Raw genomic sequence first — 57,671 nt, 5'->3', positions numbered from 1 at the left:
TCCCCCGGGAGAACTTCAAGCTGTTGCACGAACACGGCCTATTGGCCCTGACGGTGCCCAAGGCACTCGGCGGCGGTGGTGCCAGCCTGGCGCAGGCACGCAACGTCATTGCGGCGGTCGCCAAGGGCGAACCCTCAACAGCGCTGATTCTGGTGATGCAATATCTCCAGCACTCGCGCCTGCAGGACAGCCGGAGCTGGCCCGAAGCATTGCGTTTGCGCGTGGCCCAGGATGCCGTTCGCGACGGTGCGCTGATCAATGCCTTGCGCGTCGAACCCGACCTGGGCACTCCGGCCCGTGGCGGTTTGCCGGCGACCATTGCCAGGCGCACCTCGGAGGGCTGGCGAATCAGCGGGCGCAAGATCTATTCCACCGGCAGCCACGGCCTGACATGGTTCAGCGTCTGGGCCCGCAGCACCGACGAAGACCCGCTGGTAGGCGCCTGGCTGGTGCATAAGGATACGCCCGGGATCAGCATCATCGAGGACTGGGACCACTTGGGCATGCGCGCCACCTGCAGCCACGAAGTGCTGTTCGACAACGTGCTGGTGCCACTGGATCACGCGGTCAGCGTCAGTCCCTGGAGCGCACCGCAACCGGAACTCGACAGCGAGGGCTTCCTGTGGATGTCGGTGTTGCTGGCGGCGGTCTATGACGGCGTCGCGCAAGCCGCACGTGATTGGTTTGTCGGTTGGCTGGAACAACGCAAGCCGGCCAACCTCGGTGCCGCGCTGGCGACGCTGCCGCGTTTCCAGGAAATCGTCGGGCACATCGATACCCTGCTGTTCGCCAACCGCAGCCTGCTGGATGCCGCCGCCGAGGGGCTTACCCCGGCCCAACACGCCGCGCAGTTGAAGTATCTGGTGACTGGCAACGCGATCCGTGCGGTCGAGCTCGCCATCGAAGCGTCCGGCAACCCCGGCCTGTCACGGCACAATCCGCTGCAACGGCATTACCGCGATGTTCTGTGCAGCCGCGTCCACACCCCGCAAAACGATGCCGTGCTGCAAGGCGTCGGCAAGGCAGTGTTCGCCCAACGCCAGAAAAAGGACATTCCATGAGCACGCTTGTGATCGCCAGCCAACTGGATGAAGACTTCAACGATGTGATTCGCCAGCGCCTCGCGCTGACACACCCTGGCAGCGAGGTACTTGCCGTACCGGCCGGTGTTCCCAGCGATCTGCCGGCCACCGCCACTGTCTTGCTGGCGCGGCCGATCAATGTGCGCGGTTATCTGGCCCCGGACACGCCACCTCCGGGTTGGCCGTACGGCTTGAAATGGGTCCAGGTGGTGTCTTCGGGTATCGACTTCTACCCCAGATGGCTTTTCGACGGCCCACCCGTGAGCACCTCCCGGGGCAGCGCCGCCGAGAACATCGCCGAATTCGCCCTGGCCGCGATCTTTGCCGCAGCCAAGCGGCTACCGGATATCTGGGTGCACGATGCGCAATGGAATTTCAGCGCCCTGGCGCCCCTCAAGGGCAGCACATTGGGAATCCTGGGGTTTGGTGCGATTGGTCGCAGCCTGGCGATCAAGGCTCATGCCCTGGGCATCAACGTATTGGCGTTGCGCCAGAGCCAGACCCCTTTCGACGTCGAGGGCATCGAGGCCGCACGAGATATCCATGCGCTGTTTTCCCGATCCGATCACCTCGTGCTGGCCGCGCCATTGACCGAAGCAACCCGGCACATCGTCAACAGCACCGTGCTCGCCAGCGCCAAGCCGGGCCTGCACCTGATCAACATCGCCCGGGGCGGCTTGCTGGACCAGGACGCGTTGCTTGAGGCGCTGGACAGCGGACTCATCGGCCTCGCATCCCTGGACGTCACCGAACCGGAACCACTGCCCGATGGCCATCCGTTCTACACCCATCCCAGGATGCGTCTGTCCCCCCACACCTCGGCGATTTCCAGCAACAGTCGCTACGAAATCGCCGACAGCTTCCTGGCGAATCTGGAGCGTTTCCTGGCCGGATGGGTGCCGGAGAACCTGGCGGATGTACAGCGCGGGTATTGACCCGGCTCGATTTGGCGAAAGGAAACCCTTGGGGAAAGAGTAACCTGTGGGAGCGAGCCTGCTCGCGAAAGCGTTGGGTCAGTCGACTTCATCGTTTACTGACACACCGCCTTCGCGAGCAGGCTCGCTCCCACAGTTTCTTGTGCATGCACGCACCGGCACAACATTAATACTGCGCATTTTATAATTAATAGTAATGTCTATTTTTTATAATTAACTTATAACAAATCGGACTTTTACAGCGCTCAGTTATACAAATACTGTTACAGCCATCACCGACCCCTGACCAGGTGGAGGCTCTCGGAACTGTACGTTTTTCCGGCCGACACCACTCCCGGTCAACTGCCGCACCCAAACCTGAAACCGGCCCAAGCCAACGCCGCCATGCCTTTCAAGCCATGGCCGTGGCAACGCTTTGCCCGGAAAAAATCAACGCCAACGCAGCATCTACACATCTGGGGCTCACCATGTACGACACCTTCACTTCCAACCGCCTGACGCTGGCCGTATCGCTGGCTCTGTTCGGGTTATCGGCCCACGCCGAAGACGACGCCAGGGAGGGTGCCCTCCCCGTCGTCACCGTCACGGCAGAACATCACAGCGAGGACTTGCAGAAAGCGCCGCTGGCGATCTCCGCGTTCGACGAAAATGCTTTGGAAGACAAGCAGATCAAGAGCATTCGCGATCTCTCGGGACAAGTGCCGAACCTGACCCTCAGCCGCCAGTCGATCTCCTACAGCGCCCAGACCTACGGTATTCGCGGCATCGGCGAAACCGATCCGATCCAGGAAGCGGCCGTGGCGGTCTACGCCGATGACCTGTACATCCCCCGGGCGATTTCCTCGATGCTCGACTTCAACGATGTCGAGCGCGTCGAAGTCCTGCGGGGACCGCAAGGCACGCTTTACGGGCGCAACAGCAGCGCCGGCGCGATCCGCGTGATCACCCGCGACCCGACCCAGGAAACTCGTGGCTTCTTCGAACTCGGCGCCGGCAACTACAACGCCCAGAACGGTCGCCTGTTGATCAGCGGCCCACTGGTGGACAACACCTTGTTCGGCAGTTTCTCGGCGATTCGCCTAACCCGCGACGGCACGGTTTCCAACCCCACGCGCGGCGAGGATGTGAACAACGTCGACCTTCAGTCGTACCGCGGCAAGCTGCGTTTCAACCCCATCGATTCGCCCTGGGATGTACAACTGACCCTGGCCGGCACCTTCGACCGCGGTGACACCACCAGCTATACCCCCTTCGACGCCGACGGCCACTTCGACAAGTTCAAGAGCTACAGCAGCCTCAATCCAAAAAACCGTCTCGACCAGGGCAGCTCGGTGCTGCGGGCGATCTACAGCATTGATGACCACCTGAATTTCAAGTCGGTGACCGCCTACTCCGCGTTCAACCAGCCGGTGGACTATGACAACTCGGGCCAGGCGGCCCTGATCCAGAACAGCCTGATCACCTACAAGCAGGACTACGCCACCCAGGAGTTCCAGCTCAACGGCGACTATGAGGATTTCAGTTTCAGCACCGGCCTGTACGTGTACCGCGAAAAATTCGACGCCGAGCGTGACAGCCTGACCTACTCGATTGCCCGCAACCAAGTGATCGGCCAGGGCCAGTACAGTACGACCGATACCGAAAGCTACGCGCTGTATGGCCAGGGCAGCTACAAGGTCACGCAGCAACTGTCATTGATCGCCGGGCTACGGTTTACTCGCGAACACAAGAATTTCGACTACACCAACTACGCCGTCACCACCAACCGCCAGATCACCGGCACCAACTTCACGGCAGACTCGAGCAAATCCTGGCAGTCCACCAGCCCGAAGCTCGGTTTCGAATACGCCTGGACGCCACATCTGAATCAGTACGCCTACGTCGCCAAAGGCTTCAAGGCCGGCGGCTACGACAACCGCGCGCCCACCCAGGCCGCCGCCGAGCAGGCGTTCTCTCCGGAAGACGTGACCACCTGGGAAACCGGCTTCAAAGGCGACTTCTTCAACCGCCGCCTGCGCGCCAACCTCGCGCTGTTCTACAACGACTACAAGGACCTGCAGACCAACGCCTACGATCCCGCGTTGGGCGTGAGCCTGCGGACCAACGTCGGCCAGGCGCACACCTACGGCGTCGAACTGGAGACCCTCAGCGCACTGACCAACGACCTGCAACTAACCTTCAACCTCGGTTACCTGCAAAGCCAGTATGACGACTTCGAAAACGCCAGTGGCGCCGGGGCCGATGCCAACGGCAAGCAACTGGTGTACTCGCCGCGCTGGAACACCAGCGTCGGCCTGAACTACACCATCCCGGCCGGTCTGCCCGGCACCTGGCTGGCCGGCACCGATGCCCAGTTCCAGACCAAGTCCTACGCCAACGCGTTGAACGATGACGTCCAGGAAATCCCCCAGCAGACCTTCTGGAACGCCAACACCCGCTACATCTCCGGCGACGGCCACTGGACCACCACGCTGTCGGTGAAGAACCTGCTCGACCGCGCCTACCCGCAGGCCGTCGGCTACGTGCCCTCCAGCGGCGCCCGCTACTACTCCGTCAACGACCCGCGAACCCTCTTGCTGTCTGTGCGTTACGACCTCTGACACCTGAAAAACCGCTTAAGCTAATACTCAAAAAGTATTTATAAATTGTTTTTTAGAACAATAGGATTCTTGGGTGTTAACCCCATCTTTAGTCAATGTCGAGAATGCCATGTCCAGACTGATCAAGAACCCAGGGGCGATATTCCGTCGTCCCGCCCTGGCCGGCGCGGTCGTTGTATTGCTCTTGTCGGCCCTTGCGCTCCCGGCCCAGGCGCGGGAAACCCTGCGCATCGGCTATCAGAAGTCGTCGACCCTGATCACGCTGCTCAAAACCCAAGGCAAGCTGGACAAGGCACTCGCCGAAGCCAACATCGACGTGAGCTGGCATGAGTTCCCCAGCGGCTTGCCACTGCTGGAAGCACTGAATGTCGGCAATGTCGACGTCAGCGCCGACGTGGCCGATACCGTGCCGATCTTTGCCCAGGCCGCTCAAGCCAAGCTGACTTACTTCGCTCAGGAAGCGCCCTCGCCTTCAGCCCAAGCCATCGTCGTGCGCGAGGATTCGCCGTTGCAGCGACTGGCGGATTTGAAGGGCAAGAAAGTCGCAGTCACCAAGGCCGCGGGCGCCCACTATCTGTTGATTGCGGCCCTGGAAAAGGCCGGCTTGAAGTTCTCCGATATAAAACCGGCGTATCTGACGCCCGCCGATGGCCGGGCCGCGCTCGAGAACGGGAAAGTCGACGCCTGGGTGACCTGGGAGCCCTTCCTCAGCGGCGTGCAACGTCAACTGCCGACACGCACCTTGGCTGACGGAACCGGGCTGGCGAGCTACAAACGTTACTACCTGACCGGCAATGCCTACGCCAAGGCGCATCCCGAAGTGCTCAAGCTGGTTTACGAGCAACTTGAAGAGACCGGGCAATGGGTCAAAAAGCATCCTCGCGATGCGGCTCAGATTCTAGGGCCTTTATGGGGAAATCTGGATGCGGAAACGGTCGAGGCCGCCAATGCCCATCGCAGCTATCAGGTCCAGCCGGTAAAAGCCGATCAGCTTGAAGAACAACAGAACATCGCCGATGCGTTTTTTGCGGCGGGGCTGTTGCCCAAGGCAGTGGATGCCCGTAATGCACAGATATGGGCGCCATGATCCAAGCGCGCCTGCGTTGGAGGCGCCGGCCCGATTACATCAGCGTCGAGTGTTTGGGTTTCAGGTGCGTCCACCGGCCAGAACCCTTTGAGGGACCAACGAACTCGCGCCTCTGCCTATAAAATTCAGGCACAAAAAAAAGCCACTCATCTGAGTGGCTTTTTTCTGAATCTTGGAGCGGGAAACGAGACTCGTATCTGGTGTCCTACCCATTGAAATCTAAGGGGTTTATTTTCTTGCCGAAGCAAAGAAAGACTCAATTTTGGACTTATTATTGGAACGTTTCAAGAACAAAAAACTGAACGCCAACGCAGGCCATTAGATTATGCGCATAGCAAGCCGGAAACTTTTATCAATCTGACGGTATCAGTAGCGCAGGTCTGCCCGAAAACGCCCCAACCGTCGAACGGCCCTCATCATCTCAGGAAAACCCACAACTGATTGTTGGTGCATCAAGCTGCCTAGGATGCCACGTGATTTTTTCCGTCTCTAGATTGACCGCTTGAGTTTCGCATTTTTCGGAGTAACACAGGTTGTTCATGACACTGGTGATTGGCGTCAGATTAAGGCATAGAAGCATCAACTAAACTTGGGTCAGTTCAGGGAATCTTTCGGATTAACCGGCCTATTCAATTGGAAATGGAGGAAGAGACCTACGCAAGAACGCGATCAGCCCCTACGACCTACGAAGGTTACTCAAAAATTGAAGGTGTAGCGCATGATGAAGCGATTTTCGTTAGCACTATCCGCATAAGTTGAGCGGTTCGTCGAGTTACGCCATTGGAACGCCACGCCTTTGGCAGGCCCACTTTGGATGGCGTATGAAATATCGGTCACCCGCTCCCATTCTTTCCCCTGCTCCCCCGCTAGGCGCAGAGCAGCAGCTTGGCGGGTTTTCAGTAGCTCTGGATCTACATCGTCCCCTTTGACATACTTGGTCGTGAACAATAGGCCAGGCAATCCTAACGCCGCAAAATCATAGTCATAACGAGTAAACCATACTCGCTCATTTGGCGCGGTAAATGTACTTACCAATGATTCGCCGAAGAGGTAAGAATCAGCGCCATTGACGAAAGCGAATGGCGTATCGCCCCACGCCCTCTGATAACCGCCACCAAATGTATGACCCTGTAGATTGTAAGCAAAATAGTTACTTAACGTCCGATTATCAACGTTGCCAAGCCGATTCGATCCGCTTCCACCTGAATCAAAAAGTCGTACATCTGCTATTACACTTCCCTCAAGAAATGGCTGGGTAGTTTTGATACCAGCAAAATATGTACGATAAAGATCTTCAAGTTCAGCCGCATGCAAACTTAGCGCTAAATTATATATTGGTTTAAAGTCCAAGGCCAAATAATTATAGTGATCCGCTTCAATAGGAGCATATCCAGTAGCCGTAAGAGATTCAAAATCAGTTGAATTTCTTTGTTTAACAGCATTTATACGTATTGCTGTCACCGTGAGTCTGTCAATGTCATTGACCGTTAGTAGGCCACCACGAAAAACTTGTGGCAAGAGCCTGCTATTGTTGCTCCAGAGCAAGGGCATAAGGGGATTCACACCACCTATTCTAATTTCAGTTTTACCTAATCGCGCTTTTACTGTGGCAACAAACTTGCCATACTCATCCTCAACATTGCGATCGGAATCGAAAGCAAGCAAGCCAGACCCCGTTCTATCCGAGTTCGAATCCAACTTCACGCCAAGCAACCCGAGAGCATCAACACCGAAGCCCACCGTTCCATCTGTAAAACCCGACTGAAGATTTACGATGAAACCTTGCGCCCATTCATCTCGCTTGGACTGAGTTGCTCCCTCATTTCGAAAGTCTCGATTGTAATAGAAATTTCTGAGCTCAAGGCTCCCCTTGAAGTCGTCGACAAAATTTGCGGAAGCGAAGGGAGCGACCAACAGAGACGAGCAGACACACACCACTTTTTGAGAAAAACAAGACATCACTGGCACCTTGTTTTTGTTTTGTGCGCGAGCATGAACCGCTAGGCTGCGGTTCATGTAATGACATTGCAGTGCTTTCCTCTCTACCGAGTACAGAGGGGTTTAATATTCCTGCCTGTCCGTTAATAACCTCCGACCTCCGACCAACTCCCAAAGTAGTAGCCCTAGAAAAACCCATTGTTAATTATAGGCAGCTTGGAGTCCAACCATTTGAGCAATCAGAAATACTATCCGGCGAGTCCATTAAGGATATACAGGTGAACTGATGAGGATCTAAATCTAAAATCGATGATATCCTCGTACTCTGGGGAGTAGTAAAATTCTCGAGCCTTCTCGACAGACGAAAATTCGAGAAAAATTACACGTGGCACAACACGCTCCCCTTCAATCACTTCAGGCGAGTCGGTTGCAACTAAGAATTTCGCTTCGAATTTCTCCAGTATAGGCTTTACCCGGGCCATGTACTCTTCGTAAAAGACACTTGGATCAATGACTGTAAGCTCCGCAAAAAGGTAACCCTTTCTTTTCATTTTTAATCCCTTTCAAAATAAATTCATCTGTGCCGTCATACAAAGCAAAACTATTGAAGTTTCGCCTTTCACCTATCTAGATCGCTTGGTGGCGAACTAGAAACTTGCTGGCAAGTGACTTGGCCGCTCGCAGGCGACTGTTCCCATTTTTGCAGGCACTGACATTTCAAACAGCTCAAGATCCGATGAGATAGCTGTTTCATTGTGCTTAAGTCCTGGCGGGATAAATAGCGATTCGCCAGTTTCAACGCGGATAGTGCGCCCGTCTTCAAACTGAAGTTCAATCCAGCCCCGAAGTGCGTATATAAAATGAACATCGCAGATGTGATAATGCCATCCAGTCTGCTCCATTACATCAGTTGCGCAGGTGACCTGCGCCCTAGCTACACCGGCGGTTGCAACGGTTAAGCCAAGATCGCGATATTTGAAAAAAGCACGACGACCAGGAACAAAAGGGGCATTTTGCGGAGTGACATATGTTAATTTTTTTGCCAGTTCGGCAACAGATTCGGGGAGTTCCAGTGAGACTTTCGATTCAGCTTGCATCTATTCTCTCCTTACTTTATTAGGCGATAATCATGTAGAAAATATTTATGGTTCGATCGCCTACGAAATACGTTACTAAAACCTCAGCCAATAAGCCCTAAATTATCTACTACTGCAGACATGACCAAAAAATGACACTACCGGCAGTAGTACACTATTCAAATAAGCCCAGTGGTATAGAACATCGCAATCACAAAGAACACTGCAAAGGTTTTGATAATGGTTATCCCAAATATCTCCTTGTAGGACTGTCTATGGGTGAGCCCAGTGACGGCAAGCAATGTGATCACCGCACCATTGTGAGGTAGCGTATCCATGCCGCCGCTGGCCATCGATACGACGCGATGCATAACTTCAAGCGGGATATTTGCAGCGTTAGCCGCTGCAATGAGTTGATCGCCCATGGCGGCAAGTGCAATGCTCAGTCCTCCGGACGCAGATCCTGTGATCCCTGCCAGAGTACTTACCGAAACAGCAGCCTTTATTAAGGGATCGGGGAGGTATTGGAGAGAACTACTAACCACGAGGAAACCAGGCAGAATTGCAATGACGCTACCGAAGCCGTATTCAGACGCTGTATTGAGCGCCGCCATAGAAGCGCCGGAAACAGCTTGCTTTGCGCCCGCTACAAAGCGCTCGCGGATCTGCCTAAATGCAACAGCGACCACAAATAAGATGCCGCAAAGTAGCGCACCCTGTACTGCCCAAATGGCGGCTGTGCTGGAAATTTTGCCAGTCACAACCGCCGGCAACCCTGGAAACACCTCTGGACTTATTGAGTAGAGAGCACTATACCAAGACGGAATGTAGACGGTGAGACAGTAGTTGACGGCGCCCACTACCAGCAAAGAAGTCAACGCCAGAATGGGGTTAGGTAGATTTGCGGACTGGACACGTTCAGGCTCATTAGTATGCGCCTCGCCATAACCTTCACCAGCGGCCATAGCAGATTTGCGTCGGGACTCCAGATACATCAAACCTACAATCAATACAAAAACGGATCCCGATATACCTAGTATTGGAGCCGCCCAAGAGGTTGTATTAAAGAAAGTCGTTGGAATTATATTCTGGATTTGCGGCGTACCGGGAAGGGCATCCATAGTGAATGAGAATGAACCCAGGGCTAGTGCACCAGGCATCAGACGCTTAGGGATATTATTTTGACGATAAAGTTCCGCTGCAAAGGGATATACAGCAAAAACCACAACGAATACAGAAACGCCACCGTAAGTCATCAGCGCGCATGCAGCAACAACGATAAAATTAGCCTTAGAACGACCAAAATAGCGGATGGCTGCAGCTACAATTGCCTCTGAGAATCCAGATATTTCAATGACCTTCCCAAATACAGCACCCAGCAAAAACACCGGCAGATACAGTTTTAGAAACGTCGCCATCTTTTCAAGAAACACACCAGAAAAGATGGGTGCGACGGATGATGGATCGACAAAGAAAACAGCACCGAGGGCCGCCACGGGGGCTACCAGTATGACACTGTGGCCCCGGTAGGCCATGATCATGAGGAAACCTAACGCTGCCAAAGCAATCAGCACAGACATCGTATATCTCACACTTAGTTAGATTTTATTATTATTTAAAGCAGACGTCGTAAGTTTAACTGCTCCCTGGCCCATCAAGGGCCCAGGGAGCAAAGCGAGTCAACTCAACTTTCCCGTCTTACTTACACCGCTAGCGAGATACCCTCCATCCACCGGTAAATAGGCGCCGTTGATGTAGGCGGCACCTTCAGATAGAAGAAAAAGAATTGTCGCAGTCATATCGCCAAGTACGCCAAGGCGGCGTGCTGGGATCATTGAGGTGTACGCCTCAATTGTCTCGGGTGTATAGCTCGCCTCAGTCAGGGGAGTAAGAACCGGGCCTGGGGCAATGGCGTTCGCTGTAATGCCATGGGGGCCTAGCTCCATTGAAAGCTGTTTGGTGAGCCCGACCATGGCTGCCTTGGAGGTGCCGTAAGCGGTGCGCCCAATCCCTGCACGTACCGCGCTCACCGACGCAACGTTGACGATACGACCATACCCCGCCTTTAACATGCTTTTGCCGGCACGCTGTGAGCATAAAAAAGTGCCCGTGACGTTCACAGCCATTACCTTGTTAAAAAGCTCCACCGGATAATCGATGAACGCATGAATGCCCAGAATGCCAGCGCTATTGACTAGAAGGTGTGTCGTGTCTCCATACCATTCCTCAGCAGTTTCGAATGCGCAATCCACGGAGTTTGCATCCGACACATCAATCGCTACAGCAATAGCCTTGCCACCTTGCTTCAAAATGGAACTTGCAACTTTAGTTGCATTCTCCAGGTTCAGATCAGCCACTACTACGTGAGCACCACTGGCCGCCAACGCAATCGCAGTAGCTTCGCCAATGCCCGAACCGCCGCCAGTCACAAAAGCCGTTTTGTTTTCAAAATTCATGCTGCACACCTCAGGCCATATTTCTTAGTTATTGTAATGCACCAATCATTATTAATTCTTAAATCTGCCCACTGGCTAAACTATCGCTGAATCTGACAACCAATAGAAGTACGGCGCTCATTATCGGAAGTGGTAATCTGGAAAAAGCTTGAGCGCGCTGGAAAATTTTCTTTGCATAAAAATGTCGATATCTCACGCTCCGCCATGACGTTTTCCCAGCTTCGTTTGGTAAGGAGTACCTAGATTGCCGCAATGCCGACAGCTTTCGCTATTCGTGCAACTACGTACGGGGATTGGTAACCTAAGGGTCAATAACGCTTGGACGAGCACCTATTCAGGGTGGAGAACGATGACTGACCCAACACCCCGACAGCTACAGGACCTCGAGCGTATGGCTTTCCAGGTCTCTCCTGCGCCTCAGGTGATTACGGGCGATAGGTGCATACTGGAGCTCAATGACGCATTCGCGACTCTCTTTGGATTCAAGCGAGAGGAGCTGCTCGGTGAGCTTCTACTGAAGCTTTATCCGTCCCAGGCAGACTTTAAGATCATCGGTGATCGTAGCCTGAATTGGTTAAGGCATGCCAAGAATGGTGCGTATTCAGATGAGCGCTTTATGCAGCATCAAAGCGGTGAGGTTTTTTGGGCAAGGGCTAGGGGGTACACATTGACGCCCGAGGATCCTTTTCATCTCATGGTTTGGCATTTCGAGCGGATTGATCAAGCTGTCCGACCGACCATCAACCTCACGCCTAGAGAGCGGGAGATCGCGGTTCATATCGTCAATGGGCTCACATGCAAAGAGATCGGGCGTAAATTCGACATATCACATCGCACAGTCGAGGTTCACCGTGGACGGCTTATGAAAAAGCTGAAAGCGAAAAATAGCGCTGAGTTGGTCTCAAAGATAATTGTCCTAAAGTAGATCATCGTTCTTTTATTTATTCGCTATCTCGGCACAAATTGTAATCGCAAAAACGGATCTTCCACCCACCGACCGGCCCTTTCAAGTTTTCCTGCTTTTTCGGTTTTTCGCACCCGATCCGTCAACACATAGGCATACGCTGCTTTGCCTTCCAACCACTCCGTGGATTTAGGCACTTTTTCGCTTTTGGCGACGGTTTTGGGTGGACGTTTCTCGCCAACGTCAGTAAGGCTGGAGTCCCCCCGAGTCCAAAAACACCGGAATCGCGTGGAAGAAAATATTCCTTGAGTTAAGCAGTAGATGTTGTGAATTCAGGTATCAATACAGGAGCTTCTCAGAATCAGGTACGGAACCCGCCCATAAGTTGCTGCTGATGATTCGCGAGTAAATTCAAGGATTGACTGATGCTCGCGGAATCTTTCGATTGGCCCGCCAGAACCTCCGTGACCTCCCGTATGCTGGATAAGTTGCGATTCACTTCCTCCGAAACGACGCTCTGCTCTTCCGCCGCACTGGCAATCTGGATGTTCATCTCACTGATAATCTCGATACCCTGATTGATTTTTTGAAGCGCTCCCACAGCACGTTTCACCTGTGCAACACTGCTATCGGCCTGGCTGCGGCTGTATTGCATCGACTGAACCACGCTTCGAGTACCTGATTGCAGATGTTCGATGACGTGCTGAATCTGGCCTACCGACTCTTGGGTTCGCTTGGCTAAATGACGCACCTCATCCGCGACAACCGCAAATCCCCTCCCCGACTCACCTGCCCTGGCCGCCTCAATCGCAGCGTTCAAGGCAAGAAGATTCGTTTGCTCCGCAACAGAGCGAATGACTTCGAGGACTGATCCAATCTGCTCGCTATTGTTGGCCAGCGCCTCTACTTGTTGCATCGCCTGGTGCATTTCCGTAGCAAGTTGTGTGATGCAGTCAGTGGTTATGTCGATTGTCTGCACACCCTCCTGGGTCGCGATATCAACATTACGAACCGCTTGAGCTGCTAACGCAGCATTGCGGGCCACCTCCTGCGAAGTCACACTCATTTCCTGAGATGCAGTTGCGACCTGGTCTACTTCAAGCAATTGTTGCTGCATGCCGCTATTGGTTTTCGCAGCAATATCCGCTGCCTGATCAGCAGTACGACGGGTGTCATCAACCGATGATTTCACTTGAGCAATAATGGGCTGCAGCTTGTCAAGAAACCGGTTGAACCAACTCGTTAAGTTCCCGATTTCATCATGTCTTTGATAGTCTACCCGCCTCGTCAGATCACCCTCACCACTTGCGATATCCTGGAACATCGCGGCAACCCGCAGGATCGGCTGCGTGATGCTATGAGCAAGCATCCATATCAGCACCAATCCTGATAATGCCGCCACAACTCCCACCATGAGTTGAATCCCTGCCGCATCCTCGTTGGCTTTGTCCAGTGACTCTTTGAGCTGTCGAGCCGAGGCCAGCAGTACCGCCTCTGGAACCTGAATGACAATACTCCAGTGCTGTGCACCTGGAATGGGCGAAAACGGCATGATGACGACAACGTTCCCGTCACGCTCAAGTACCCCAGGAGTACCACCTTTCGTACTCTCCGAGATTTGTTTTCCAAGCTCAGGATCTACGCTTACCAAAGGCTTCCCCGCCGCTTGGGGCTCACCACTTCGAGCGGCGACAACCCCGTCAGCGCTGATGAAACTTACCTGTGCATTGCCGCCGTAAAGCGCACGGCTGGACCTTTCCACCAGCTCTTGCAGGCTTGCCAAACTTAAGTCTACGCAGAGAACGCCGAGCACGGAGTCACCGCTCATCAAAGGGACTGAGACAGTCGACATCAGCGTCGTGACGCCTTGGGCATTAGTGAACGCATAGGGGTTACTGACGCAGTCTTGTTTGGTCTTGAATGCGCAGGTGTACCAAAAAGTACCTGGGGTTCCATCATCGGCCATTTCCTTTTCGCTCATGGTATAGCTCGGAACAAGCGTGGATGCGTAGGAAGCGAAACGACCTATTTCATTCCCTCCATCGGTTTTCTGGTTCATAAAACTAGCGTCATCGCCATCCAACGCATTGGGCTCGAATCCTACTCCTAGACCTAGTACGTCCTGATTAGCGGCCACTTGCAGCTGCATGAGTTTGAATAGGTCACCACGCAGTGTTTTGGTGTCCGAGCCTAATCGCTTTGCCTGTTCACGCTGGAAGATGACTTGGTGCATGACCGTGTCGCCAAAAACCCGGCTGGTGATGAATCGTTGACTCACAACTTGAGCTTGCTGCTCGCCCAGCTTGGTCATGTACTGCAATGCACCCTCTTTGATGGTGAGTGAGCTGGACTCATTGCTCAATGTCGAGATAGCGTCGATTCGGTAGATTGAGAAACCTATCAAGATCGCCGCTACGCCCAACATACAAATGCCCGCGAGCAGCGTTATGCGAAGCTTTATGGAAAAGCTGGAAATGGACATGTCAACGCTCCGTGAGTTACAACAATTCGTCAGTCATTCGAGTGCATGGTCCTGCTGGCTTTGCTCCCACACGCTGGGGGATAACACCTAAACAAAACGCAAGTGGCGGTCCAACGAAGAAAGCACCACCACTTGCTAACAGGCGGAGTTACAGAGCGTCGGCGATCGCTTGACCTACCTCTTGGGTAGATCCCTGTCCGCCCAAATCACGCGTCTTAGGACCTTGCGCAATGACCGTCTCAATGGCCTGCATGATTGAATCGTGCGCAGCACGGAACTCCGGACCATCACCCAGGAAATCAAGCATCAGCGCACCCGACCAAATCATCGCAATGGGGTTGGCGATGTTCTTGCCGAAAATGTCCGGCGCCGAGCCGTGGACGGGTTCGAACAGCGAAGGAAATTTGCGCTCCGGATTGAGGTTGGCCGAAGGCGCAATCCCAATGGTGCCCGTGCAGGCCGGGCCGAGGTCAGAGAGGATGTCGCCAAACAGGTTGGACGCCACCACTACATCAAAGCGATCTGGATGCAAGACAAAGCGGGCACACAGGATGTCGATATGTTGCTTGTCCCATTTGATGTTGGGGTAGTTGCCCGCCATCGCCGCAACACGTTCATCCCAGTACGGCATGCTGATTGCCATGCCATTTGACTTGGTAGCGGCGGTCACATATTTGCGTGATCGTGTCTGGGCGAGGTCGAAGGCGTATTTGAGGATGCGGTCGACACCTCGCCGGGTGAATACCGATTCCTGCAGCACGAATTCATGTTCAGTACCTTCAAAGACCCGGCCTCCCACTGAAGAATACTCACCTTCAGTATTTTCCCGGACAACGATGAAGTCGATATCTCCAGGCTTGCGATTGGCTAAGGGGCATGCCACACCAGGGAACAGCTTCACCGGGCGTATATTCGCGTATTGATCGAACTCCCGGCGAAATTTCAACAATGAACCCCAAAGAGAAATATGATCCGGCACTTTGTCCGGCCAACCAACAGCACCAAAATAAAGGGCATCAAAACCTTTAAGTTGCTCAAACCAGTCGTCGGGCATCATCTTGCCGCAGGCGAGATAATAATCGCAACTGGCCCATTCAAAACTTTGAAATTCAAGCTCAATACCGTGCTTGGCAGCAGCCTTCTGCACAACTTTAATACCCTCAGGCATCACTTCGACGCCGATTCCGTCGCCGGCAATCGCGGCAATTCGAAACGTCTTGCTCATCACACTTCCTCTTTAGATTATCAAACCACAATAGCTATGAATTAAATCGACTTAAGCGATGACAAAACGCGGTGAAGAGCGTTACGTTCGTTATCATTAATTTAGCCGCTACTGCGCTCATCGCAGCAGCGGCAAAGGCAGGCCACCGAGTTGTCAGACTTGATCGCCTAACGAGGACTCCAACCGTGCATATTTTTCGGGTAACCGGACACTTAAGTAGAATGCGCCCAGGAAACCCAGCGCAAACGAACCAAACAACAGCGCCATGAAGAACACCTCAAGTGCGCCTTGTACGCCCAGTAAGACATCGAAGCTGGTCAGGGCAAAATAAAGAAACGGTAGGAGACCTGCGACGCTTAACAGGGGAGCGAGGAAGGTGTGCCATATCCGCTTATCCACCTTGGAGCGACGGAAGAACACAAAGATCGCAATACTGGCAATGCACTGGATGGTAATGATTCCGGCCGCACCGACACCGGTAAACCAGGTGAACAGCGTGTCGTAGGGGTTCAGTCCAAGCACTGCGAAGATCGCGACCACTATGGCCACCATTGCGGTTTGCACGTAACACGCCACATGGGGCGACTTCTGGACCGGATGAGTCGAGCCCAGCTTCTGGCTGAGCAAACCCTGGCGCCCCAAAGAGTAGAGGTATCGAGCAACGTTGCTGTGAAACGTCACGATGGCGGCAAACAGACTGGTAATCACCAGCACCTGAAATAGCTCGGTCGCCCAACCTCCAAGTATCTTGTCGCTGACCCAGAAAATCAGATTGCCCGATTGGTCTTTGGCCACTGCCACCGCTTCGTTTGCACCGATCGCGTTAATGATCAACCAGGCTGTCAGCGCATAAAACACGCCCATGAAAATCACCGCGATGTAGGTGGCAATCGGAACTGTACGTTTGGGATCGCGCGCTTCCTCGCCGTAGATGGCCGTGCCTTCGAAGCCAATGAACGAAGCATGGGCGAACATCAGAGCGACACCAATTGCGCCGGAAAACGTCGCGGAAGGGCTGAATGGTTCGAACGAAAACTGGCTCGCTGGCACCGAGTGATCGCCAAACAAAATGCCCAGGTCCAGTATCAGGATGATTGCCGTCTCCAGCGTGAGCAGGACCGCCAACACCACGGCGCCTGCATGCAATCGCCGTAACCCCAGCCACAGGCACATCGCCATGGCTGTGAAGGAGTAAACCCACCACGGCAAATGGACGTTAAGTTGCTTGCCGAGCAGCTCATTGAGGTAATAGCCGATACCTCCGTACAGGCCAAGTTGAATAGCGTTATAGGAAAAAATTGCCAAAGAAGCAGAACCCAGTCCCATGGGGCGGCCGATGCCTTTGGTGATGTAGGCGTAGAACGCCCCGGCGTTGGTGATGTGTTTACTCATCGCCACGTAACCCACAGCGAACAGCAACAGCACCAGGGCGACCGCCACAAATGCGCCGGCAATGCCTATGCCGTTTCCGGAACCAATGATGACAGGGAACAACGCGACAACCACGGTCAGCGGCGCCGCAGCGGCGATCACAAAGAACACGATACCCATGATGCCGATACTGTCTCGCTCGAGGTCTCGGCTATCAGAATTTGGGGTCATGGTCTTTCCCGGTATTGATCCCGTTAAGTCCAGCGTAGCTGGTTTATTACTATATTCGTATGACATCGCTAAAACCCTGTAGGTAGTGAGTTTTTTATTTCGGTAAAGCGAGGCAGTCGTTAAACAAGCAATACTTGGCAGCGTGCCTATATACACCTCGGCACTTTCTGGTTTTTCGTAGTAACAAGTGTCCTTATTATTGATGAATCGGTGCAAACGTTGTTCGTAGGTCCGTCATACCCCTGTACCGCGACAACCAAAAAATCTCTTCAGACTGTTCGCGCCCAAATCAAATATTTTAGAACTGACGTTCATCATATAAGACGTGTATTTATGACTCCAAATTACAACGCTCAAGTTTGGTCGATATGAACTTCACATCGAGGTACTCTTGAAGTCCCCAGTGACCACCTTCCCTGCCCAGTCCGCTGTCCTTATTGCCACCGAACGGCGCTTGTGCGGTCGACGGTGCTCCATCGTTGACGCCGATCATTCCGTATTCCAACGCTTCAGCCACCAGTTGCGCTCGGGTCAGGTTCCTTGTCCACAGATAAGCCGCCAAGCCGTATGGCGATGCGTTGGCTGCCGCCACCACTTCAGCTTCACTGTCGAACGTAATCAGCGGCGCCACCGGGCCAAAGGTTTCCTCCTGCATGATCAACATCGTTGCAGTCACGTCCTGGAGCACGGTCGGTTGAACATAGAAACCTTCCATCCGGACACCTCCGGCGATGATTCGAGCACCTTGGGCCACCGCATCGGCGATATGGCTGAGCGCTTTGTCGCGAGCATGTTCATCCACCAACGGACCTATCCGGGTGGACTCTAGTAATGGGTCGCCCACCTGGAGCCGATTGACCGCAACGGCAAGTTTTTCGGCGAACTGACTGGCGATCGAGCGATGAACATAGATGCGATTGGTGCACACACAGGTCTGTCCAGCATTGCGGAATTTGCAAGCCACGACCTCATCCACCGCCGCGTCCAGATCGGCATCTTCAAAAATGATGAACGGCGCATGCCCCCCCAATTCCAGAGACATCCTTTTGAGTGTCTTGGCCGACTGTTCGTACAGACGCTTGCCCACTTCTGTGCTACCGGTAAAGGTGAGTTTGCGAATACGCGGATCATCGAACATCACCTGAGACACCGTCCGCGGATCCGCAGTGGTAATCACCTGCAAGGTTCCAGGAGGGCCCCCGACGTCTTCCCACAGTTTGGCGAAATACAGGGCTGTGAGCGGTGCTTGCACGGGAGGTTTGACAATGGCCGTACACCCCACTGCTAGCGCCGGCGCCAACTTGCGGGTGATCATCGCCGCAGGAAAATTCCACGGTGTAATGGCATACACAGGCCCAACCGGCTGTTGCAGGGTCGCCAGCCGTTTATCGCCATGTTGGCTCGGCATGCTTTCGCCGCCGACACGCCGCCCTTCTTCGGCAAACCAGTCGATAAACGAAGCAGCGTAAACGACTTCTCCACGGGCTTCCTGAATCGGCTTGCCCATTTCCATGGTGATGGTACGGGCAATGCCCTCGGTGTGTTCGATAACGGCGTTGTACCAGGCACGCAGCAGTGCGCACCGATGATGAGCGGTTGTCTGACGCCAGGTCTGGAAGGCGGCACTGGCGGCATCGGCAGCCAGCATCGCCTCTTCAATACCGGCGCTCGGAAGCTCGGCGATGATTTCCCCGGTCGCGGGAGAACGCACCGGGAACCAGCCAAAGGCGCTGATCCATTGACCATTGACGAACATCTTGCGACGACCGCCATCGTTCGAGCCCGGTGTAAAGATTGGAAGTTTCATGTAGTGATCCACCTATTCGGTTATGCCGCCTTCCCATCAAGAGAAAGACACGCCGTACACAATCGCTGTCACTTGCTCAGGCGTTCGGTCAGGCTTCGAAAAATGCGCGACCTGGCGACCTGATAGCCGAGGCGTTGCCCGACATCCGTTTTCAACAAATTGCCAATCAGCCCGTTATCCGCCTTGAGCACCTTTCGCCCCGCTGCCGTATCGGTTTGCCCGGCCAGGTCGGCAAGGATGCGTTGCGCCGCGTTGTGCCCGGGCATACCACTGACACCGCCGCCGGGATGGCTGCCGGAACCACAAAGGTAATAACCGGGAACCGGCGTCCGGTAATGCGCGGCCGCTTTGATGGGGCGATTGTCGAAGAGGTTGTCCAGGCCGATCATGGACTGGTGGAAGATGTTTCCACGGGTGATGTGATAATCGCGATGCAGATCCAGTGGGGTGATCACATGGCGAGCGAGAATGTGATTGCGCATATTCGGTGCATAGCGGAAATAGATCTCCAGCACCTTGTCAGCCCATTCTTCCTTGCGTGTGTCCCAATCGCCATGGGCCAGGTCAAATGGCAATTGCTGCACCCCCAACGAGAGCGTATGCGTACCTGGCTGGCTCACCAGTCCCGGGTGGGTCACAGAGGGAATCAGCGCCTCAACCACCATGTCATCTGGAAACTCTCCACGCTGCTGTGCTTGCCAGGCCATTTCATACAGGGCCGGGGATGGGCCGAGAATGTTCAAACCCTGATGCTGGGGCCCCAGCTTGCCGCCCGGAAAGCCGACATAATCCGGCAGCGCGTCCACCAGCAGGTGAATACGCGCCATGGAGCCGCGCTGATCAATCTCCTTGGCATCGGCTGCCGCCGCCTCTGGTAGCGCCCCATCGGGTAACAACCCCACCAAAGAGCGAGTCGGGTCTGCACCGGAGATGACTAGTGGCGCTCGAATCTGCTCGCCCGAGGCCAGCAGAACCCCCACTGCCTTACCTTCTTCAATCAACACCTGCTGGATGGTCGTACTCGTTTCAACCCTTCCACCGAATGCTTGCAAGGCGCTAACCAGCGATTCACTGATCATGCCCATCCCGCCTTTCGGCAGGCCATAACGACCGAACTGACCTTCGAACTCTCCCAGTGCGTGATAGCCATAGACATAAGCAGTGCCTGGCGTGGTTGGACTTCCCCACGTGGAGACCAACCCCATGAACATCATGAAACCGCGAAGACGATCAGACTCTATGTAGTCCTTCAGCAGGTCCTCGGCCGAAGCCGTCATGAACGCGTCGTACAGCGCGCTTTCACCGGCGTCGTCAAAGATTGCTTTCAAGCGTTGTTGAGTTGGCGGGTCGCTGAGCTGGATCTCATGCGTCAGCTCACCGAAACGCTTGAGCCGCGTGGCGAAACGCATGAAGTTGGCGCCATCGGCCTTGTTGTGCTCTTCGATCGAACGCAGGGTCTTGTCGATCTCCTGCCAGAACATCACCCGATCGCCGTCATCCCATAGCGCCATTTCCTGCAAGCCCGGAGCCACTGACTCGAGGCCATATTTTTTCAGTTCCAGGTCGTCGACCACTTCCTGTCGAAACATCATCTGAATGTACGAGCAAGAAGAGAAAATAGCGCCCGGTATCAGTTCTTCACTGGTACAGGCGCCACCCACAATCGGCCTGGCCTCCAACACCAATACCTTGAGGCCCGCCCTGGCCAGATAGTTTGCACACACCAGCCCGTTATGGCCGGCACCGATGATCAGGGCGTCAAGATCGTTATGCTTACTCACGGCGTCATTCCATCTGAATGTGAAATCGAGTGCCTGCCCACCTGCACGGTGAACAGGCCGCCTGCACGGCCAGCGACTCAGGCCGGCAGCACCAACTTGAACAACTGGTGATCAGTGAAGGTGTCATCCGGGTGACCGACAAAATTGCCCGTCACAATGCCGGTCGCACCTTCGAATCGGCCACCACCACGAATCACACGCCAAGCGATCGAACCAGTGCTGTAGCCGCTTGCCAGCACTTTGAACTGGCCTGGCATGACCGTTTCAACATCGAGATAACTGTCGATCCCAGGGAAGTCGACTCGACCGGTTTCCCAACTTTGCTCCCCCCGCACGGTCACCACCGTATCGAAGTGCGCGACACCGGTCGGCACCTGCAACGCCCCTTCGCCCTGCACGTCCGCCAATGGATCAAGTGCAAGAATCAGACCCTGGGCACGGGACCGTACGACACCGGTGGCGTGGCCGATGGCTTCGGCCTTGCCAGTGAAGTAGATCAGCATGGAATAGGTTTTCATCATCAACCTCTCACACCAGTGGTTTTGCTCAGTTCAGCCATGACGTCGGCCAGAATGTCGAGGAAGTACGCGGCGTTGTCAGCGGTGAATGGCAACGGAGGGCGGATCTTCAGCACATTGCCTAACGGACTGGAAGCGCTGATCAATACGTTATGCTCGCGCAATTTGTTGACCACATGCATGGCCAGTTCCTCGTGCGGTTCTTTGGTAAGCGGGTCTTTGACGAACTCGGCGCCGATGAACAGACCCGCCCCCCGGACATCACCGATAACCGGATATTCCTTGGCCAGATCACGCAGACCGGCACGCAATACTTCACCGACTACAAGAGAATTCTTCTGCAGGCTTTCCGCTTCGATCACCTCCAATACCGCCATCGCCGCGGCGGTGGAAACCGGATTACCGCCAAAGGTATTGAAGTAGCGCGCGGTCGTTGCAAAACGGGTCAGCAGTTCCGGTTTAGCCACCACACCACCGATGGGAAGACCGTTGCCCATTGGCTTGCCCATGATCACCAGGTCTGGCACGACACCGTGACGCTGGAAGCCCCAAAACGTATCACCAGTACGCGCGAAACCAGGCTGTACCTCGTCAGCGATGAACAGCCCGCCAGCCCGGCGGACAGCTTCGACGGCCTTGACCAGAAAACCACGCGGGTCGGAGAAGACACCATCACTGGAGAATATGGTGTCTGTCACCAGCGCAGCCGGACGGATGCCGTGACGCAGCATGTCCGCGATTGCCGCTTCAACCGACTCGGCGAACGCGTCGCCGACGTCCTTGTCGCCCGCACGATAGGCATCCGGTGCCGGGACCAGGCGCACCATACTGCCCAGCGCCACGCCCTCACCCAAAGACGGAGACATCTCGGCAATCGCAGCAGTAATGCCGTGGTAGGCGTTTTCAGTCACGATGATGCCAGTATTACCGGTATGACAACGCGCGATTCGTACCGCAAGGTCCGATGACTCACTGCCGGTGCATGTAAACATGACGTTCGCCAATTCCTCGGGGAAAGTAGCGATAAGCTTTTCGGCGTAGGTCAGTACAGTGTCGTACAGATAACGGGTATGGGTATTAAGCAGTGCCATCTGTTTGGAAACCGCCTCCACGACATGAGGATGGCAATGTCCTACCGAAGGCACGTTGTTGTACACATCCAGGTACGGCGTGTTGTGCGAGTCGTACATCCATACGCCTTCAGCACGGATGAAGTGCACAGGCTTCTCATAGAACAACTTGTAGGACGGGCCCAGCACCTTTGCGCGTCGTTTGAGCAGTTGTTCGATCACTGGATCCAGGCCATGAGCCTGAGCAGGATCGAATGAGTTAATCATCAATGGACGATTCATTATTTCACTCCAGGTTGCATGCTTTGCGAAGAATGGATTGGGCATCCGCTCGGCTGACTTGCGCCAATCGCTGGAGCCCGTACCAGGCAACGCCTGTGTTCTTGAGGATGTAATGACGGTTTGCGGGATATAGACGTGCCCGAAACTCGGTGATCGCAATCGCAGTACACAGACGCGTGATAATCAGGTCATAAAGCAGGTCCACTTCCTCAAGCAGGAGCGGTAGCACGCGGTGATAGGCCCCAAGCATCTCGGCCACTTTGCTCAACGGGTGGTCGCCATTGGTGTGATAACTGGCGGCGATAGCGATGTCGTTGATCAACTGGGTCGCCACCATGTCGCCAAAATCGAGGATGCCCGAGACTTCATCATGGCGCCCCTCATCCATTAGGATGTTGTGTGGATTGAAGTCGGCATGAACCACCTGGCTGCGCATGTTGATAAGGCGGGAGTAGACGACTTCGTCGAAATAATCGAAGCCTGCCCGAACCAGATCCCAGGGTTTATTGCCATCGGCATGCTGCGTTGATGGCAGCATCTCCCGGCAAGCTGCCGCTTGCTGAATGTCCCACGCCAGGACTCGATCAGCACCCGGGTGATTGAAGCCACGCAGCGCTAACCCAAGCTCGGCCAGACTGATGCCGATGTTGCGCAACTGGGCTTGCGAGCTGATACTTTTCGGCAAAGCCAAGCCGTCCAAAAACGAAGTCATCCAGATAATTCGTCTTGGATTGTCACCCACTTTCGCCTCAAAGGACGTTTCACCGCTAAGCGACGCAATCAATAGAGGAACTGGAATATGCGGTGCGCGTTCGGCCAGCCAGGCCAGCGCTTGAATCTGCATATCGATGGTCGCGTGATCATCTGCAGGGTTCGACATCCGCAGGATGTACTGCAAGCCGTCGACTGAAAAAACATGGAACAGCTCGTCACGCTCACAACTGATTCGCGTGCATCGGACACTCTTGCCATACCGGCCCAGAACAAGCGCTTCGACGTCCGCCAAAGGCGTCTCTTCGACAGCGGTCGTCATGTTGCTCAGTGATAACGAAAGACCGTTAATAGTCATTGGATATGCTGCCTAATGCTATTCAGGACCCGTTTTCGAAGCACAGACCAGCCGTGACCTGACAAACAGGTCGCTCTGCAGTGCGTTCATAAGAGTCCCGAATCTCGAATATCGGGAGTACCCCCGCCGGAACGGGGGCGTCATATCATTCGAAGTTCATCATGACGTGACGAACGACCGTGTAGTCTTCCAGGCAATAGATCGACTGATCCTTGCCATAACCAGACATCTTCATGCCTCCATGAGGCATTTCGCTAAGGAGGGTGAAGTGTTGATTGACCCAGGTGGTGCCGTATTGCAGGCGAGCGCTGACCTTGGCAGCGGTCTTGGCATCACGGGTCCAGACTGACGAAGCCAGGCCATAGCGGCTGTCATTTGCCCAGCCAATGACCTGATCGACATCCTGGAAGGAGGTCACTGAAACCACGGGCCCAAATACTTCACGCTGGACGATTTCGTCGGTTTGCAAGGCTCCGACGACGAGGGTCGGCTCGTAGTAGAAACCATTACCCGCCACATGCTTGCCACCCGTGATGACCTGGATATGCGGCTGATCCTTCGCACGGTCGACAAAACCTGCAACGCGTTCACGCTGTCGGGCGCTGATCAGCGGACCGAGCTCTGTACCGGCCTGGTCGGTCGGCCCGAGCTTGATTGAGCACACGGCCTCCTTGAGGGCCGCGACGAGGGTGTCGTGGACGCTTTCATGCACGTAGATTCGGCAAGCAGCGCAGCAATCCTGACCGGCGTTATAGAAGCCAGCCGAGCGTACAGTGGTAACCACCGCCTCCAGGTCCGCGTCGGCCATCACGATCACCGGCGCCTTGCCGCCCAGCTCGAGATGGGTGCGTTTGAGATTGCCAGTCGCCGCTTGCAGGACTTTCTGGCCGGTGGTGACATCACCAGTGATGGACATCATGTTGATGTCCGGGTGTTCACCCAGGGCCTGACCGACCGTTTGCCCGCGTCCGGTGACGATATTGACCACACCAGGTGGCAGCATCTCGGCAAGGATACTGCCCAGTTTCAATGCGGTGAGCGGGGTGTTTTCCGACGGTTTCATCACCACGGTATTACCCACGGCAATCGGCGCGAAAATCTTCCACGTGGCCATGGCCAGCGGGAAGTTCCAGGGAGCAATGGCCCCGACCACCCCAACCGGGTCACGACGAATGATGCTCGTATGGTTGGCTGCGTACTCACCGGCCGCCAGCCCGGTCAGGCAACGCGCCGCGCCAGCAAAAAAGCGAATGTTGTCGACCACGCCCGGGATCTCATCCTCAAGCATGCGCTCGTAGGGCTTGCCCACGTTCAACGATTCTATTTGGGCAAAAGCGGCGCCTTCCTGTTCGATTCGATCGGCAATTTTCAGCAGCAGCGCCGAGCGTTTTCCTGGGGGCAACTGCGACCAGGCCGGGAACGCCTTGCGAGCGGCTGCCACCGCGTTATCAATCTGTTCAAGGCTGGCTTCCGGCACTTCTCCCAGCACTCGACCGGTGGCCGGGTTCACCAGCGTTTCCGCGTGGCCTTCGCCGCGAACCAGCTTGCCGTCGATCAACAGATCAATCACGAACTCTTGTGTAGTGCTCATAGTTACTCTCACGCTCGTCTGTAAAAACTGTGGCAGGGCAACCAGCACGTCACGACCCGGCTGCGCTCCTCGTTACAGACAAACTATGACAATATGGACTGAGCCCCTATGTCCAATCGGAACTAGTTGTTATGTCCACTTTTGACCCCAATTTACTGTCTGACCTGATTCTCGCCACGCTGAAGGAAAGCAGTGGAATATCGCTGCAACGGCAAATCTACAAAGTGGTGCAGCAAGCGATCCTTGACGCGCGGCTGGCCCCGGGTCATCGCCTGCCTGCAACTCGCGCGCTGGCCAAAGAATTGAAGGTCTCACGCATGACCGTCACCTTGGCCTACGACAAACTGGGCGCCGAGGGATACATCGTCAGCACTCATGGCAGCGGCAGTTTCGTAGCCAATATTCACCCTGCCGTCAGCCGGGTACAGATGGCAACGGAGCTTTCAGCGTCTGATGACAGACCAGGACTGTCACGCCGGGCGGTCGAACTGGTGGGTGGGACTCACGGTGCGACAGAGCATGAAGGGGCATTCGTCCCGGGTGTTGCCGATACCACCAACTTCCCCTTCCATATCTGGCAACGCATGCAGAATCGATACGCCAAGAAGCCCTTCTCGGCGCTGACCGGCTACAGCAGCGACGGTGGTTATCTGCCTCTGCGTCAGGCCCTGGCGGAGTACTTGCAGATATCGCGCTCAGTAAAATGCAGCCCGCACCAGATCCTGATCACGATGGGAACGAATCAGTCCCTGGACTTGTGCGCGCATATGCTGGCCGACACGGGCGACGTCGCACTGATCGAGGAGCCCTGCAACTGGAGCACGGCACTTATTTGGAAAGCGGCAAGTCTGAGAGTAGTGCCTGTTCCGATCGATGAGGATGGTGTCGCTGCTCAGCTCTTTCCTTTTCAGAAAACCAAGCCTGAAGACCTGCCAAAATTACTCTTCACGACACCGTCGCACCAATACCCGATGGGGGGCTCGATGGGCTTGCATCGGCGGCGACTGTTAATTGAGTTGGCCAGGGAACACAACTTCTGGATTATTGAAGACGACTACGACAGCGAGTTCCGTTATGACTCCAGCCCCCTGCCCTCTCTGCAGGGACTGGATGAACATGAGCGGGTCATCTATCTGGGCACCTTTAGCAAGGTGATGTACCCAGGATTGCGAATGAGCTATCTGGTGGTGCCCGAAGCACTCGCCGACGCCTTCGCCAGTGGCCTGACTCAGTTGTACCGCCCAGGCCAGCTTGGACTTCAGGCCGCCATGGCCGACTTCATCGGCGAGGGTTATTTCGCGACCCATATCAGAAGAATGCGGGGCATTTACGCTGAGCGTCAGCGCGAACTGAAACGTGCGTTGAACGAACACTTTGGTGACACCATAACGGTGTCAACCGGTAACACCGGCCTACACCTGACCATACAGTTCACCTCCAACATCGACCTCGCCAGAATGACAGCAGAAGCCAGAACGAGAGGCGTATATCTGCGCGATATAAGCCTCTATCACCAACTGCCGCATTCCATCAAAGGTTATGTACTGGGTTATGGAGGAGTCAGGACGAATGATATAGAACCCGCCGTCAAAAAGATGGCTGAGGCCTATGCGGTAGCAAAAAAAAACAAGGACCAGGCATGCTGAATATACAAGGCGTGGAACGCTGCCAACATCATGTACTGGCCGGCTCCCGGCTGAGGCGATGTAAATTGCGTCACGATTATGCCGAACAGAGGAAACACGCTTGGAACCTGTTGCCTGACAAGCGTCCCCACAATCCTAACAACAAAAAGCTACCTCCTCAGATAGTTCACCGAGACGCCCGACACGCCCCGGCTACTGGGATGGTGCTCGCGATCTGCACGTACCTCCACCAGAATAGGCGCTGAGCCACGCCGACATCAGAGTCGATTAACTCACTACATCAGGCAGTACTTCGCCAACCAACGCGCGACGGGCACGCTCCACTGCACCGTCTTGCAGTGCCCCCAGGGAAGTGTTCGAGCGCCAGGCGATATGCGGGGTCAAGATCACGTTGGGAGCGTTACGTAAGGCGTTATCCGCCGGCAACGGTTCCTTGGCGAACACGTCCAGGGCCGCACCGGCGATGTGACCTTCATGCAGCGCTGCGGCGAGCGCTGGCTCGTCGATCAGCCCACCTCGGGATACGTTTATGATCACCGAGCCTTTGCGCATGCGCTTGAGCACTGCAGCGTTGATCATGTTACGGGTGTCGGCGTTAAGGGGAAGGTGCAGTGAAACCACGTCCGACTGCTCGAGCACTTCTTCGAGTGAAGCCTGGGTCACGTTGTCGAATGTGGCAAAAGGATCATAGGCTTTCACACGAGTCCCCAGCGCGGCCCACCAGCCGGCCGTTAGGCGACCAATCCGGCCCATGCCGACAATACCCACATCCATGTTGGCAAGCTTCGGTGTGTCATAGGCAATCGTGCCCGCCCAACCACCTCTCTCGATCGAGGCCTGGCCTTGAGGCAAACGGCGAGCCAGTGCAATGCCCATCGCCAGCGCATGTGCGGCCACTTCTTCAGAAGAGGCGTCCGGAACGATCGACACCGGAATGTTGAGGCGGTTTGCAGCGTTGACGTCGATGTTGTCGTAGCCCATGCCGTAACGAACAACCGCCTTGCATCGTGTCATGCGCGAAAACTCGGTTTCGTTCACCTTGCCGTACGGAGTCACCATGACGATAACAGCATTCGTCATCCCCTCGGTGAAGGCTTGTTGATCAGCGGCAGCCACCAGTTCAAGGCCGAATTGGTTAGCCAATGCCAGCTCACGCTCAAGGTGCGGAAATTGGTGAGGGGCAATTAAAAGAGTTCCGTTGGAAATAGCCAAAGGCATCGCTCTAATCCTTATTTTTTAGAGTTCGAAAGAAGCCTCACCGCTACGCGGATGAGGCCCGGTTAAGTCAGTCGATTCGACGGCCTATACGGTCATAAATGACAGAGCCACGACGTTTGAAATAAAAGGCGAGCACAATGCCAGCGATGATGGACAGGTAGGTCAAACCAACCAGCCCCCACATCACAGCTGACGGAGCATCGATTAACAGTTCAATGTTCATCGACGCAGTGACCAGAACTACACCTATACCGAAAGCAGCTATCAAGGGAGCATAAAAAATCTTCCACTTTGTCCCCCCCTGAGCGTCCCTTTTGAAGAACACCAAGACAGCAATCGACGTCATGAACAGCAGCAACAACATTCCGTAGAACGCGATTCCCGCTGCCGCGCCATAAAGCGAAAGATCCTTGCCTCCCGTCGCGATCAACGCCAGCAGTGCCAACAGCCCCGCAGCCCCAACAGCCATTGCCGAACGATAGGGAGAACCGTGTTTAGGATGAACAGCGGCAAAATATTTCGGCAGAACCCCGTCCACACTCAGCGAGTGGGTGTAGCGCGAAAGAATGTTCTGCAACGCGAGGGTGGAGGCAAACATACTGGTGACGATTAATACGTTGACAACCTGATTGGCGAACACGCCTACATATTTTAAGACTGCATCAGGCATCATCGTCGCTGGATTGGCCTGAGCCGCCGCGACAGCATTACTGGCACCAGACGCCAGGATCAGTCCGTAGGACGATATGGCATAGAACACGCCTAGAAAGATGATCGCCAGATAGGTCGCACGCGGGATTGTTTTGAGCGGGTCCCGAACCTCGTCCCGATAGATGGCCGTGGCTTCAAAACCGTTGAACAGACCAACGCTGAACAACAGCAGCAAACCCAGCTTGGGCGTCACAAGGCTCGCCGGGTTCCATGGCTCCAGTGCATAGCCTTCAGGTCCGCCATTGGAAATCACGGCGACGTCGAAGATAACGATTGCAATGATTTCAAGCACTAGAAGTGCCGACAGCACTTTGGCCGAAAATTCCACGTTGAAGTAACTCATAGCCCATACAACCAACAGCATGGCCAACGACCATACCCACCAGGAGATCGCAGCGGTGGGGACAAAGCTGGCAATCAGGTTGTTAACGGCAACACCAGCGAATACCAGCGCAGCGATAATGTTGAAGCCATAGGTCACAAGTGCGAGGAAAGACCCACCCAGTCCCATGGGACGTCCTAGGCCTTCGGTTATGTAGGTATAAAACGCCCCGGGTCGTGGAACCCTCCGGGTCATGTTGGTGAAGCCAGTCGCAAACATGATCATCAATATCGTGACACCCAAGAACGCGATAGGTACCCCAATGCCAAAACTGATATTGAAGGACAAAAATCCGCAAACAACACCCAGTGGCGCCGAAAATGCAAGTACGGTGAACATGAGATCGAGCGTTCCCATGTTGCCCTTGAGTTTGTAACCGGGTGCAGCTTCCTTCGCGTCGCCTGAAGCGAGTTTCAAACTTTCTATAGCGTTCATCTTTGATTTTCCTGTTGGCATTTTTATAATGTAAAAAATTTATAGGCAGGAGAAATACGAGCACGACTTTGTGAAGCATCCAAAGATATGGCTGATTTTTGTTTTATGTCATGAGCCGCAATTCGCGGCTCATGACGTGGCAAACCTGAAGCTATTGAAAACACATACCGCACCCAGATTTAAGAGCGGTTTTCACTCTAAGAGCAAACCTGCCAAATCTTTCACCGTTTTACGGCTTTGCTGGCGTGCAAATTGCTGCACATACCATTTGCCAAGCGCCTGTTTGCCCGTGGAACCACTGGCTTTCCAGCCGCCGAACGTTTGCGGACCTGGCCACCATCCTGTGGTCGCGTGTCCTGGTACATTAACGTCCACGCAACCGGCTTCTATCTCACGCAGAAACGTGCGCGCTTCTTCCATATCTCCGGTATAGATGCCCGCGGTAAGGCCCATCGACGTCGCGTTGGCTGCGGTCATAGCATCTTCAAAACTGTCGACTTTGCTGATCGAAACCAGCGGCAGGAAGTACTCAGTAACTGCCAGTTCATGTTCAGCGGGCATGCCCGAGATTACCGTGGCCTCCACAAAGTAACCTTCTTGTTCCAGCACTTGGCCTCCGTCAACGCGATAGCCGCCGGCTTTAGCCCGCTCCACAACTTGCTTGAAACGCTGGACGGCGCGCTGGTTCACCAGTGGACCGCCGAAACTGTCTTTTACAGCTGGTTCGGCGATCACTACTTTCTGACGACGCTCGGCGACCAGTTCAACCAGGCGCTCGTAGGCCTTGGGTGTTGCAATCACACGGGAAAGCGCACTGCATTTTTGCCCTACCAGGTCGAACGCCGAGAACACGATTCCGTCAGCCGCCATTTCCAGATCAGCGGTGTCCGTGACAATCACAGGATTCTTGCCGCCCATTTCGGCGATTACCGGGCGTGGATAAGGGCCGCAGTTGAACTGTCGAATGATCTCCTGGCCCACGGCCACGGAACCCGTGAAGGACATGCCATCGACATTGCTCGCAACCAGCACACGTCCCGGTTCGTCGGCGCCGTGGATGATATTGACCAACCCTACGGGCAGGTCCATCGCCTCACACATTTCATACACGGCGTGGCAAGACCACGGGCCATCATGAGTTGCTTTGATCACCATCCCATTGCCAGCGATGATAGCGGCAATGGTAGGCCCGGCCGCCTGCACGATCGGGTAGTTGAACGGCGTAATAAACCCAAACACACCGTACGGACGAAGCACGGAGGCATTCGCGAACCCTGCGGGATCTGCCTCCCGCTCATCCTCAAAAGCACCCGGACGGCCCGCGTATTCAGTATAGAACTTCAGTATTTCCAACACTTCCGTAGCTTCGGCACGGGCGCCGGCACGGGTTTTACCAATTTCAACCGCTACGCGAACAGTCCAGTCGTCGATCTTGCCAGCAACGTAATCCAGCGCCTTGGCAACTCGTGCAATACGCTCCTTCAGCGGAACCTTGACCCATTCACGTTGCGCTTCGCGGCTCTTCTCGACTGCCAAGTGAACCAACTCGGCCGGCGCATCATGGCAACCGGAAACAATCACCGAAGGAAAGCTTGGGTCCTCACGCTTGAGCAGCGCACCGTCGAAGTACTTCTTACCCGCGATCACATGCGGAACTATCGTAGGCGGCTTGGCGCGTTGAGCCGCGACGGCGTTGGCGAAAAACTCATGGTTGGCGGTAGTCATCATCATCCTCGTACCAAAGGAATGGACACTCGGTCGAGTGTTCACTTGGTAATCAGGCTACCCACAAAGTCCCGCCTCAACTGTCCCAACCTGAGACATAAGCGTAACCGTTTGTTAACTATATATTTTTTCCAAAACCCCTCTTGCAGCATGCTTGCTCAAGTCTTCCTACGTAATTGAACATCGCTGCAAAAAGATAACGGCAACCGTCATCCTTGAATGCATACCCAAAGACGCACACCGCCTCGCCGCCGATCGCACCTTGTCCCAACTCGGCACAGTTAGACGTTTTAAGCCGAAGTTAGTCTAGCCCCACGATGTCGACCACTTAGGGTCATTCTTCTCAGGAGACGGGCGGACTATCATGGCAAGCAATAACGACAACCACAGCCTCAACCAGGATCCTCAACTTCGTCGTGGCTCAAAGGGTTTCCCCCTTCTGCCCGGCGGCTACGGCCGGTCCACTTACTATCTGGGTGCGCCCACTCCCTACGCCGTTCGCGGCGAAGGGTACAAGGTATGGGATGACCGTGGTCGCGAACTAATTGATGCCAACAACAACTTCACAACTTTGATCCACGGCAACGCCCACCCCGCGCTAGTCGAGGCGGCCAGCCGGGTGATCAAGAACGGCAGCTGCTGGGGTATTCCGAACAAGCAGGAATGGGAACACGCGGAGTTGCTGCTGGCGCGTCTGCCGGGGCTGGATCAGGTTCGCTACACCAACTCCGGCACTGAAGCGGTCATGACTGCCGTTCGCGTGGCACGTGGCGTAACCGGGCGTGATGGCATCATCATGATGCAGAACGGATACCACGGTTCTTCCGACCTGGCACTGTGCACAGGCGGCCCGCAATATCGCCGAGGCGTTCCGGCAGGCGTTTCCAATGATGTCACGCTGGTCGCTTTCAATGACCTTGCAGCCCTTGAAGAAGCCGTGGCTGCAAGACCGGATTACTTCGCGGCAATCATCATCGACGTACTCCCCAACCGCGCCGGATTGATCGCCGCCACACCGGAGTTCATCAAGGGTGCCCGCGCCCTGGCCTCGCGCTACGGCGTGGTATTGATCATTGATGAAGTCATCAGCCTGCGCCTTGGCTTTAACGGTGCCTGCACCGAATATGGCATTACCCCTGACCTGCTTACCACCGGCAAGCTGATTGGTGGCGGCTTCCCAGTAGGTGCATTCGCCGGCCGCGAAGAGTTGATGCGCCACCTTGACCCGACCGGCCCGAGCCCGCTTCCACAAGCCGGGACCTTTTCCGGGAACCCAGTGAGCATGGCGGCCGGCGCAGAGTCACTGCGTCTGCTGACATCCGACGTCATCGGTTCAATGAACGCATTGGGCGATGAAGCCCGCCTGGCCATTGCGGATCGCGTTGACGCACTGGGTTGGGAGGTTCGCGGCAAGGGCTCGTTGTTCCGCCCATTCCCCAAGACGGGAATCGCGTATACGGCTGAGCTGCAACACAAATTGTGGTGGGCAGCGTATGACCGTGGCGTGCTGCTCTCCCCGGCCAACTTGATCGCGCTTTCCTCACCAATGACTCAAGCGGTGGTCAACGACCTGGCGGATCGCCTGACGGATGCCATCAGCTTCGTCGCCAATAACTAATCCTCGATAACACCTGGGCCCGCAAAAAAGGCCCGGGCGACCTGCGCCTCGTTCAACGTCGAGCGGGCGCCCGCGCAAGCTCAATCACGTTGTAACTCACAATAAGTTGGAGGTTTTTATGGATATCGGTCTCTTCATGGTGCCATTTCGCGCACCACAGACCAGCCTGAAAGATGGCTACGAATGGGACATGCAAGTCATTCGCTGGGCAGATGAGTTTGGTTTATCCGAAGTGTGGGTAGCCGAGCACAGCACCATGCGCTGGGAGCCCGTCTGTTCGCCTGAGCTTTACCTTGCGGCTGCGCTTGCGCAAACCAAGCGAATCAAGCTCGCCACCGGCGCCAACGTGCCGGCGAACCACAACCCGGTTGCCCTGGCTCACCGGCTGATGCAACTGGACCACATGTCCCAGGGCCGTCTAATCGTCGGTCTGGGCGCGGGCGCTTACCCTTCCGATCACAAGATACACGGCAACACCAACCCTCCCGAGAAAATGGCTGAAGCCGTAGATATCATGCGTGCAATCTGGGAGAACAAAGGGCCATTCAAGTACGAAGGCAAATACTGGCAATTCGAAGTTCCCGAGTACGACGAAATTCAGCAAGGGCCATTCTTTGAACCCTTTCAGAAACCGCACCCACCACTGGCGATGGCCGGCCTGAGCCCGAATTCGAAGACGCTGACCGAGGCCGGCCGCAACGGTTATCTGCCGATGAGCTTCAACGTGGGCCGCGAATACCTGGCCGGTCACTGGTACCGCTACATGCAGGGTGCGGAAGCGGCTGGCAAGGTCGCTGACCGAAACCAATGGCGAATCGCCCATAACATCCTGGTAGCCGACACCGATGAAGAAGCGATCGACATGGCCGTCAACGGTGCGATGGGGCAGGCGTATCGCGAATGGCTGCTACCAGGCTACGAGCGCGGCGGGTTCCTGCCAGTGATGGTTCCAGAACTGGGTAAAGTGACAGCGAATGACATCGACATTGAATACCTGGCGCGAGAGAAGTGGCTTGTCGGCTCTCCGGACACCATCGTGAAAAAACTGCAACGTGATCTGGATGCATCCGGTGGCTTCGGCACCCTGATCCACTTCTCGTTCGACTACCTCGATCAGCGTGAAAAATACCGCCGTCACTTCGAACTTTTGGGCACCGAAGTGCTGCCTCGCATCAAGGGCATCGTGCACAAAACCGAGAAACTTGCGGACTTGAAGCGCCCTGCTGGCATCACCGATTGATAACCGCGACGAGGGGTGCTTGCACTCCTCGTTGCCTGCGTCACTCGCCTTTTGCTCGGTACGCAGGCAAACCACACCAACGCGCCGGACGCGAACCTGGCTACAGCACTTCTCTTATCAAGGTAAACAAATGAAGCTGGTAAATTACGAAAGCCAAGGCAGGTTGCAGCCAGGCATCCTGATTGACGAGCACGTGTTCGACACCAAACGATTGCTCACTGCCATAGGCGAAGACGCCCCCGCACAGCTTACCAATCGCCAACTGTTGACCCAGTGGCAGGGCAAGCTGGCGGCGCTGGAAGAACACGTTGTCAAATCGGCCAGGGCCAACCCGGAAACTGCAGTTGGCCAAATCGGCAAACTGCGCCTGGGCCCACCTATTCATGATTCCAGCAAAGTATTGTGTGTAGGCCTAAACTACCGCGATCACGTGGCTGAAACCGGTCGAAAACTGCCGAGCGCTCCCGACATTTTCTGCAAGTTCAACACCTCGCTGATCGGCGCCACGGATGATATCGCCTGCACAAGCCTCACCCCAAATCTGGACTTCGAAGGTGAACTGGCGGTGGTGATCGGTAAGCCATGCCGTAATGTAAAACCGGAAGAGGCACTTGACTATGTGGCCGGCCTGACCGTGCTGAATGACACCTCCGCCCGCGACCTTCAACTGCGCGGCACGCAGTGGACTCCAGGCAAAGCAATCGACGGTTCGACACCTTGTGGTCCTGCCCTGGTGACCCTGAACGAAATCAGTAACCCCCAAGAGCTGGATATTCAGACGCGGGTCAACGGCAAGGTGATGCAATCTTCCAACACCAGCTATCAGATCTTCTCGATCGCTGACGTGGTTTCGTTTATTTCAAGCTTTCTCGAACTATCACCCGGCGACATCATTGCGACGGGCACCCCTGAAGGCATCGGCAGCAAACGTACTCCGCCATTCTGGCTGAAGGCCGGCGACGTGGTTGAGGTAGAAATCAGCGAAGTGGGGCGTCTGCTCAACGTAGTACGCTAATGCTTGATGAAAATAGTCCCGGACTTGTGCCGGGACTATTTTCATTGTGTTGATGTAATGATGAAACCGTCAGGAACGGACCTCGATCTCAAAGCCTCGTACAGTGTATGAATCTATCTTGCGATACAGTGTCGATCGCCCTATCCGAAGTATCTCGGCAGCACGTAGCCGATTTCCCCCCGCCTCGATCAGCGCCTCTCGAATTTGATCCAGTTCAGCTCTTTGCAAGCGACTGAGCCGAATCCGCGCCAGCGCGCGACGATGCACTTCTGTCAGATCGTCCAGCCTGACCTCAGTCCCTGTCGCTTTGAGTGCCGCTGCCTCGACAACCTCCTTGAGCTGCCGGATATTACCGGGCCACTCGGCCCCCGCCAGCACCTCAAGCAGGCGTGACGATACACGACGTGGTTGAGGCGACACATCGAGGAAATGGTCGACCAGCAACGGGATGTCATCGCGGCGAATACGCAATGAAGGCATCTGAATTTCAATGCCCTGCATACTGGAAATCAACGGGAGCATATCGTCAGTCACGGTGGCGAACGTCATGAACACCTTGGGTTGCTCCAGCCCCGAAAGCAATAACGTCAGTTGGTCCCTGAACAGCGTCGGCAAACTGTCTATGCGATGAAAAACCACCACGCCACCGTTGGCCAAGTCATCGGAAACTTGTTGGATGTCCAGCGGGTTATCCAAGGACAATGCAGTGCATTGATGTGTACGGATAGGCGCTCCCACTCGACCAGCCAGCGCATTGGCCAATAACAGCTTGCCGGTACCGGCCTCACCGACGATATAGGCCGAGATCCCCCTGGCCGCAGCGGTCGCGGCGCCCTCGATGGCCCGCTTGAAGGGTGAACTGTTACCAATCAGTTGCTCGAATTGCCCCTTGCTCTCCGTGCTCCGAGACAACCGATTGCGGGAGGAGCGCCCTTCAGACTTGCGCAAACGCATGACAGCGCCCGCATCTCCATCACCACCATCGACCGGCCGGGCTTGCAGGAATAGCTTTTTTTCCAGACCGAAACTGATCTCGCGCTCGATAGGCTCGTTGCAATGCCGAATCTCTTGGGCATAACCCGCCAACACTGCATAGTCACTCTGATCAAGCATCTGCATCGCGCTGCGGCTGGCGATGGTGGTCTTTCCGTCCATCGCGATCACCGCATCGGTGCCCCGCTTGCGTACTTCACGCAGATACTCGGACAACAGCAACTGCTCACGCGCAGCCAGGCTCGCGGCCAACGTACTGTTGATCTGGGATGCCGCCCCCTGAAGGATCAGCAGAATCGAACGTGGATCCATACCGATCACGAGTCGCTCGGGAAACGCAAGGCTCAGGACGCCGCGAATAGAGCGCCGCAGCGGGTCGCGGATCGGTACCGAGGTGCAATACATATCTTGCAGTGCATCATTGAAGTGCTCGGCGCCCCAAACCTGGACGGCACCACCTTCCTCAATCGCCGTGCCCTCCGAATTCGTGCCGATCTGATCTTCGGACATGCAGCCTCCCAGGATCGGGAAACTCTTCTCTGCACGCTTAACCATCATTGGGTCGCCACGAAAATCAGCGATGGTCCCCATTGAATCGGCCAGGGTCACAATGCCTTGTGACTCCACACACAAGCGTTCAAGCTCTTCTAGAATGGGCCGTGCCGTTTGTAGAATCCTGTCGTCCAGGTGCGGCTTGGCGACCAGTTCCATGGTTTTTTGAGCAGGGCTGACCTGACATAGCGCGCTGCGTTGCCACGATCTTGCGATTACCGGGCGTAACGTGGACAAGTCGGTATGCAGGGGATCGCATAGGAATTTTTCTCTGAGCGTGATAATGGCAGATTTAGTAAGTGAACCTGCGGCAACTTCGTGCCGCTTGTTAGTTATTTTAGGGTTCATATCAATTCTCCGCTCTTGAGAGGCAAGCAAGGCAGTGCAGACCGGCTTTACGCTTGGCGCAGACCTCAAGGGTGTACCGTCCCCCTCAAGTTCCTGATGAATTGCTCCTCTGCCTAGGTTGAGTTAAACGTCCGCTGACGCTATTCGTCAGAACCCTTCGCAAGTATTCGTTGGGGATGAAACGAGTGGCTGTTGGCGGACGCTGAACCCGAGTAGCTGGCGAAGTGATCTATGAGCAATTGTGATGCCAGACCACACAAGGCCGGTTTGTCTCTATTACTGAGCGGTATAGCCGCCGTCGATGTACAGCTCGGTACCCGTTACGTAGCTCGCCTCATCACAGGCCAGGTACAGCACGCCGTAACTGACTTCTTCTGGACGTGCACCTCGGCCCATAGGCGTAGCGGCTGCGAAGGCATTATTGGATTCGACGCCCTCTTCTTCTGCCATCGGAGTCATTACCAGACCTGGGCAAATCGAATTGACGCGAATGTTGTCCTTCACATATTGCATCGCAGCCGCTTTAGTCATCATGCGCACAGCGCCCTTGGAGGCCTGATAGGAGAAGGAGCCTGCTCCGCCCACCTGGCCGTTGATGGAGCAAACGTTGACGATGGAGCCACCACCGGCACGTTGCATGGCCGGCACCGCGTGCTTGATACCGAGGAAAACCCCCTGCTGGTTGATCGCCGTCAGTTTGGTCCAGGCGCTGAGCTCTTCCTCGTGAGCGCCTTTCATGGAACCAACGATGCCGGCATTGTTCAGCAGAATATCTACCCGTCCCCAGCGCGCTTCGGCCTCTTTGACGACAGCGATCCAATCAGCCTCGGAGGTCACATCCATGTGGAGATAATGAACATCGTAGCCGGCATCACGCAATTCCTGCGCCACCGCCGAACCGGGGGCATCGAGCACATCGGTCATCAACACCTTTGCACCTTCGGAAGCGAACAACCGCGTGTGAGCTTCGCCTTGACCACGCGCTGCACCGGTAATAATTGTCACCTTGCCCAAAACTCTATTCATGATTCTCTCCGTTGTTATTAATGGGTTCGCGCCCAGGAATTGTTACTTGCGTCACCTTAGCGCTCTGTCGAGAATGCCGACTGTGTCATTTAGGTACAGACGTCTAAGCCCGGCGGCAAGCGTTCGCGGCACTCAGACCTTGAAGTGCTCCATCAGCCGCATCTGCTCGACCGTCAACACATTCAACTGACCGGTGATCTGCGCCGATTGGCTAGCCTGACGGGTCAAGGACTCCGTCACACGACGGATGTTGGCAACGTTGCGGTTGACCTCTTCAGCGACCGCACCCTGCTCTTCGGCGGCGCTCGCAATTTGCAGGTTCATGCTAGTGATGACGGTAACTGCTTCACCGATACGATCCAGAGCCTTGAGTGCCTTGTGACTACTTTGTGCATTGTCCTGGGTCTTGCTGTGACTGTTGTGCATCAGTGTGACGACGCCACGGGTGCGATCCTGGACCTGCTCAACGACGTGACGGATTTCTTCGACTGAGTCCTGGGTGCGTCGTGCGAGAGCCCTCACCTCATCGGCCACCACAGCGAACCCACGTCCACTGTCACCTGCCCTCGCCGCTTCGATGGCTGCGTTCAATGCCAGCAAATTTGTCTGCTCCGCGATGCCCCGGATGACATCCAGCACCGAGCCGATCTGCTCGCTGCTGACCGCCAGTGCCTCAACCTGGACCACCACGCGGCTTATCTCTTCACACAGGTTGGTAACCTCAGCCGTACTGTGACGGATGATCGCCATCCCATCCTGAGCCTCATTATCCGCGACCTGGGCGGCAGTGGCTGCACTTGACGCATTGGTGGCAACGTCCAGCGCGGTGGCGCTCATTTCATTCGATGCGGTAGCTACCTGGTCGATTTCCCGAAACTGAACCTGCATGCCTTCGCTTGTTTCACGGGTGACTGTCGAGGACTGGTCGGCGGCAGTTCGGATTTCAATAATGCTTTGCTTGATCCGGGCGACGGTGGGTTGCAATTTGTCCAGAAAACGATTGAACCCGCTCGCCAGCTCACCGAGCTCATCTCGCTCGACGTAATCCAGGCGACGCGTCAGATCGCCATCACCGGTGGCAATCTCCTTGAGCATCTGTGCCACCGAGTTGATTGGACGAATCACACCAGAGGCCATCAGCCATATCAGCGTCAACCCAATCAAAGCTGCAACGAAGCCAACCAACACCGTATTCGTCACCCCTCGAGCCTGCGCGTCGTTCAGTTGCCGCTGCACCGCGAGCGTGTCTTCGAGCAGCACCTGTCGGGGCACGCCCAGGAGCACATTCCAAGGCATTACACCTTCTGCCACATTCAAAGGGATCGTCGCACGAATCTCTCCCTCGCTCTCGACCACCGCGGTGCCATCTTTTGCCAGATCCTGCACCTTGCCACCCATGTCGGGCGGCAAAGGTGCACCAATGGCTGCGGGATCGACACTGTCCGCCGCAACGACGCCATCGGCGGATGTCACAATGATGTAGCTCTGACCTCCAAACAGACCCGCAGCACTCTTATGTACCCCGGCTTGCAGCGCCGCCAGCGATAGATCGACCCCGACGACGGCCACCACAACGCCATTGACGATGACGGGCATCGATATCGACGTAAGCAGTGCTTTTTCACCGTTGACGGTGTCGTTATAGGGCGATTGCACGCATAGCTGCCGCGTCGTTTTCGGACAAACGAACCAGTTGTTGTAGGGAACACCGCTGGCATTCAGGTCGGTTTTCACTAGATCCGCTTCTGCAATAGTCGAATTCACCGAACTCCCGCCGTAGCGACTCCATTGAGCGGTGAAGCGCCCGGTGTCGTTTCCGCTGTGAGTTGCATCTCCCACAAAAACGGCATCTTGACCATCCAGTGAATCTGGCTCGAAGACGATCCACAGCCCTTGCAAGCCGAGTGCGGTGTTGCGTTCATACAGCTTTTTCACGCTATCGTTGAGCAACTCACGCAATACTGCGGGATTACCGCCGTGTCGCTTCCACCCTTCACTCTGGGCGGTGACTTGATCGGCCAGCGACGTCAGCAGTATCTGGCTCTGACGAAAATAACTGCCCAACACGGCCGTCTGTTCAGACGCCTTGGCCTGAAGCAAGGTCTTAGCGCCCTGGATCATCGCGCGCTCGCTGGCTTGGGCGACTAGCGAATTATTCACGCTGGAAAAGTGGATATTCATGGCCACCACCACAGCAACTATGCCGAGCAGGCACAAGCCTGCCAATACAACAATTTTGAGGCGAATAGAGCCAGTATTGAGAGACATGTTTTTCCCGATGACGACAGCCGGACGGATTGATGAGCAACCACCTCAAAGACTTTTCTAGACAGGCCACAACCGTTCAAGAAACTGTCTGAGAGCGGGTAGAGAAGCCTTCAGCTTGCTGATTTGCAGCACTGCATCAGCCGCTTGCCGCCCCTTAGCATGGAAATGTTCGAGCATGACCTGATGCTGTTGCGCATTCTCGGGAGCAGCCTTGGGACACGCGAGTATCGATAACACCAGCACGCCGGTATCCAGCCCTACCCGCATCAAGCCGTTGGTCACGGACTGAGAAAGAAAATGGCCGTGTTGCCACGCGGGGTCTTCCTCGACGTAACCTGCGGCGACAATCACCTTGTAATCGCCCGTTCTGGCTAGGTCCATCGCCACATTGGGAACTGCGAACAGGTCAGACACGACAAATGACGCAATCCGTTCTATGGGAACTTTCTCGCGAAACCCATCGAAGGCCTGCTGAACGAATTCCTCGTGTGCGCCCGCTTTGATAAATGCATAGACAGCATTCTTCATGGCGTTTGGTTCCGTCTTGTTTTTTTGTCTGGACGCACTTGCAACGCTGCCAGATGCCTCTGTGCCCAAAGGCCCGTCAGCCCCCGGACAAACCTCCAGGAACATGGCAGCGTAACAACGTGCTCGGCCAAGTCTCGGGGATCACGACAGCAAAAAACTGTCCCATCTTGAGTCACTTACAGATCGCGCCGACAGCGGCAACGCATGGTCCCGCGTGGGAACGCATGCAACGCCCGCCTCCTATCCGCACTCAACGCGCTACAACCCTCGTTGGCTCAAGTTGGGACAGTTTGACTATTCGTTTGTGAGAGAACCTGAGATCAGAGCAACCCGCCCCTCTGGTAACGAACTCCTGAGTCGAGAGGGGCAGAGATGAATCCCGAACCCTGTACCGGCTGGCGGCCATACAACAACGCGCCGCCAGTTTTGATCATGTGATTTTCATGACAGCTAAACAGCGCTTCGGCGCGAACAAATGCACAACCCTGCCAAGCCTGTGGAGATAGAAAAATGTCAGAGCTACAAAGTGCTAGCCATTCCAACTCAGGGGTCGATAAAACCCTGTTCCTGCATGCCATGTCGATTCTGCCAGGCCCGGTTTCGCTGGTAACGACAGGTGAAGGGGAAAACCGCATGGGCCTTACCGTCTCGGCGCTGTGCAGTCTCTCGGCTGAGCCGCCGTCGCTGATCGTGTGCGTGAATAAAAATGCCAGTGCCCATGATGACCTGCTGTCACGGGGCACGTTCGGCGTTAACGTACTCAAACCTGATCAAGCCGACTTCGCCACACTGTTCACACAGCGCGGCGTAGATCGCTTCGCCAGTTCCGAATGGATTCAACGCGTCACCGGCGCGCCCCTGCTGGGCAGCGCGCTAATCGCATTCGATTGCAGGCTGGAGCGCTCTATCGATGGTTTCTCCCACACCATTCTCATCGGCTCCATCGCCGATATCGTGGTAACGCCAGAGGCTCCATCGGAGTGCCTAGTCTGGCACCAACGCCGTTACCGCACCTGTGCAGAGATTGCCTGATCACCGCTTCACACTGTGAACCAACAAGTGACTGATTCGATAAAGCATCACGACTTGAGAGCAGCGCCTGACAACATGATTCGACCTTGGCCATAAGGTGCTGAGGAAACCAAAAAAACAGGATGAGGTAAAAACATGGTCTCCAATCGATATGCATTCATCAAAGCTGGCTGGCATGGCGATATCGTGAACCGGGCGTTGGAGGGGTTCTACGAAAACATCTGTCCGGATCAGATCGATGTATTCGAGGTGCCTGGCGCTTTTGAACTGCCCCTGATGGCTCAAGAGCTTGCATTGACCGGCCAGTACGCGGCAGTGGTCGCGGCAGCCCTGGTGGTAGATGGCGGTATATATCGCCACGACTACGTCGCGCAGGCTGTTGTTGATGGTTTGATGCGCGTTGGCCTGGATACCCGCGTGCCGATTCTTTCCGTGTCGCTGACCCCGCATCACTTCCAGGAGACGAATCACCATCGCGCGATCTTCAGTGCGCATTTCCTGGAAAAAGGCCGTGAAGCCGCCAACGCAGCAATCAAAATAGGCATGACCCGGGCCACAGTGTTGGGTAAGCCGCAACGAAAGCTGCAATCGGCAGGCTGATCAAACGCAGCAAACTGCCGAGCGAGCGATCCGACTCGGTCCAAGGTCGCCGCTCTGCAGCAGAGACCGTCGCCGTAGCCATAGCCGTCACATTGCTCCGGACACAGCCAACCCAGCCTCATTCAACGCCAGCACGCCGATTGTCGCGGCGACGGCGAGGTCCTGGATGACCGGGATTTGGCGATCATCAACACGGCGAAACCCGCAGCGCCGCGGCCGATGTCCTGCATGATTCCTTCAACTTCTGGGCGCCGTGACTCAAGCCAATGGCAAATATCAGGAATGGGATGAGTATCGAATACGGATCGAGAGCAACCCCTAGGGTGGACAGTAACCCAACAGCCACCACGGCGATGATCGAGCACAACAGCACCAACAACGTGGCGTGCACGCAACGTGTTTACCAGAACAACACGATGCCGCACATCACCAGCGTCGCCGCGAAGAACGGCTGCATCTGGCGCATGCCGGAGATCAGATCATCCACTACCTTGGAAAAACCGACGATGTGAAGGTCGATGTTGTCGGTTTCGTACTTGGGCCGAATCTGTTCAAGCGAGCCTGACTGCGCGTTGTAGTACAGCAGCTTGCTATCATCCGATTGTGATGTTCTGAAGAGGCAACAGCACAATGCTGGGCTTGAAATTGGAGGCGACGAGTGGACCCACTTCCCTGATCGCTCAACGTTCTGTGATAACTGGTCCAGGCATTTGGCAGAGCCGTTGTAATCATCCGGTATCACCGGCCCGCCGTCGCCCCCTCCTCTGGGACTCGATCCACCGGGTCGCTGGAGTCTACAGCGACTTCATGTAAGATCGGTTGACACCGGGAAGCGAAATGTCTCGTCGTTGATTTTCTTGACCGTCTCAAGACAGGTGCCATCGAAGATGCTGCCTTGCCTAGCTTCGATCACAATTCGCAAGGTTTGCCACCCTTGCCCAACTGCCATCGATTTTCCAGATAGTTCTGCACCGAGAGATCTTTACTTGAGGAAGCCTTAGCTGCCGCACCGTACGGAGTTGATCCGCAATGGCGATGGCCGAGGCTTAATCACTTTGCCCTGTCTAAAATTCAGCTGTTGAGATGATAAATAAAACTCAATACTGAAGTTTTACAAACTAAAAAATTAGCACTTTTCTAGATAGATTAACGCTATAAACTACAGCAGCTTCTAAGCTACCTTCTGATCCGTCCCAGCGCCACCACGAGCCGACACTATCTATAAGCTTCCTCACCACCCTCGCATTAACCGCGCAATCCCGAGCCCCGATGTCTTGCGCTATCGACGCGTACATATAGTCACAAAAATCCTCCCAGTCATCGACTTCTTTGCGCAAACCCTTAGGAAGAACCTTTGCAATCCGATCTGTCGCGATGAGAGCATCCCAAATATCGTTCTCCGGTCGCTGCAACTGCTGACGAACATGGAAGCCAATCAATGCAACCCAATATTGCTCGGGGGTACGACAGTTGCCTAGCGCTCCACGCAACGAACGTGCAAAATTGTTGTAATGCCAACGCATTGCGGCGGCAACAATCTGGTCTCGCCCTTCCGGGAAGTGAGAATATATAGTCGGTGGCTTCACACCTGCCGCGGCAGCAAGGCTGCGCATGGAAACGCTAGCGATGCCCTCCCGAGTTGCCACGCGAAGAAATGCGTCGAGAATGACCTGCTTGCTTCGAGTCAAGCTATCCCAGTCGAAGGTGTTCACATAATTTTCAAGGCGTCTCAGCATACCTGCCGCGTTCTCGGTTTCGCGCATCCAATTCACAACCCTAAAATCAGTCTAAGTATTTACCACAGACTACCACAGCAGTGTACTCGAGATAAATAGCACTCAATAAGCCTGCGATAGCATAGTAAAATCCGAGTGAAATTAAATCACTCGGAAGTAATGATAAGCGACGTCAACTGTGACTGCGTCCCAGTTTTTCAAAGATTTCCGGCTTAACTTTTTTATAGTAACCAGCAAGTACCATTCCAAATAATTGAACAAAAAACAAACTGTACAACATCCAAACACGCTGACCTGGCTCCCCCCCTACCAGCAACTCAAAATTTTTAGCCACCAATACTACCAACCCCATGAAAAAGATCGAAGATATCGCAGGCGCCATAAATGACTTCATAAAACTGGCTTTCTCAAAGCGACCTTTTTCGACGAACCAGGTCAACGCAGAAAAGTTAACCAATGTGAGGAGGAAAATCACTCCGGCAGTGCCCACACCAGAAAGCTGCCCGTAAAGGATCTCTGGCTTTACCTGAAGCAGGATAAACGGACATAGAACCAAGAGAACTAAAAAAGACACGGCCATGGAAGCTTTAAAGGGTGAGGCATGCTGTGGGTGCACTTGTTTGAGAAATGCAGGCAGTGCGCCGTCAGTTCCAAGATTGTACAAATAACGAGAAAGCACATTATGAATGGAGAGGATGCACGCAAAAGACGAGGTTAATATCAACAGAGAGATCAGCACATGGTACTTACCATCCACATACTTCGAGAACGCGACTGAAAACATCGTGGCCGGTGATTTTATGGCCGCATCCTGCACACCACTTCCGTATGCCATAATCAATGCATATGCACAGAATGTGTATACCAATCCAATAAATATAATCGCGCCATAGGTTGCGATCGGTATGGTTTTATCAGGGAGGCGAACTTCATCACGGAACAGAGCCGTTGCCTCAAAACCCATAAAGAAAGAAACTACGAACAGCATCGCAAGTGGCAAATTAACATTAGACCGCGTAAATTCGCTAGGAGAAAACGGCGCTTCGGCAGCAATCGAAGTATCCCCTCCGCCTTTTAGTACTGCAAACGCGAAAACTAGACAAACGACTACTTCAGCTACCATTACCCAGGTCAAAACCTTAGCGGATAGCTCTACATTAAAATAGCCTAGAATACCTACAGCAGCCCAGCAAGCCAATGCATACCAGTACCAGGATAATGAGTAACCGGATACTTCTTGATGGAGGTCTGCACAAGCCACACCAAAATATGCCGCTACACCCGTAAGAATCAGAAAATATGAAACTGCGGCCATCAGGCCTGAACCAAGTCCGGACGATTTACCTAGCCCAAAACTAATAAAGGAATAAAAATCCCCTGGGCGCTTAACCGCAGCATTTAATGTGACATAGCCAACCCCAAATATCAAAATCATTGCCGTTACAATGATAAATGCAAGTGGACTTGCTATGCCTCCAAACGACAGTGCAACCGGTATGTATCCGGAAACTGTGGTAAGGGGTGCCGAAAAGGCCAGAACAGTGAGAGCCAAGCTGAATGCGCCCATCTGCCCGGTAAGCTTGACATGATCCGGAGATGTAGAACCCCCAACAACCCCGGCCTCTGCGCTTATCGTCATTTTGAAGTCTCCAATGATAACTTTCATTAATGTGTATTGGCAGATGGGGTCTTGCTATTTCATCATTATTGTAATACCCAGCACTTACGTAGCTTGCAGAAGATGTCTGCTTTTCAGTGTAACCACCATTTGCAGGCAATTAAATACACACAGATTCCTCCTGCAAATTACACAAAAATTCATTCATGCTCTTTGATTTAAATACGACCACTTCCTTCCACAACCATATATAAAGCAAAAAAACCTTATTCATAAGACAATATGAGCACCAACCTACACCCTGCTATTTTTTAAAATAGAGAGGAAGCGTGATGTAGTTGCGAATTCGATCATCATTTAAAGTCACAGGCTCTTCTGCCAATTCAATTCCGGAATAGTGCTCCGCAATGACGTTCAGTGAGGCCTCAATTTCTGCTCTGCTGATTACTTGTCCAGCGCATGCATGTACTCCGATGCCGAAAGAGACGTGCTGACTGGCCTCCTGAGGTCGGGTATGGTCAAACTGATTCGGCCGACGGAAAACCGTTTCATCACGATTCACAGCTGCTGTCATGAATCGAATGGAAGATCCAGCAGGAATTTTAACCCCGCGAATCTCTACCTCCTCGGTCGGGTAGCGGGTAAACGATAGTTCTGGAGGGTTTAGCCTAATAAACTCATTGATCATTGCCGCACGCACGTCTGGCTCTTTCCGATATAGATCAAAAAGGCGAGGATCCCTTGCGAAGTGCTCCAGGATAGATGCGAGGACGTAAGCAGGGTTGGGGGCGCCGGAAAAATAAAAGAGCACCAAGGTCTGAATCACCTCATCCGAGGTCATATCGCCAGACGCTTCAAGCGAAAGCATTGCGTCTAATAAGCCATCGCCTGGATTTATCCGTTTTTCTTCAATGATGGCGCGGCACTTTGAGAACAACCAATCGAAACCTTCTCTAGCGCGATTCTTATCAGCCTCAGTTGCTGCCGGAGTCTGCATGCCCACAATCTTCAATGCATTCAATGTTACGAGCTCAATGTCATCCTCAGCGATACCAAGCACTCGGCACATCGTAATATGTGTCGGCACCACACAGATATGATGATGTGCTTCAATGTAGCCATCCTCTTCAACCTGCCCAAGCGCATTTCGGGTGACTTCAGTAGTATGCTTCACCCACTCCTTTACGAGCTTCGGAGTAAACCATTTATTTGTATGGCGACGGACAGCCGTGTGTTTAGGGGGATCGTAGAACAAAATAGTGTCGAGGAAAACACGCCAGTTGTGCGGCTGGACCCACTCGGGCTCTACCATACTCATGGCCGGATGTTTCACAAATTTTATATAGTCCTCATACCGGGAAACAACATATTGACGCTCGCTTTCCTGATACAACGGATAATCTCGCTGCAGCCGGGCGTACCATGGATACGGATTGCGACGAAAATCTGGATGTGCCCAAGGCAGCACTTCATGTGTAATATTCATTGTGTTCCTCCCGGCAATAATCAGTTATAAACCTGCTCAAACCAAGCGTTCGCAACCATCGTCACAGACTTACCGCTCGCAGCATCGTGCCGACCCGTTTCGCCAATTTTAATTGCTCCCAACTCAACCAATTTCGCGGAAATAACATCAATGGCGTTATTAAACTTTTCATAGGTACTATCACCTAGTCCGAATGCAAAAAAATTAACACTACTTAGGTCAGGAGCCTTCTCTACCAATGCTTCAAAGAAAGGCGCAGTCGTTTCCGGAAGTTCCCCCGCTCCATACGTTGATGTAACTACCACTAGCTGCGAAGTCAGTTTCAGCCCGGCTACGGAAACGTCCTCCATTGATTTGATTTCTGCAGTGATGCCTCTGCGACCTAAGCAGGCAGCAATATCATCGGCTGCCATTTCAGAGTTTCCGCTCTCTGTACCAAACACAATCAAAATCTCAGACATTTTCTACATCCTTGACTAAAAATAGTTAATTAGCAACTTCTAACGCATTTACCTCTCCCACACAAAAATTCGCACCATGGGCGATGGTGAGCATTGTTCGAATATCGTTTATCTTTTTTCTACATCTTCCTGATTTTGCCGAGTTTTGCTCATACTCATCAATTCGACGCCAACCGATATAATTAACGACATCGGAAGACAATTCGCGTTCGATTGAAATCAACCCGGGCTTTCCAGCTTTAATTACGCCACTTTCAAAATCAGAAAAAATTGCTTCTGCGACTAACTTGGCATCTTTACGGTTTTCAGCCACCGTACCCTTTGGCCCCCGTTTCAGCCAACCCACTTGATAGATCGCATCCGCGCCCAGGCCTCGAGGCGTAACGGTAGCTTCTTTCGTAGTTCCATTATTGAAGCCAATAGCTGTTATTACGGTGTCAAACATTCTGGCAGTACTGATGCAGGAGATTCTATTTATAGTCGTTAACTTAGCCTGTCCGTACACATTGTCAATTCCACTCGGCAAAGCATTGAAAATGAAATTAACTGAAAGCCTTGAACAATTGCTAGTCTTCCTAGTGTTCGAGGCAGCGGTTAACAACTCCGGAATCGCCCCCCCCTCACCTTTAACAATTCCTTCTACCCTAACGCAGACTCCAGGCAAACTAAGTAGCTCAGCCATCATTGACCCATCACATTTCGCGTCAACCGCGCTGGAACGGCTTACAAGGGTCAGACTTTTTACCTGCTCAACATTAAGCTTTGTACGCACTTCGTCGGATATATCCGACCCCTCAAGTTCACGGTCTGTTTTGGCGATCATACGGATGACATCAATAGCTACATTACCGCTACCGATTACTGCGACATGGCGCCCGAGCTCACGAGTAGTACCATCAGCATTTTTGAGCAGCTCAACTTCAGGATGACCATTCAACGCTTTAAGCAATCTTCCTGCGCCTACAACTGGCGCAGAAGGATGGACATGGATATCCAGATCTGCGTCATGACTGAGACCAGTCGCCAGCACTACGACGTCGTAGGACTCTGCCAGTTTCGAATATGAGATATCTCTTCCAACATTGACGTTGCCTCGAAAGTCGACCCCTCCTTTCTCGAACATTCGTTCAAATTGCTGGATAACTGTTTTGCTACCTTGATGATCTGCCGCGACACCGTAACGCACCAGCCCATAAGGAACAGGTAACGCTTCGAAAATCGTGATTTGCGCCGAACTCCATTTCTTTTGAAGGAACTGCGCGACGTAACAGCCTGACGGCCCGCTTCCTACTATGGCTACGGTCGGAAATTTGGCGGACATGGGCACCCTCCTATCTAGAGCGCATGAGGCTCTAATCAAACATGACAATGCTAAACAACCCGCACGAACAGTCGTTCGGTTATACCCCAGCAATCAGCGTGCCAATGGCCCCGGCCCCCATTTTTCAAATCTTCACAGGACGTTTAGATAACGCGGCGCACGGCTTCGGTGCAAAATTCACTTGAGTGATTCGATAATGATGCGCCGCTAGCCCGTATGGTTTTGGTCAGCGGTGTGCTTGCGTTGGTTTGGCTGGGCGGCGCAATTAGGGTATGAGGGGGTCTATGACACGAAAGCTCCACAGACTACCTGGTCGAGCCTTCCATCCCTGGCCAATGGCCCCTGGTGCAGCATTATTCACCGCACAACACCAGATAACGAATAGTATTCCAGCGAGCCTCTCGGGCCGTCGTGGAGCCGCGGTCGGGACCAAGTCAGCTTCAGCCATCGGAATCGCCTTCTGGTTGACCTTAATTTTTTATTTTTGTTGTCCATTACTGTGCCGCTACTTTGCGCAGAAGCGGAACGTGACCAACTTAAGCCTCCGATGTTCGATTGAACTGAATTTCAGAGCCGCTCTACGTTTACAAACTGCCAGATTTCATGATTGAGTAGGAGGCGGCCTCACAGCCGCCGTCCTCTCACACCACCGTACGTACGGTTCCAGTACGTCGTGCTTTCGGATCGAGAAATAGAGGTCTTGCGTTTGGTTGAAGCGTGTCTATCGAATGCCGAAATTGGGCAGCGGTTGTACATCTCGGTGTTTACGGTGAAAAGTCATATACAGCGGATTTGCGGAAAACTTGGAGTAAGGCGAAGAGCTCAAGCTGTGGCTAAAGCTAGATCAATGAGTATCCTCTGAGACTATCGGGCTGTTGAATTTGAATTTGAGGCACTACTGCCTTGGAATAGGAGAACATCATGAATATCAATATTAATCACTTGAGCGGTCGATGATAGAGCCTTCCCGAGCTCGACGCCCCACTGATCAAACAGTTAACTCCCAAATAACCTTTGGACGAACACTTTTTGTTCATAAAGCGATTGAAGCGACTAACGTAGATGGCGTGACTTTTTGCATCATGATCATATTGCTCGGGCGGTTACCGGGAATAATTTTGTGATGCGTGATCCGTACTAGTTCCTCTTTGGATAAGCCCATGCCTTGCAAGACATCCTCAACTTCGGCTCGACTCATACCTTGCATAAGCGCCTGACTTTGCGCCACCACAGTTCGCGAACAGCCATTACTGGTGATCAGCCAAGGGATTCTGGCTCATCACCGACGCAATAAAGTCAGCGGGGATCAAGTGGATCCCTCGTGCAGCAGTTGATGGTAGGCATGCTGGCCATTGCACCCCACGCCTCCCCAAATAACAGGTCCAGTCTGGATTGAGACGCCTTGACCATCGTGCCACACCTGCTTGCCATAGGACTCCATATCCCAGGAAAATGGCGGAGAGCCTGTCGAATAGCAAAAAAATAAGCACAACCGCCCTATGCAATAAGATCCAATGTCAACAGCAATGTCACCTTTCTACAAGCGTAGCGAGTCATTTAGTAACGCTCTAGTGTCCCCGTTTAGGTAACGATTTGTAGATACGAGACGTAATACGCACCAATGTAGCGCACGCCACCGCGACGATCATTCGAGACCGGCTTGTTAGCTCAACTTCCTCACCTACTTTGCCCCCTGAATCCTGACCAACACCAGCAATCTCGCCAGGGCCATTACCCGTGTCATCTATTGCGATGGGGATCTCGTCTTGGATACGGTACCTTTTAATACCAGCGATTGAATTTAGCGAGTGCATAAATACCTCTAGCCATAGTAAAGGACCACAAAATCCGATGCAAAAAAGACACCAGATTTGGAGAAAACCGTTTGATAGATTTTTCAAGCGGTACTGAGTCGAGCGATAAATTTGCCGCATCAATTATTGAAGCCATATCGAGGCGATATTATTTTTTTGCCTTGATGCTGCGAAAATTAATTCGGAACAAAACTAGCGTTCTGCGGAACAAAAGGATGAATAAGCACGTGTGGCTTATCTTGCAAGCTCAAAGTGTTTTTTATATACTCGCCAATCCCAAGCGCGGCGATACAGCAAAGCTTGGAGAATATCCTCCGAGGACTAGCTCAATGCTATTGAAGATCAACAATGAGATTTGAATTGGATCGCTTTAACGGCGTGATCATTGACCCTGCTTCGTTACCAAAGACTACAGAGGAATTAAAAAACGACATTGAAACTCTCTTGACCTATCTTGAGACTAATAGAAAATCTCTTTCTTGGGTCTCTCTTCCTATTACTCGCTCCGAGTGCGTTCCATTATTCGTCAGTGCTGGTTTCACGTTTCACAGCTGTCTTCGTGAAGAACTGACATTGGTCCGTCAGCCGTCAGAAGTCACCTTTGTACCGTTTATTCCAACACACACAATTGGTGCAAGCGCGATTGTTTTGAATGAGTTGAATGAGATCCTTTTGGTGAAAGAGCGAGGCACCACAGGATTCAAACTTCCCGGAGGGTATATTGAAGCAGGAGAAAAAATCCAGCACTCTATCCAGCGTGAGATATTCGAGGAAACGGGAATAAAAACATTGTTCGAATCCATAGTGGGATTCACCACAATGCATACTCACCAGCTCGGCAAATCCAATCTGCACTTTATATGTAGGATGAAACCACTGACACAGGCAATTAACATTTTGGATATCGAAGAAATTGAGAACGCAAGATGGATACCCTTGAGTTCATACATTTCCGAACCGTGCAATAGCCTTACAGATCGACAGCTGATTAGCACCGTTGCATACTGCACGGGTCTAGTCACGACGGATTTCACAGGCAATATAGAGCCACACAAAAGAGACGAAATATACATATCCCAAAAATTGATGAGCTTTGAAGATAAAGGCCAAACCCGTTAAATTCTCTCGTATTTTAAGCGCAACCTCTGGAAAATTACGTACGATACAAAAAAATGCAAACTTGTATATTCCATTGAAGTCCATTTTCACACCACTCTTCTTTCCAGGTGCTGAGCCACCCAATAGATCAAACACCCTACAAAAGCCATGCCGGCACCCACGTAACCTGTCGATGTCCACCCCCAACCGGCATTAATTGCAAGCCCACCCAACCAAGGGCCAAGCGCATTAGCAAGGTTCAACGCAGCATGATTGGAAGCGGCAACAAGTGACTGACCATGCTTACTGATATCCATCAGTCGCATCTGTAAAGCTGGTGCCAACGCAACCATGCATCCAAGCAACACCGTGGCAAATGAAACTCCCGGCAATGTTCTGGACAAAATAGGAAACGCGAACAGGGCAAAAAAACTGAACAGCATAATGAAATTCACAGCGGCAAATTTTACGCGATCATAAAGCCAGCCTCCTGCAAAATTTCCAATCATCGTACCTACACCAAACAACATGAGCATGGGCGCGATCCAATGAGCTTCCAGTTTAGTCACATTTAAAACAATTGGAGCAAGATAGCTATAGACGCCGAACATTCCGCAAAAACCAACGGCGCCGATTGCTAGAGCCAGCCATATCTGAAGTTGAGCGAAAGGCGCCAATTCCTCTCTAACGTCAAGTCTACGATCATCCTCGACCTCAGGTGCGTTGCGATATAGAAGAATCAAACTCATCAGGCTAAAAATAGTAATAGCGGCAAAAACTGAGCGCCAACCGCACTGCTGACCAATGTAGGTTGCACCCGGCGCACCAACCAGTATCGCTGCCGTAACTCCCAACAGGATCCTACTGACCGCCTTCCCTCGCTTATTGAAGGGAGCCATAGATGCCGCGATCATTGCAGCAACACCAAAATAGGCTGCATGGGGGAAACCGGCCAGGAGTCTGGATAGCAATAATGTTTCATAGTTAGGCGCCAACAAACTAAAGGCGTTTGCACAGGTATACAATCCCAACAGAAAAAGAACCAGCTTTCTCTTTTTGAGATAAACTCCCACAAAAACCATGATAGGAGCACCGACTACAACACCAACTGCATATGCGCTGATTAAATGAGCGACACTCGTCTCAGGTTTTTGAAAAGCGTCCGACAGGCTTGAGATAAGGCCCATCATTGCAAACTCGCCAGTGCAGAAGGAGAACACTCCTATGATCAGGGCCAACTCAACGAGGAATCGCTTGTTTCTAAAAAAAATCAAACTAATCACCTCATCTTATGCAAAAAAACACTCAGCATAGTTTTTTATGCTGAGTGCAAAGCACGCATTGTTCAGTCAAGATCTGCGTAACAATCTGTGTTCCTCCACTACACCACCTTTACTTCGCCTGCACAGCAGAGGCCAGCATACAGTTCCCCTCTCGTCGCGCCGATTGAAGGAAGACGTAGTTACCTTCAGCGCAACCAGCACAGATAGCTTGTTGCTCCGCCGAAGGATCGCGATCCATCTCGATAGCACTATAAGATCGATTGCACACATGACATTCAATGTGGGTCCGCCAAACATCTGCAACGTCGTCACGAGGGTCCGCAGTTCGCGATATCAAACCACCGTCGACAAATTTTAGAATCGACCAATAACTAAATGCAGCCAGACCGGAGATCAGAATAGGCGCGGTTTCCACGTACCAGCTCCCCTTGGTTCCCGCTTCAACGATTGCAATACCCACTACGGTTGAAATGATCATTGCCCATGCACCTGGCATGATGGCTTTGACCCTGCCCGGTCGGAACTCGAGACCATATTTCACATCTCGGTTGAGCACGTAATGGGTCATGAGAATGGCGACCCAAGAGGTGACCGCTACGCCCTGCCATGCTAGCGCCTTGAGCAGATAGCTGAACACATTTGTAAGCATAAGCAAATATACGCAGCAACCTACAAACAGCACCCACACCCAACGTGGCCAGTTGAGATGTAGGCCGCGAGCGGCAAAGCCAGCGAAGTTCAACGAAGCCACATAATAATTAGCCGTGTTAATCCTAGTCTGACTGATCAGAATGAAAATCAAGCCCAAAAAACCGGCAGCATTCAATATGGCTTCCGCCACACCGCGCTCACTGGCTTGCAACTCAGGAAAAACAGTATTCATTATGAAAACGCCGGCTAATCCATTCACAACGAATAACGCTAGATAGAACACTGGGCCAAAAGTAATTAGGCCATGAAATTTTGCATCAGAAGGTTTCCCGAACCGCGAGAATTCAGCTGTAACCATCATATTGACACAAATACCCATGTACACTATGAACGCCCACATCCATCCGGGAATTACCGGATCGGTAGACGCTGGAATGGACAGAAATGCAGTAGAAAACCCATATTTATTACCGGCCATGACAATAACCAGTATCAAACCAATAATGTAGAGAGGTAGCAACGCACCGTTGAGTTTATCCAGCCAGACCTGAACACCGCCCATAACTAAAGGCAGGGCATAGAGAACTACCAAAAAATACCACCAGCGTATATCGCTCTCGGGCGAAAAATACTGGTGGAACGCAACGGCTATGATCGACCCCTCAAACACTGCGTAATACGTCGCCGTTACAGCAAATAGCAATGATGAAATGATCGCACCCGCCCCCCCGAAAATACCTCTCGACAACAAAGCGACCGTCAGGCCATTTTTAATTGAGCGCTGAGAGATGACATAATTTATGCCACCGTAAAAAAGTGCCGAGAGTGTGACCCCAATAATCGCACTCTTACTACCTACGGCTTGAGCGACCGCCACACTTATATATAAATAAAACATCGCACTGAGCACGGACCAAGAGGCCATCGCTAAGCTCCAGCGATTAGTTCTAGCCGACAGGGGTACCACATGCCTCGAATAATCTTCTGCTGATTGCTCGGCCAGAACACGAGGATCATCAGCATAAGTAATGTTTAGCGGCTGCAATTCTGACATGACAGTTCTCGTTATTTAATGGTCTACGAACTGAACGCCCAGACAACAACGCCCTATAAAATACTCGGGCGTTGTAGATCATCCCTACACTCTCACTTTATATTGGAAAAGAACTTCAAGAGTTCATCAACCAAGCCGTTGGGTTGCTCCTCGGGAATATAGTGGCCGCTAAACACCATAGTACCCGAGACATTGGCCGCCACCTTCTTCAACTCGCTGACCAGATCAGGCATCGATCCTTGGTCTGCGCGAACAGCCAGCACTGGCATCTTAAGTAAGGATTTGGCGAACTCACGGTTTTGTTCAGCCGATTGTGTGATCGCCCGGTAATACGCTAGACCGCCTTTCCATCCATTCAGTCGGAACGCACGAAGATACTCCGCAAAATCGTCCTCGGTGAAGATTTGAGGGTTTGCCGCTTTCCGCTGCAGATACCATCTCAGGTAGATGTGCTCACGGCCTTCCAGCAACTCTTCCGGCAAGTCCGGAATGTTGTGGAACGCTACATGCCAAGTCCGCCAAGCCACATCAGACGCCCACGGTAGATTATCGGGCAAGCTGATACCAGGGATGCCGGTGTCAAGGATGGCCAGCCCTGTGACGCTGTCACCGAATTGAGCGCAGTAAGGGTAACCAACCCAGGCACCAATATCGTGAACCACCAAGGAGTGCTTCTCTACACCAACCTGAGTCAAAAATTTTTTCAGCAAGCGCGACACGTTGCCAGTATCACAACTGGACGGACGATCCGAATCACCCTGCCCGGGAAGATCCGGTGCAATTACACGGTAGTGCTTGCCCAGCAGCGGCAGCACCTTACGCCAGGCATACCAGCTCTGCGGAAAACCGCATACCAGCACCATGACTTCCCCGTTATCGACGCCACCGCTTACATAGTGGATACGGGTGCCGTCTACTGTTTCAAACCCTCGCTGAAATCCTTCAACACCACTGTCCGGCCACTCACGCGTACTAAACATTATCCGCTACCTTTGCATGGAAGATTGACGTTGTTGAGTCACAGATGCATATCAGAAGGGATCACGCGCCGCAGCCAGCCATCCACCATCCATCACGTATTCACTGCCATGGACGAAATCTGCTTCGTCGCCGCCCAAAAAGGCGGCAAGCTTTGCGATCTCGCTTGGCTGGCACCAACGTTGGGCCGGGAATTTTTTGATCGCCGCTTCCATATCCGGAGAGCCCGCGGTTACCGGATCGGCCAGGGCCAGAGGCGTCGCTGTTGCGCCAGGGCAGATCGTGTTAACGCGAATACCGCGTGCACCATATTCAAATGTCAGTTGGCGGGTTAGACCGATGACGCCGTGTTTGGAGGCGGTATACGCCGTTCCGCCGCCAGCAGCACTGAATCCTGACGTCGACGAAGTGTTGATGATCGCGCCTTTGCCTTGCTTAAGCATTTGCGGGATGACAGCACGGGCCATCAGAAACGGCCCGGTCAGGTTGACTGCAATTACTTTATTCCATTCTTCCAGGCTAACTTCATGCGCAGTCGCGTGGCCGTCCAAAATGCCTGCATTGTTGCACAGTAAATCAATGTGGCCCCAACGCTGGATAATGGCGTCCACAGCTGTTTGGACGCTTTTAGGATCGCTCACGTCCACCGCATGAGCAAAGGCAAGGTCAGGTTTGGCCAGTTCGGAAATGGTTTCTTCGGCGCGCTTTGGATTGATATCCAGGACTGCCACATTGGCACCGCGAGCGGTAAATTCATGCACCATGGCGCGGCCCATGCCAGAGCCACCACCAGTAACTATTACCACACGACCGTTATAATTATTCACGTTTTCTACCCCGCCATTATTGATGTCGCCGAAACCACGAACATGGATCAAATGCCAAAACATGTGTAAATGGTCAGCAAGTTAGATCAGTACTAAAAAACAGCTAAGTTAATAGAGTCCATCCTTCGAACTCGATATTCCTCTTCCGTCATGATAGGGTCAAATCCCGATTTCCGATTGCCAGCGATAGCCATAGCTTATCAAGCATCATTTGGGATAACCCCAGCGTTGCCGAGTTATTCCGCTCACTCGACAGCCTTAACCATATCTTCAATGACCTTCTTGGCGTCACCGAACACCATCATGGTCTTGTCGAGGTAGAACAGCTCGTTATCCAGGCCGGCATAACCGCTGGCCATCGAGCGCTTGTTGACAATGATGGTCTTGGCCTTGAAGGCTTCGAGGATCGGCATGCCGGCAATCGGCGACTTCGGATCGTTCTTCGCCGCCGGGTTGACCACGTCGTTGGCGCCCAGGACGAGTACCACGTCGGCCTGGCCGA

46 protein-coding genes and 3 pseudogenes (1 of these 49 running past the window's edge) are annotated in these 57,671 nt (G+C 53.6%); 14 read left to right on the top strand and 35 right to left on the bottom strand.

Annotated elements, in window-relative coordinates:
* From Q7C33_RS07020 to Q7C33_RS07005, 4 genes are all read left to right on the top strand, one after another.
* Positions 1-1,061 carry the 3' portion of an acyl-CoA dehydrogenase family protein gene (locus tag Q7C33_RS07020; protein WP_407683056.1) on the top strand. It extends 127 nt beyond the left edge of the window, so only the last 1,061 of its 1,188 coding nucleotides appear in the window; the start codon falls outside the window, past its left edge; it ends in the stop codon at positions 1,059-1,061.
* Positions 1,058-2,017, top strand: coding sequence for a D-isomer specific 2-hydroxyacid dehydrogenase family protein (locus Q7C33_RS07015; RefSeq protein ID WP_264425946.1), 960 nt, complete (start codon positions 1,058-1,060; stop codon positions 2,015-2,017). Before Q7C33_RS07020 ends, Q7C33_RS07015 begins: the two co-directional genes overlap by 4 nt.
* Before the next feature lie 467 nt (positions 2,018-2,484).
* Positions 2,485-4,617 carry a TonB-dependent receptor gene (locus Q7C33_RS07010; protein WP_407683055.1) on the top strand — a complete coding sequence of 711 codons (2,133 nt, stop codon included), beginning with the start codon at positions 2,485-2,487 and terminating at the stop codon, positions 4,615-4,617.
* Positions 4,618-4,726: 109 nt separating this feature from the next.
* Positions 4,727-5,704, top strand: a complete 978-nt coding sequence (locus Q7C33_RS07005; RefSeq protein ID WP_407683054.1) for an aliphatic sulfonate ABC transporter substrate-binding protein — start codon at positions 4,727-4,729, stop codon at positions 5,702-5,704.
* Between the two features lie 696 nt (positions 5,705-6,400).
* Here Q7C33_RS07005 and Q7C33_RS07000 read toward each other — a convergent pair.
* The 5 genes from Q7C33_RS07000 to Q7C33_RS06980 form a co-directional block, all read right to left on the bottom strand.
* Complete coding sequence (locus tag Q7C33_RS07000) at positions 6,401-7,663, bottom strand: OprD family porin (protein ID WP_405045664.1); 1,263 nt, start codon at positions 7,661-7,663, stop codon at positions 6,401-6,403.
* 227 nt (positions 7,664-7,890) lie between these two features.
* On the bottom strand, positions 7,891-8,193 hold the full coding sequence (locus Q7C33_RS06995; RefSeq protein ID WP_046061870.1) for a DUF1330 domain-containing protein: 303 nt from the start codon (positions 8,191-8,193) through the stop codon (positions 7,891-7,893).
* A 96-nt stretch (positions 8,194-8,289) separates the two neighbouring features.
* Entirely contained in the window at positions 8,290-8,739 is a 450-nt protein-coding gene (locus Q7C33_RS06990; RefSeq protein ID WP_082097877.1) for a cupin domain-containing protein, read from the bottom strand.
* 158 nt (positions 8,740-8,897) lie between these two features.
* Positions 8,898-10,298, bottom strand: coding sequence for a GntP family permease (locus Q7C33_RS06985; RefSeq protein ID WP_310360219.1), 1,401 nt, complete (start codon positions 10,296-10,298; stop codon positions 8,898-8,900).
* 99 nt (positions 10,299-10,397) lie between these two features.
* The gene (locus tag Q7C33_RS06980; RefSeq protein WP_407683053.1) at positions 10,398-11,174 is read right to left on the bottom strand and encodes an SDR family NAD(P)-dependent oxidoreductase; all 777 of its coding nucleotides are present in this window, start codon (positions 11,172-11,174) and stop codon (positions 10,398-10,400) included.
* Between the two features lie 349 nt (positions 11,175-11,523).
* Between Q7C33_RS06980 and Q7C33_RS06975 the strand changes: the two genes are divergently transcribed.
* Positions 11,524-12,099 (top strand): response regulator transcription factor, encoded by a 576-nt coding sequence (locus Q7C33_RS06975; protein WP_405045662.1) that lies wholly within the window; start codon positions 11,524-11,526, stop codon positions 12,097-12,099.
* A gap of 340 nt (positions 12,100-12,439) precedes the next feature.
* Here Q7C33_RS06975 and Q7C33_RS06970 read toward each other — a convergent pair.
* The 10 genes and pseudogenes from Q7C33_RS06970 to Q7C33_RS06925 form a co-directional block, all read right to left on the bottom strand.
* Positions 12,440-12,964: pseudogene (locus Q7C33_RS06970) on the bottom strand (methyl-accepting chemotaxis protein); the annotation flags it as partial.
* A gap of 333 nt (positions 12,965-13,297) precedes the next feature.
* A pseudogene (locus tag Q7C33_RS06965) lies at positions 13,298-14,227 on the bottom strand (PDC sensor domain-containing protein); the annotation flags it as partial.
* A 481-nt stretch (positions 14,228-14,708) separates the two neighbouring features.
* On the bottom strand, positions 14,709-15,785 hold the full coding sequence (locus Q7C33_RS06960) for a tartrate dehydrogenase (RefSeq protein WP_217859820.1): 1,077 nt from the start codon (positions 15,783-15,785) through the stop codon (positions 14,709-14,711).
* Positions 15,786-15,938: 153 nt separating this feature from the next.
* A complete protein-coding gene (locus Q7C33_RS06955) occupies positions 15,939-17,387 on the bottom strand; it encodes an APC family permease (protein WP_207962453.1) in 1,449 nt (482 codons plus the stop codon).
* A gap of 331 nt (positions 17,388-17,718) precedes the next feature.
* Positions 17,719-19,194 carry an NAD-dependent succinate-semialdehyde dehydrogenase gene (locus Q7C33_RS06950; protein ID WP_407683052.1) on the bottom strand — a complete coding sequence of 492 codons (1,476 nt, stop codon included), beginning with the start codon at positions 19,192-19,194 and terminating at the stop codon, positions 17,719-17,721.
* Between the two features lie 68 nt (positions 19,195-19,262).
* Entirely contained in the window at positions 19,263-20,975 is a 1,713-nt protein-coding gene (locus tag Q7C33_RS06945; protein ID WP_217859821.1) for a phytoene desaturase family protein, read from the bottom strand.
* 77 nt (positions 20,976-21,052) lie between these two features.
* Positions 21,053-21,493, bottom strand: a complete 441-nt coding sequence (locus Q7C33_RS06940) for a hypothetical protein (protein WP_046062112.1) — start codon at positions 21,491-21,493, stop codon at positions 21,053-21,055.
* Positions 21,494-21,495: 2 nt separating this feature from the next.
* Complete coding sequence (locus Q7C33_RS06935) at positions 21,496-22,845, bottom strand: aspartate aminotransferase family protein (protein WP_407683051.1); 1,350 nt, start codon at positions 22,843-22,845, stop codon at positions 21,496-21,498.
* A 4-nt stretch (positions 22,846-22,849) separates the two neighbouring features.
* On the bottom strand, positions 22,850-23,914 hold the full coding sequence (locus Q7C33_RS06930; RefSeq protein WP_407683050.1) for a phosphotransferase: 1,065 nt from the start codon (positions 23,912-23,914) through the stop codon (positions 22,850-22,852).
* 145 nt (positions 23,915-24,059) lie between these two features.
* Positions 24,060-25,505 (bottom strand): gamma-aminobutyraldehyde dehydrogenase, encoded by a 1,446-nt coding sequence (locus Q7C33_RS06925; RefSeq protein ID WP_281112936.1) that lies wholly within the window; start codon positions 25,503-25,505, stop codon positions 24,060-24,062.
* 131 nt (positions 25,506-25,636) lie between these two features.
* Here Q7C33_RS06925 and pdxR point away from each other — a divergent pair, with 131 nt between their 5' ends.
* A complete protein-coding gene (pdxR, locus tag Q7C33_RS06920; RefSeq protein ID WP_407683049.1) occupies positions 25,637-27,151 on the top strand; it encodes a MocR-like pyridoxine biosynthesis transcription factor PdxR in 1,515 nt (504 codons plus the stop codon).
* Between the two features lie 267 nt (positions 27,152-27,418).
* On the opposite strand, the gene Q7C33_RS06915 is transcribed toward pdxR, so the two are convergent.
* The 3 genes from Q7C33_RS06915 to Q7C33_RS06905 all read right to left on the bottom strand — a co-directional run bounded on the left by Q7C33_RS06915 (position 27,419) and on the right by Q7C33_RS06905 (position 31,622).
* The gene (locus Q7C33_RS06915; protein ID WP_310360259.1) at positions 27,419-28,369 is read right to left on the bottom strand and encodes a C-terminal binding protein; all 951 of its coding nucleotides are present in this window, start codon (positions 28,367-28,369) and stop codon (positions 27,419-27,421) included.
* A gap of 67 nt (positions 28,370-28,436) precedes the next feature.
* Positions 28,437-29,897 (bottom strand): APC family permease, encoded by a 1,461-nt coding sequence (locus tag Q7C33_RS06910; RefSeq protein WP_310360262.1) that lies wholly within the window; start codon positions 29,895-29,897, stop codon positions 28,437-28,439.
* A 192-nt stretch (positions 29,898-30,089) separates the two neighbouring features.
* Positions 30,090-31,622: an aldehyde dehydrogenase family protein gene (locus Q7C33_RS06905; RefSeq protein ID WP_310360265.1), complete on the bottom strand. Its 1,533-nt coding sequence runs from the start codon at positions 31,620-31,622 to the stop codon at positions 30,090-30,092.
* A 364-nt stretch (positions 31,623-31,986) separates the two neighbouring features.
* Between Q7C33_RS06905 and Q7C33_RS06900 the strand changes: the two genes are divergently transcribed.
* The 3 genes from Q7C33_RS06900 to Q7C33_RS06890 all read left to right on the top strand — a co-directional run bounded on the left by Q7C33_RS06900 (position 31,987) and on the right by Q7C33_RS06890 (position 35,495).
* The gene (locus Q7C33_RS06900) at positions 31,987-33,240 is read left to right on the top strand and encodes an aspartate aminotransferase family protein (RefSeq protein WP_407683048.1); all 1,254 of its coding nucleotides are present in this window, start codon (positions 31,987-31,989) and stop codon (positions 33,238-33,240) included.
* A gap of 118 nt (positions 33,241-33,358) precedes the next feature.
* On the top strand, positions 33,359-34,480 hold the full coding sequence (locus tag Q7C33_RS06895) for an LLM class flavin-dependent oxidoreductase (RefSeq protein ID WP_281112930.1): 1,122 nt from the start codon (positions 33,359-33,361) through the stop codon (positions 34,478-34,480).
* Between the two features lie 130 nt (positions 34,481-34,610).
* Entirely contained in the window at positions 34,611-35,495 is an 885-nt protein-coding gene (locus tag Q7C33_RS06890; protein WP_407683047.1) for a fumarylacetoacetate hydrolase family protein, read from the top strand.
* Positions 35,496-35,564: 69 nt separating this feature from the next.
* Here the strand turns inward: Q7C33_RS06890 and Q7C33_RS06885 are convergent, their stop codons facing one another.
* From Q7C33_RS06885 to Q7C33_RS06870, 4 genes are all read right to left on the bottom strand, one after another.
* The gene (locus tag Q7C33_RS06885; protein ID WP_407683046.1) at positions 35,565-37,388 is read right to left on the bottom strand and encodes a sigma-54-dependent Fis family transcriptional regulator; all 1,824 of its coding nucleotides are present in this window, start codon (positions 37,386-37,388) and stop codon (positions 35,565-35,567) included.
* 276 nt (positions 37,389-37,664) lie between these two features.
* Positions 37,665-38,414 (bottom strand): SDR family NAD(P)-dependent oxidoreductase, encoded by a 750-nt coding sequence (locus tag Q7C33_RS06880; protein ID WP_407683045.1) that lies wholly within the window; start codon positions 38,412-38,414, stop codon positions 37,665-37,667.
* 132 nt (positions 38,415-38,546) lie between these two features.
* A complete protein-coding gene (locus tag Q7C33_RS06875) occupies positions 38,547-40,682 on the bottom strand; it encodes a methyl-accepting chemotaxis protein (RefSeq protein ID WP_407683044.1) in 2,136 nt (711 codons plus the stop codon).
* A gap of 57 nt (positions 40,683-40,739) precedes the next feature.
* Positions 40,740-41,210, bottom strand: a complete 471-nt coding sequence (locus tag Q7C33_RS06870; RefSeq protein WP_046061887.1) for a 6,7-dimethyl-8-ribityllumazine synthase — start codon at positions 41,208-41,210, stop codon at positions 40,740-40,742.
* 510 nt (positions 41,211-41,720) lie between these two features.
* Between Q7C33_RS06870 and Q7C33_RS06865 the strand changes: the two genes are divergently transcribed.
* Positions 41,721-42,242 carry a flavin reductase family protein gene (locus Q7C33_RS06865; protein WP_281112925.1) on the top strand — a complete coding sequence of 174 codons (522 nt, stop codon included), beginning with the start codon at positions 41,721-41,723 and terminating at the stop codon, positions 42,240-42,242.
* Between the two features lie 135 nt (positions 42,243-42,377).
* Positions 42,378-42,842, top strand: a complete 465-nt coding sequence (locus Q7C33_RS06860; protein WP_046061888.1) for a 6,7-dimethyl-8-ribityllumazine synthase — start codon at positions 42,378-42,380, stop codon at positions 42,840-42,842.
* A gap of 187 nt (positions 42,843-43,029) precedes the next feature.
* Here the strand turns inward: Q7C33_RS06860 and Q7C33_RS06855 are convergent, their stop codons facing one another.
* Positions 43,030-43,188, bottom strand: coding sequence for a hypothetical protein (locus Q7C33_RS06855; protein ID WP_442095325.1), 159 nt, complete (start codon positions 43,186-43,188; stop codon positions 43,030-43,032).
* Here Q7C33_RS06855 and Q7C33_RS06850 point away from each other — a divergent pair.
* Entirely contained in the window at positions 43,130-43,354 is a 225-nt protein-coding gene (locus Q7C33_RS06850) for a hypothetical protein (RefSeq protein WP_407683043.1), read from the top strand. The two genes, Q7C33_RS06855 and Q7C33_RS06850, sit on opposite strands and share 59 nt — an antisense overlap.
* Here Q7C33_RS06850 and Q7C33_RS06845 read toward each other — a convergent pair.
* From Q7C33_RS06845 to Q7C33_RS06820, 6 genes are all read right to left on the bottom strand, one after another.
* A complete protein-coding gene (locus Q7C33_RS06845; protein WP_442095323.1) occupies positions 43,243-43,584 on the bottom strand; it encodes a hypothetical protein in 342 nt (113 codons plus the stop codon). The two genes, Q7C33_RS06850 and Q7C33_RS06845, sit on opposite strands and share 112 nt — an antisense overlap.
* A gap of 376 nt (positions 43,585-43,960) precedes the next feature.
* Positions 43,961-44,605 (bottom strand): TetR/AcrR family transcriptional regulator, encoded by a 645-nt coding sequence (locus Q7C33_RS06840; protein ID WP_407683042.1) that lies wholly within the window; start codon positions 44,603-44,605, stop codon positions 43,961-43,963.
* Between the two features lie 145 nt (positions 44,606-44,750).
* Complete coding sequence (locus Q7C33_RS06835) at positions 44,751-46,217, bottom strand: APC family permease (RefSeq protein WP_281112920.1); 1,467 nt, start codon at positions 46,215-46,217, stop codon at positions 44,751-44,753.
* 283 nt (positions 46,218-46,500) lie between these two features.
* Positions 46,501-47,682, bottom strand: coding sequence for a cytochrome P450 (locus Q7C33_RS06830; protein ID WP_082097884.1), 1,182 nt, complete (start codon positions 47,680-47,682; stop codon positions 46,501-46,503).
* A 20-nt stretch (positions 47,683-47,702) separates the two neighbouring features.
* Positions 47,703-48,143: a flavodoxin domain-containing protein gene (locus Q7C33_RS06825; protein WP_407683041.1), complete on the bottom strand. Its 441-nt coding sequence runs from the start codon at positions 48,141-48,143 to the stop codon at positions 47,703-47,705.
* A gap of 25 nt (positions 48,144-48,168) precedes the next feature.
* Entirely contained in the window at positions 48,169-49,464 is a 1,296-nt protein-coding gene (locus tag Q7C33_RS06820; RefSeq protein ID WP_082097885.1) for an FAD-dependent oxidoreductase, read from the bottom strand.
* Between the two features lie 673 nt (positions 49,465-50,137).
* On the opposite strand from Q7C33_RS06820, the gene Q7C33_RS06815 reads away from it, so the two are divergent.
* Positions 50,138-50,326, top strand: a complete 189-nt coding sequence (locus tag Q7C33_RS06815) for a response regulator transcription factor (protein WP_225936060.1) — start codon at positions 50,138-50,140, stop codon at positions 50,324-50,326.
* A 171-nt stretch (positions 50,327-50,497) separates the two neighbouring features.
* Here the strand turns inward: Q7C33_RS06815 and Q7C33_RS06810 are convergent.
* Positions 50,498-50,905 (bottom strand): annotated as a pseudogene (locus Q7C33_RS06810) (hypothetical protein).
* Positions 50,906-51,626: 721 nt separating this feature from the next.
* Between Q7C33_RS06810 and Q7C33_RS06805 the strand changes: the two are divergent.
* Complete coding sequence (locus Q7C33_RS06805) at positions 51,627-52,397, top strand: NUDIX hydrolase (protein ID WP_217859833.1); 771 nt, start codon at positions 51,627-51,629, stop codon at positions 52,395-52,397.
* An 86-nt stretch (positions 52,398-52,483) separates the two neighbouring features.
* Here Q7C33_RS06805 and Q7C33_RS06800 read toward each other — a convergent pair whose 3' ends face one another.
* The 5 genes from Q7C33_RS06800 to Q7C33_RS06780 form a co-directional block, all read right to left on the bottom strand.
* Positions 52,484-53,659: an MFS transporter gene (locus Q7C33_RS06800; protein WP_217859834.1), complete on the bottom strand. Its 1,176-nt coding sequence runs from the start codon at positions 53,657-53,659 to the stop codon at positions 52,484-52,486.
* Between the two features lie 109 nt (positions 53,660-53,768).
* Complete coding sequence (locus Q7C33_RS06795) at positions 53,769-55,364, bottom strand: purine-cytosine permease family protein (protein ID WP_217859835.1); 1,596 nt, start codon at positions 55,362-55,364, stop codon at positions 53,769-53,771.
* 92 nt (positions 55,365-55,456) lie between these two features.
* Entirely contained in the window at positions 55,457-56,344 is an 888-nt protein-coding gene (locus tag Q7C33_RS06790; RefSeq protein WP_046061901.1) for an alpha/beta fold hydrolase, read from the bottom strand.
* A gap of 51 nt (positions 56,345-56,395) precedes the next feature.
* Complete coding sequence (locus Q7C33_RS06785) at positions 56,396-57,232, bottom strand: SDR family NAD(P)-dependent oxidoreductase (protein ID WP_152667473.1); 837 nt, start codon at positions 57,230-57,232, stop codon at positions 56,396-56,398.
* Positions 57,233-57,414: 182 nt separating this feature from the next.
* Positions 57,415-57,671: NAD(P)(+) transhydrogenase (Re/Si-specific) subunit beta (locus tag Q7C33_RS06780; RefSeq protein WP_407683040.1), on the bottom strand; the 257-nt coding region annotated here is incomplete at its 5' end.

It is taken from the genome of Pseudomonas sp. BP11-1-1 (assembly GCF_052112105.1).
GTDB lineage: Bacteria > Pseudomonadota > Gammaproteobacteria > Pseudomonadales > Pseudomonadaceae > Aquipseudomonas > Aquipseudomonas alvandae.
This window is presented reverse-complemented; position numbering and strand designations above follow the sequence as displayed.

Excerpts from the sequence above, each read along its gene's own strand:
- Q7C33_RS06960 (WP_217859820.1), bottom strand. The coding sequence starts at position 15,785 with ATGAGCAAGACGTTTCGAATTGCCGCGATTGCCGGCGACGGAATCGGC.
- Q7C33_RS06820 (WP_082097885.1), bottom strand. The coding sequence starts at position 49,464 with ATGTCCGCCAAATTTCCGACCGTAGCCATAGTAGGAAGCGGGCCGTCA.
- Q7C33_RS06890 (WP_407683047.1), top strand. The coding sequence starts at position 34,611 with ATGAAGCTGGTAAATTACGAAAGCCAAGGCAGGTTGCAGCCAGGCATC.
- Q7C33_RS06930 (WP_407683050.1), bottom strand. The coding sequence starts at position 23,914 with ATGACTATTAACGGTCTTTCGTTATCACTGAGCAACATGACGACCGCT.
- Q7C33_RS07010 (WP_407683055.1), top strand. The coding sequence starts at position 2,485 with ATGTACGACACCTTCACTTCCAACCGCCTGACGCTGGCCGTATCGCTG.
- Q7C33_RS06835 (WP_281112920.1), bottom strand. The coding sequence starts at position 46,217 with ATGACGATAAGCGCAGAGGCCGGGGTTGTTGGGGGTTCTACATCTCCG.
- Q7C33_RS06785 (WP_152667473.1), bottom strand. The coding sequence starts at position 57,232 with ATGTTTTGGCATTTGATCCATGTTCGTGGTTTCGGCGACATCAATAAT.
- Q7C33_RS06870 (WP_046061887.1), bottom strand. The coding sequence starts at position 41,210 with ATGAAGAATGCTGTCTATGCATTTATCAAAGCGGGCGCACACGAGGAA.
- Q7C33_RS06900 (WP_407683048.1), top strand. The coding sequence starts at position 31,987 with ATGGCAAGCAATAACGACAACCACAGCCTCAACCAGGATCCTCAACTT.
- Q7C33_RS06860 (WP_046061888.1), top strand. The coding sequence starts at position 42,378 with ATGGTCTCCAATCGATATGCATTCATCAAAGCTGGCTGGCATGGCGAT.
- Q7C33_RS06905 (WP_310360265.1), bottom strand. The coding sequence starts at position 31,622 with ATGACTACCGCCAACCATGAGTTTTTCGCCAACGCCGTCGCGGCTCAA.
- Q7C33_RS06805 (WP_217859833.1), top strand. The coding sequence starts at position 51,627 with ATGAGATTTGAATTGGATCGCTTTAACGGCGTGATCATTGACCCTGCT.
- Q7C33_RS06915 (WP_310360259.1), bottom strand. The coding sequence starts at position 28,369 with ATGCCTTTGGCTATTTCCAACGGAACTCTTTTAATTGCCCCTCACCAA.
- pdxR (WP_407683049.1), top strand. The coding sequence starts at position 25,637 with ATGTCCACTTTTGACCCCAATTTACTGTCTGACCTGATTCTCGCCACG.
- Q7C33_RS06840 (WP_407683042.1), bottom strand. The coding sequence starts at position 44,605 with ATGCGCGAAACCGAGAACGCGGCAGGTATGCTGAGACGCCTTGAAAAT.
- Q7C33_RS07000 (WP_405045664.1), bottom strand. The coding sequence starts at position 7,663 with ATGTCTTGTTTTTCTCAAAAAGTGGTGTGTGTCTGCTCGTCTCTGTTG.
- Q7C33_RS06830 (WP_082097884.1), bottom strand. The coding sequence starts at position 47,682 with ATGAATATTACACATGAAGTGCTGCCTTGGGCACATCCAGATTTTCGT.
- Q7C33_RS06875 (WP_407683044.1), bottom strand. The coding sequence starts at position 40,682 with ATGTCTCTCAATACTGGCTCTATTCGCCTCAAAATTGTTGTATTGGCA.
- Q7C33_RS06990 (WP_082097877.1), bottom strand. The coding sequence starts at position 8,739 with ATGCAAGCTGAATCGAAAGTCTCACTGGAACTCCCCGAATCTGTTGCC.
- Q7C33_RS06850 (WP_407683043.1), top strand. The coding sequence starts at position 43,130 with ATGAGTATCGAATACGGATCGAGAGCAACCCCTAGGGTGGACAGTAAC.
- Q7C33_RS06885 (WP_407683046.1), bottom strand. The coding sequence starts at position 37,388 with ATGAACCCTAAAATAACTAACAAGCGGCACGAAGTTGCCGCAGGTTCA.
- Q7C33_RS06895 (WP_281112930.1), top strand. The coding sequence starts at position 33,359 with ATGGATATCGGTCTCTTCATGGTGCCATTTCGCGCACCACAGACCAGC.
- Q7C33_RS06925 (WP_281112936.1), bottom strand. The coding sequence starts at position 25,505 with ATGAGCACTACACAAGAGTTCGTGATTGATCTGTTGATCGACGGCAAG.
- Q7C33_RS06880 (WP_407683045.1), bottom strand. The coding sequence starts at position 38,414 with ATGAATAGAGTTTTGGGCAAGGTGACAATTATTACCGGTGCAGCGCGT.
- Q7C33_RS07015 (WP_264425946.1), top strand. The coding sequence starts at position 1,058 with ATGAGCACGCTTGTGATCGCCAGCCAACTGGATGAAGACTTCAACGAT.
- Q7C33_RS06790 (WP_046061901.1), bottom strand. The coding sequence starts at position 56,344 with ATGTTTAGTACGCGTGAGTGGCCGGACAGTGGTGTTGAAGGATTTCAG.
- Q7C33_RS06825 (WP_407683041.1), bottom strand. The coding sequence starts at position 48,143 with ATGTCTGAGATTTTGATTGTGTTTGGTACAGAGAGCGGAAACTCTGAA.
- Q7C33_RS06985 (WP_310360219.1), bottom strand. The coding sequence starts at position 10,298 with ATGTCTGTGCTGATTGCTTTGGCAGCGTTAGGTTTCCTCATGATCATG.
- Q7C33_RS06950 (WP_407683052.1), bottom strand. The coding sequence starts at position 19,194 with ATGAAACTTCCAATCTTTACACCGGGCTCGAACGATGGCGGTCGTCGC.
- Q7C33_RS06865 (WP_281112925.1), top strand. The coding sequence starts at position 41,721 with ATGTCAGAGCTACAAAGTGCTAGCCATTCCAACTCAGGGGTCGATAAA.
- Q7C33_RS06940 (WP_046062112.1), bottom strand. The coding sequence starts at position 21,493 with ATGAAAACCTATTCCATGCTGATCTACTTCACTGGCAAGGCCGAAGCC.
- Q7C33_RS07005 (WP_407683054.1), top strand. The coding sequence starts at position 4,727 with ATGTCCAGACTGATCAAGAACCCAGGGGCGATATTCCGTCGTCCCGCC.
- Q7C33_RS06995 (WP_046061870.1), bottom strand. The coding sequence starts at position 8,193 with ATGAAAAGAAAGGGTTACCTTTTTGCGGAGCTTACAGTCATTGATCCA.
- Q7C33_RS06910 (WP_310360262.1), bottom strand. The coding sequence starts at position 29,897 with ATGAACGCTATAGAAAGTTTGAAACTCGCTTCAGGCGACGCGAAGGAA.
- Q7C33_RS06795 (WP_217859835.1), bottom strand. The coding sequence starts at position 55,364 with ATGTCAGAATTGCAGCCGCTAAACATTACTTATGCTGATGATCCTCGT.
- Q7C33_RS06975 (WP_405045662.1), top strand. The coding sequence starts at position 11,524 with ATGACTGACCCAACACCCCGACAGCTACAGGACCTCGAGCGTATGGCT.
- Q7C33_RS06980 (WP_407683053.1), bottom strand. The coding sequence starts at position 11,174 with ATGAATTTTGAAAACAAAACGGCTTTTGTGACTGGCGGCGGTTCGGGC.
- Q7C33_RS06935 (WP_407683051.1), bottom strand. The coding sequence starts at position 22,845 with ATGAATCGTCCATTGATGATTAACTCATTCGATCCTGCTCAGGCTCAT.
- Q7C33_RS06955 (WP_207962453.1), bottom strand. The coding sequence starts at position 17,387 with ATGACCCCAAATTCTGATAGCCGAGACCTCGAGCGAGACAGTATCGGC.